Annotated in this window: 50 protein-coding genes and 1 tRNA gene (1 of these 51 cut by a window edge); 17 read left to right on the top strand and 34 right to left on the bottom strand. The window is 64.7% G+C overall.

Features of this window, described 5'->3' with window-relative positions; translation table 11 throughout:
- The 4 genes from paoC to ACY65G_RS15820 all read right to left on the bottom strand — a co-directional run.
- Window positions 1–1,353 carry the 5' portion of an aldehyde oxidoreductase molybdenum-binding subunit PaoC gene (paoC, locus tag ACY65G_RS15835; RefSeq protein WP_464998272.1) on the bottom strand. It extends 849 nt beyond the left edge of the window, so only the first 1,353 of its 2,202 coding nucleotides appear in the window; it begins with the start codon at window positions 1,351–1,353; its stop codon lies off the left edge, out of view.
- A 4-nt stretch (window positions 1,354–1,357) separates the two neighbouring features.
- Window positions 1,358–2,311 (bottom strand): FAD binding domain-containing protein, encoded by a 954-nt coding sequence (locus tag ACY65G_RS15830; protein ID WP_464998271.1) that lies wholly within the window; start codon window positions 2,309–2,311, stop codon window positions 1,358–1,360.
- Window positions 2,308–2,952: an aldehyde dehydrogenase iron-sulfur subunit PaoA gene (gene paoA, locus ACY65G_RS15825; RefSeq protein ID WP_464998270.1), complete on the bottom strand. Its 645-nt coding sequence runs from the start codon at window positions 2,950–2,952 to the stop codon at window positions 2,308–2,310. Before paoA ends, ACY65G_RS15830 begins: the two co-directional genes overlap by 4 nt.
- Before the next feature lie 224 nt (window positions 2,953–3,176).
- Window positions 3,177–3,668, bottom strand: a complete 492-nt coding sequence (locus ACY65G_RS15820; protein WP_464998269.1) for a porin family protein — start codon at window positions 3,666–3,668, stop codon at window positions 3,177–3,179.
- Window positions 3,669–3,812: 144 nt separating this feature from the next.
- On the opposite strand from ACY65G_RS15820, the gene ACY65G_RS15815 reads away from it, so the two are divergent.
- From ACY65G_RS15815 to ACY65G_RS15805, 3 genes are all read left to right on the top strand, one after another.
- Window positions 3,813–4,175, top strand: coding sequence for a YbaN family protein (locus ACY65G_RS15815; RefSeq protein WP_464998268.1), 363 nt, complete (start codon window positions 3,813–3,815; stop codon window positions 4,173–4,175).
- Between the two features lie 249 nt (window positions 4,176–4,424).
- Window positions 4,425–4,904, top strand: coding sequence for a DUF3016 domain-containing protein (locus ACY65G_RS15810; protein WP_464998267.1), 480 nt, complete (start codon window positions 4,425–4,427; stop codon window positions 4,902–4,904).
- 154 nt (window positions 4,905–5,058) lie between these two features.
- Complete coding sequence (locus tag ACY65G_RS15805) at window positions 5,059–5,763, top strand: GntR family transcriptional regulator (RefSeq protein ID WP_464998266.1); 705 nt, start codon at window positions 5,059–5,061, stop codon at window positions 5,761–5,763.
- 232 nt (window positions 5,764–5,995) lie between these two features.
- Here ACY65G_RS15805 and ACY65G_RS15800 read toward each other — a convergent pair whose 3' ends face one another.
- The 4 genes from ACY65G_RS15800 to ACY65G_RS15785 all read right to left on the bottom strand — a co-directional run bounded on the left by ACY65G_RS15800 (window position 5,996) and on the right by ACY65G_RS15785 (window position 12,352).
- Window positions 5,996–7,372: an 8-oxoguanine deaminase gene (locus tag ACY65G_RS15800; RefSeq protein ID WP_464998265.1), complete on the bottom strand. Its 1,377-nt coding sequence runs from the start codon at window positions 7,370–7,372 to the stop codon at window positions 5,996–5,998.
- A 121-nt stretch (window positions 7,373–7,493) separates the two neighbouring features.
- Window positions 7,494–8,849, bottom strand: coding sequence for a uracil-xanthine permease family protein (locus ACY65G_RS15795; RefSeq protein WP_464998264.1), 1,356 nt, complete (start codon window positions 8,847–8,849; stop codon window positions 7,494–7,496).
- Between the two features lie 430 nt (window positions 8,850–9,279).
- Entirely contained in the window at window positions 9,280–10,710 is a 1,431-nt protein-coding gene (gene guaD / locus ACY65G_RS15790; RefSeq protein ID WP_464998382.1) for a guanine deaminase, read from the bottom strand.
- A 406-nt stretch (window positions 10,711–11,116) separates the two neighbouring features.
- Entirely contained in the window at window positions 11,117–12,352 is a 1,236-nt protein-coding gene (locus ACY65G_RS15785; protein WP_464998263.1) for a TerD family protein, read from the bottom strand.
- Between the two features lie 230 nt (window positions 12,353–12,582).
- On the opposite strand from ACY65G_RS15785, the gene ACY65G_RS15780 reads away from it, so the two are divergent.
- The 3 genes from ACY65G_RS15780 (at window position 12,583) to ACY65G_RS15770 (ending at window position 17,822) form a co-directional block, all read left to right on the top strand.
- Complete coding sequence (locus ACY65G_RS15780) at window positions 12,583–12,942, top strand: DUF485 domain-containing protein (protein ID WP_464998262.1); 360 nt, start codon at window positions 12,583–12,585, stop codon at window positions 12,940–12,942.
- 5 nt (window positions 12,943–12,947) lie between these two features.
- Window positions 12,948–14,618 carry a cation acetate symporter gene (locus ACY65G_RS15775; RefSeq protein WP_464998381.1) on the top strand — a complete coding sequence of 557 codons (1,671 nt, stop codon included), beginning with the start codon at window positions 12,948–12,950 and terminating at the stop codon, window positions 14,616–14,618.
- 291 nt (window positions 14,619–14,909) lie between these two features.
- The gene (locus ACY65G_RS15770; RefSeq protein WP_464998261.1) at window positions 14,910–17,822 is read left to right on the top strand and encodes a PAS domain-containing hybrid sensor histidine kinase/response regulator; all 2,913 of its coding nucleotides are present in this window, start codon (window positions 14,910–14,912) and stop codon (window positions 17,820–17,822) included.
- 49 nt (window positions 17,823–17,871) lie between these two features.
- Here the strand turns inward: ACY65G_RS15770 and ACY65G_RS15765 are convergent, their stop codons facing one another.
- The 8 genes from ACY65G_RS15765 to ybiB form a co-directional block, all read right to left on the bottom strand.
- A complete protein-coding gene (locus ACY65G_RS15765; RefSeq protein ID WP_464998260.1) occupies window positions 17,872–20,949 on the bottom strand; it encodes a diguanylate cyclase domain-containing protein in 3,078 nt (1,025 codons plus the stop codon).
- A 358-nt stretch (window positions 20,950–21,307) separates the two neighbouring features.
- Window positions 21,308–21,386: transfer RNA gene (locus ACY65G_RS15760), tRNA-Ile, on the bottom strand.
- Window positions 21,387–21,536: 150 nt separating this feature from the next.
- Window positions 21,537–23,762 carry an RNA polymerase sigma factor RpoD gene (gene rpoD / locus ACY65G_RS15755; protein WP_464998259.1) on the bottom strand — a complete coding sequence of 742 codons (2,226 nt, stop codon included), beginning with the start codon at window positions 23,760–23,762 and terminating at the stop codon, window positions 21,537–21,539.
- A 567-nt stretch (window positions 23,763–24,329) separates the two neighbouring features.
- Window positions 24,330–26,126 carry a DNA primase gene (gene dnaG, locus ACY65G_RS15750; protein WP_464998258.1) on the bottom strand — a complete coding sequence of 599 codons (1,797 nt, stop codon included), beginning with the start codon at window positions 26,124–26,126 and terminating at the stop codon, window positions 24,330–24,332.
- A gap of 118 nt (window positions 26,127–26,244) precedes the next feature.
- Window positions 26,245–26,694: a GatB/YqeY domain-containing protein gene (locus tag ACY65G_RS15745; RefSeq protein WP_464998257.1), complete on the bottom strand. Its 450-nt coding sequence runs from the start codon at window positions 26,692–26,694 to the stop codon at window positions 26,245–26,247.
- Window positions 26,695–26,836: 142 nt separating this feature from the next.
- Entirely contained in the window at window positions 26,837–27,049 is a 213-nt protein-coding gene (gene rpsU / locus ACY65G_RS15740) for a 30S ribosomal protein S21 (RefSeq protein ID WP_005665410.1), read from the bottom strand.
- Between the two features lie 170 nt (window positions 27,050–27,219).
- The gene (locus ACY65G_RS15735; RefSeq protein ID WP_464998256.1) at window positions 27,220–28,428 is read right to left on the bottom strand and encodes a BaiN/RdsA family NAD(P)/FAD-dependent oxidoreductase; all 1,209 of its coding nucleotides are present in this window, start codon (window positions 28,426–28,428) and stop codon (window positions 27,220–27,222) included.
- Window positions 28,429–28,650: 222 nt separating this feature from the next.
- Window positions 28,651–29,661: a DNA-binding protein YbiB gene (gene ybiB / locus ACY65G_RS15730; RefSeq protein WP_464998255.1), complete on the bottom strand. Its 1,011-nt coding sequence runs from the start codon at window positions 29,659–29,661 to the stop codon at window positions 28,651–28,653.
- Between the two features lie 85 nt (window positions 29,662–29,746).
- On the opposite strand from ybiB, the gene ACY65G_RS15725 reads away from it, so the two are divergent.
- Window positions 29,747–30,805, top strand: coding sequence for a 3-deoxy-7-phosphoheptulonate synthase (locus tag ACY65G_RS15725; protein WP_464998254.1), 1,059 nt, complete (start codon window positions 29,747–29,749; stop codon window positions 30,803–30,805).
- A gap of 11 nt (window positions 30,806–30,816) precedes the next feature.
- On the opposite strand, the gene nirD is transcribed toward ACY65G_RS15725, so the two are convergent.
- Window positions 30,817–31,227, bottom strand: a complete 411-nt coding sequence (nirD, locus tag ACY65G_RS15720; RefSeq protein WP_464998253.1) for a nitrite reductase small subunit NirD — start codon at window positions 31,225–31,227, stop codon at window positions 30,817–30,819.
- A 271-nt stretch (window positions 31,228–31,498) separates the two neighbouring features.
- Here nirD and tsaD point away from each other — a divergent pair, with 271 nt between their 5' ends.
- Window positions 31,499–32,542: a tRNA (adenosine(37)-N6)-threonylcarbamoyltransferase complex transferase subunit TsaD gene (tsaD, locus tag ACY65G_RS15715; protein ID WP_464998252.1), complete on the top strand. Its 1,044-nt coding sequence runs from the start codon at window positions 31,499–31,501 to the stop codon at window positions 32,540–32,542.
- 19 nt (window positions 32,543–32,561) lie between these two features.
- Here tsaD and ACY65G_RS15710 read toward each other — a convergent pair whose 3' ends face one another.
- From ACY65G_RS15710 to ybaK, 7 genes are all read right to left on the bottom strand, one after another.
- Window positions 32,562–32,738 carry a hypothetical protein gene (locus ACY65G_RS15710; protein WP_464998251.1) on the bottom strand — a complete coding sequence of 59 codons (177 nt, stop codon included), beginning with the start codon at window positions 32,736–32,738 and terminating at the stop codon, window positions 32,562–32,564.
- A 143-nt stretch (window positions 32,739–32,881) separates the two neighbouring features.
- Entirely contained in the window at window positions 32,882–33,772 is an 891-nt protein-coding gene (locus ACY65G_RS15705; RefSeq protein WP_464998250.1) for an ion transporter, read from the bottom strand.
- Window positions 33,773–33,779: 7 nt separating this feature from the next.
- Window positions 33,780–35,006, bottom strand: coding sequence for a metal-dependent hydrolase (locus tag ACY65G_RS15700; protein WP_464998249.1), 1,227 nt, complete (start codon window positions 35,004–35,006; stop codon window positions 33,780–33,782).
- The gene (locus ACY65G_RS15695) at window positions 35,007–35,297 is read right to left on the bottom strand and encodes a DUF427 domain-containing protein (RefSeq protein ID WP_464998248.1); all 291 of its coding nucleotides are present in this window, start codon (window positions 35,295–35,297) and stop codon (window positions 35,007–35,009) included.
- Window positions 35,298–35,452: 155 nt separating this feature from the next.
- Window positions 35,453–36,142 carry a DsbA family oxidoreductase gene (locus ACY65G_RS15690; protein WP_464998247.1) on the bottom strand — a complete coding sequence of 230 codons (690 nt, stop codon included), beginning with the start codon at window positions 36,140–36,142 and terminating at the stop codon, window positions 35,453–35,455.
- Between the two features lie 73 nt (window positions 36,143–36,215).
- On the bottom strand, window positions 36,216–36,848 hold the full coding sequence (gene plsY, locus ACY65G_RS15685) for a glycerol-3-phosphate 1-O-acyltransferase PlsY (RefSeq protein WP_464998246.1): 633 nt from the start codon (window positions 36,846–36,848) through the stop codon (window positions 36,216–36,218).
- Between the two features lie 77 nt (window positions 36,849–36,925).
- Window positions 36,926–37,417, bottom strand: a complete 492-nt coding sequence (ybaK, locus tag ACY65G_RS15680) for a Cys-tRNA(Pro) deacylase (protein WP_464998245.1) — start codon at window positions 37,415–37,417, stop codon at window positions 36,926–36,928.
- A gap of 37 nt (window positions 37,418–37,454) precedes the next feature.
- Here ybaK and ACY65G_RS15675 point away from each other — a divergent pair, with 37 nt between their 5' ends.
- Window positions 37,455–38,549 carry an endonuclease/exonuclease/phosphatase family protein gene (locus tag ACY65G_RS15675; protein WP_464998244.1) on the top strand — a complete coding sequence of 365 codons (1,095 nt, stop codon included), beginning with the start codon at window positions 37,455–37,457 and terminating at the stop codon, window positions 38,547–38,549.
- A 16-nt stretch (window positions 38,550–38,565) separates the two neighbouring features.
- On the opposite strand, the gene ACY65G_RS15670 is transcribed toward ACY65G_RS15675, so the two are convergent.
- From ACY65G_RS15670 to ACY65G_RS15640, 7 genes are all read right to left on the bottom strand, one after another.
- Complete coding sequence (locus tag ACY65G_RS15670) at window positions 38,566–41,121, bottom strand: sensor domain-containing protein (protein ID WP_464998243.1); 2,556 nt, start codon at window positions 41,119–41,121, stop codon at window positions 38,566–38,568.
- Window positions 41,122–41,291: 170 nt separating this feature from the next.
- Window positions 41,292–41,468: a hypothetical protein gene (locus ACY65G_RS15665; protein WP_464998242.1), complete on the bottom strand. Its 177-nt coding sequence runs from the start codon at window positions 41,466–41,468 to the stop codon at window positions 41,292–41,294.
- Between the two features lie 50 nt (window positions 41,469–41,518).
- Entirely contained in the window at window positions 41,519–42,418 is a 900-nt protein-coding gene (gene xerD / locus ACY65G_RS15660; protein ID WP_464998241.1) for a site-specific tyrosine recombinase XerD, read from the bottom strand.
- A complete protein-coding gene (locus tag ACY65G_RS15655; RefSeq protein ID WP_464998240.1) occupies window positions 42,394–42,918 on the bottom strand; it encodes a methylated-DNA--[protein]-cysteine S-methyltransferase in 525 nt (174 codons plus the stop codon). The genes xerD and ACY65G_RS15655 overlap by 25 nt, the downstream gene beginning before the upstream one ends.
- 505 nt (window positions 42,919–43,423) lie before the next feature.
- Window positions 43,424–44,710, bottom strand: a complete 1,287-nt coding sequence (locus ACY65G_RS15650; protein ID WP_464998239.1) for a TRAP transporter large permease — start codon at window positions 44,708–44,710, stop codon at window positions 43,424–43,426.
- The gene (locus ACY65G_RS15645) at window positions 44,707–45,264 is read right to left on the bottom strand and encodes a TRAP transporter small permease (RefSeq protein WP_464998238.1); all 558 of its coding nucleotides are present in this window, start codon (window positions 45,262–45,264) and stop codon (window positions 44,707–44,709) included. The genes ACY65G_RS15650 and ACY65G_RS15645 overlap by 4 nt, the downstream gene beginning before the upstream one ends.
- A 78-nt stretch (window positions 45,265–45,342) precedes the next feature.
- Window positions 45,343–46,335, bottom strand: coding sequence for a TRAP transporter substrate-binding protein (locus ACY65G_RS15640; protein ID WP_464998237.1), 993 nt, complete (start codon window positions 46,333–46,335; stop codon window positions 45,343–45,345).
- Between the two features lie 125 nt (window positions 46,336–46,460).
- Here ACY65G_RS15640 and ACY65G_RS15635 point away from each other — a divergent pair, with 125 nt between their 5' ends.
- From ACY65G_RS15635 to ACY65G_RS15615, 5 genes are all read left to right on the top strand, one after another.
- Window positions 46,461–48,458 (top strand): sensor histidine kinase, encoded by a 1,998-nt coding sequence (locus tag ACY65G_RS15635; protein ID WP_464998236.1) that lies wholly within the window; start codon window positions 46,461–46,463, stop codon window positions 48,456–48,458.
- A 4-nt stretch (window positions 48,459–48,462) separates the two neighbouring features.
- The gene (locus ACY65G_RS15630) at window positions 48,463–49,050 is read left to right on the top strand and encodes a response regulator transcription factor (protein WP_464998235.1); all 588 of its coding nucleotides are present in this window, start codon (window positions 48,463–48,465) and stop codon (window positions 49,048–49,050) included.
- 14 nt (window positions 49,051–49,064) lie between these two features.
- Window positions 49,065–49,799 carry an AAA family ATPase gene (locus ACY65G_RS15625; protein WP_464998234.1) on the top strand — a complete coding sequence of 245 codons (735 nt, stop codon included), beginning with the start codon at window positions 49,065–49,067 and terminating at the stop codon, window positions 49,797–49,799.
- 65 nt (window positions 49,800–49,864) lie between these two features.
- Window positions 49,865–50,362, top strand: a complete 498-nt coding sequence (locus tag ACY65G_RS15620) for a MarR family winged helix-turn-helix transcriptional regulator (RefSeq protein ID WP_464998233.1) — start codon at window positions 49,865–49,867, stop codon at window positions 50,360–50,362.
- A complete protein-coding gene (locus ACY65G_RS15615) occupies window positions 50,359–51,213 on the top strand; it encodes a lysostaphin resistance A-like protein (RefSeq protein ID WP_464998232.1) in 855 nt (284 codons plus the stop codon). Before ACY65G_RS15620 ends, ACY65G_RS15615 begins: the two co-directional genes overlap by 4 nt.
- Before the next feature lies 1 nt (window position 51,214).
- Here the strand turns inward: ACY65G_RS15615 and queG are convergent, their stop codons facing one another.
- Window positions 51,215–52,315 carry a tRNA epoxyqueuosine(34) reductase QueG gene (queG, locus tag ACY65G_RS15610; RefSeq protein ID WP_464998231.1) on the bottom strand — a complete coding sequence of 367 codons (1,101 nt, stop codon included), beginning with the start codon at window positions 52,313–52,315 and terminating at the stop codon, window positions 51,215–51,217.
- 49 nt (window positions 52,316–52,364) lie between these two features.
- On the opposite strand from queG, the gene tsaE reads away from it, so the two are divergent.
- Genes tsaE through ACY65G_RS15595 form a run of 3 tightly spaced genes read left to right on the top strand, consistent with a single transcriptional unit; the run spans window position 52,365 to window position 55,019 of the window.
- Entirely contained in the window at window positions 52,365–52,841 is a 477-nt protein-coding gene (gene tsaE, locus ACY65G_RS15605) for a tRNA (adenosine(37)-N6)-threonylcarbamoyltransferase complex ATPase subunit type 1 TsaE (RefSeq protein ID WP_464998230.1), read from the top strand.
- Complete coding sequence (locus tag ACY65G_RS15600; protein WP_464998229.1) at window positions 52,805–54,214, top strand: N-acetylmuramoyl-L-alanine amidase; 1,410 nt, start codon at window positions 52,805–52,807, stop codon at window positions 54,212–54,214. Before tsaE ends, ACY65G_RS15600 begins: the two co-directional genes overlap by 37 nt.
- A 10-nt stretch (window positions 54,215–54,224) precedes the next feature.
- Entirely contained in the window at window positions 54,225–55,019 is a 795-nt protein-coding gene (locus ACY65G_RS15595; RefSeq protein ID WP_464998228.1) for a D-hexose-6-phosphate mutarotase, read from the top strand.
- 69 nt (window positions 55,020–55,088) lie between these two features.
- Here ACY65G_RS15595 and ACY65G_RS15590 read toward each other — a convergent pair whose 3' ends face one another.
- Complete coding sequence (locus ACY65G_RS15590) at window positions 55,089–56,120, bottom strand: carbonic anhydrase (RefSeq protein ID WP_464998227.1); 1,032 nt, start codon at window positions 56,118–56,120, stop codon at window positions 55,089–55,091.
- A 77-nt stretch (window positions 56,121–56,197) separates the two neighbouring features.
- Complete coding sequence (locus tag ACY65G_RS15585) at window positions 56,198–56,842, bottom strand: VTT domain-containing protein (RefSeq protein ID WP_464998226.1); 645 nt, start codon at window positions 56,840–56,842, stop codon at window positions 56,198–56,200.
- Window positions 56,843–56,870: the final 28 nt, after the last annotated feature.

Genomic DNA, 56,870 nt, shown 5'->3' with positions numbered 1-56,870 from the left:
CGCGGCCGATTTTTGCACCATGTTGTTGCGGAACGCGGAGGCGACGCCCTGCCCGATCAGCCAGCGCCCTTCGCGCACCTGCGCCGGTTGCGGATTGCGCTTGGCCCAGCCGAATTTTTCCGCGCCCGTGCGCAGGCATTCGACGAAACGACGCTGCGAGAACTTGCGCGTGCGCTTTTCCGGATCGACCGTGGTGTCGTTGACGATGCGGAACGTGACCGGGTCCATCTTCAGCTTTTCCGCCAGTTCGTCGACGGCGATTTCCAGCGCCATCATGCCCGGCGCTTCGCCCGGCGCGCGCATCGCGTTCCCTTCGGGCAGGTCCAGCACGGCCAGGTTCAGGCGCGTCATCCGGTGCTGGCCCGCGTACAGCAGGCGGGTCTGGTTGACGGCCGTTTCCGGTTTGCCGTCCGGCAGGTCGCCGGACCAGCTTTCATGGGCGATCGCCGTGATGCGCCCTTCGCGCGTGGCGCCGATGCGGATGCGCTGGATCGTGGCCGGGCGGTGCGTGGTGTTGTTGATCATCAGTGCGCGCTGCAGCGCGACCTTGACGGGGCGGCCCGCCTGCTTCGCGCCCAGCGCGGCCAGCAGCGCCTCGGCGCGCAGGAACAGCTTGCCGCCGAAGCCGCCGCCGATATACGGCGACACCATCCGCACCTTCTCTTTCGGGATGCCGAGCGTTTTCGCCATGTCGCCCTTGCCCCAGTCGATCATCTGGTTCGACGTCCACACGGTGAGCTTGTCGCCTTCCCACGCGGCGACCGATGCATGCGGTTCCATCATCGCGTGCGACTGGTCCGGCGTGGTGTAGGTGGCGTCGAACTTCACGGGGGCACTGTCGAACGCCGACTGGAAATTGCCGGCCTTGGTTTCCGCCGGGTCGTCGCCGCCCTTCGGCACCTTGGCCGAGGCCTTCGCCTTGGCCAGGTCGTATTCGCCCTTGATCTGCGAGTACGAGACCTTGACGAGCGACGCGGCGGCGCGCGCCTGCTCGAACGTTTCGGCGACGACGAGCGCCACGGCCTGGTGGTAATGGTCGACCTGCGGCCCGGCCAGCAGCTTGGCCGTGTTGTAGTCGCCCTTTTCCAGCTTGCCGGCATTGACGTGGGTGACGACGGCGATCACGCCAGGTGCACGCCGCGCCGCGGTAACGTCGAGCGACTTGATGATGCCTTTCGCGACCGTGGCGCCGACCACGTAGCCGTAGGCTGCGTTGGGCGCCACGTCGTGCCGCTCATAGGCATAGCGCGCCGTGCCGGTGGTTTTGTAGGGGCCGTCGATCCGGTCGACCGGCTTGCCGACGACTTTGAGCTGGTCGATCGGGTTGGTGGTGGCGGGAGTGGTGAACTTCATCGCATCATCCTTTCTTTGCTTCCGCCAGCACCGCGTCGATGGTGCGCTGGACGAGGGGAACCTTGTACGCGTTGTCGTGCATCGGCTTCGCGCCCGCCAGCAGCTGCTCGGCCACCGCGCGGCTGCCACGCGGCAGGTTCTGGTCCGCGGCCGGAATGCGCCACGGCTTGTGGGCAACGCCGCCCAGGGCCACGCGCCCGGTGCCATCCGGCTGCACGATGGCCGCCACCGACACCAGCGCGAACGCATACGATGCCCGGTCGCGCACCTTGTGGTACAGCTGTTTGCCGCCCACCGGCTTCGGTAGCGTTACCGCCGTGATCAGCTCGCCGGGAGCGAGCACGTGTTCGATGTGCGGCGTGTTCCCCGGCAGCTTATGGAAATCGGCAATCGGGATCGTGCGCGTGGCGCCGTTCGGCTGCACCGTTTCCACGGTGGCGTCCAGCGCCGCCATGGCCACCGCCATGTCGCTCGGGTGCGTGGCAATGCACGCTTCGCTGGTGCCGACGATGGCGTGGTGGCGCGAAAAACCGCCGATCGCCGAGCAGCCGCTGCCCGGCTGGCGCTTGTTGCACGGCTGGGCGGTATCGTAGAAGTACGGGCAGCGGGTGCGCTGCAGCAGGTTGCCGGCGGTCGTCGCCTTGTTGCGCAGCTGGGCCGACGCGCCGGCGAGCAGTGCGCGCGACAGCACGCCGTAGTCGCGGCGCACGCGCTCGTCCGCCGCAAGATCCGTGTTGCGCACCAGCGCGCCCACGCGCAGGCCGCCCTCGCGGGTCGGTTCGATCTTGTCGAGCGCCAGGCCGTTGACGTCCACCAGGTGCGGCGGCGTTTCGATTTCCAGCTTCATCAGGTCCAGCAGGTTCGTGCCGCCGGCGATGAAACGGGCGCCGGGCACACGCGCCGCGGCGGCCGCTGCCTCCGCAGGCGTGCGCGCCTTTTCATAGGTAAAGACCTTCATGCGGGCCTCCCGGAGACTTCGACGATCGCGTCGACGATGTTCGAGTAGGCGCCGCAGCGACAGATATTGCCGCTCATACGCTCGCGGATCTCCAGCTCGGTGAGTGGCGGGCGTTTCGTCAGGTCGGCGGTCACGTGGCTCGGGATGCCCTGCCTGATCTCATCGAGTACCGACACGGCCGAACAGATCTGGCCGGGCGTACAGTAGCCGCACTGGTAGCCGTCGTGCTTCACGAACGCGGCCTGCATCGGGTGCATCTTCTCCGGCTTGCCGAGGCCCTCGATCGTGGTGACTTCGGAATTTTCGTGCATGACCGCGAGCGACAGGCAGGAATTGATGCGGCGGCCATCGGCGATCACCGTGCACGCGCCGCACTGGCCCTGGTCGCAGCCTTTCTTGGTGCCCGTGAGGTGCATCTGCTCGCGCAACAGGTCGAGCAAGGTGGTGCGGGTGTCGACGGCGATCGTGTGCTGCTGGCCGTTGACCTTCAGCGTGACTTTCGAGGTAACCGGCGTCTGGGGCACCGCGGTGCCGGTGGCGGGCGCGGGCTGGGCGCCTGCCACCGCGGGCACGGCGGCGGCCGTGGCGGTCAGCGCACCGGCGATCAGCAGGTCGCGCCGGGTCGTGTCGATATCATCCATGTATTGGTATCCTTAGGCGGTTGGGGTATTGCCGGAAGGGTTCGCGGCGGGCTCGTAGCCGGGCGGGAACCGTCAATGATAGTAATGGCAATACACGAAAGGGCTACACACGGTTGGATGCATGCAGGAGCATGCCGATCCCTGCAAAATAAAGACCGTTCGCGCTGGCGCACCGCGAAAAAAAACCGGCATCGCGATGCCGGTTTTTCGTTGAAGCCAGGGTATCAGAACTGCCAGGCCAGGCCGAGGCTGACGTTCGTGGTGTCGCTGGCCGGCTTCTGCACTTCGACGCGGCCGGACAGGTTCGCCGAGAAACGGTAGGCCAGGCCGATGCCGAACAGCGTGTTGTCGACGCTTTCGTCGCCGCGGTAGCCGTAGTAATCGGCTTCCACCTTGGCGTGGGCATAGCCCAGGCGGCCGTAGATGTCGAGGTTGGCGGCCAGCGGCAGCGCGCCCAGCACGGAGATATCGGTCTGCTTGACCTTGATTTCGGAACCGTAGAAGTCCCAGTCGCCATGCTGGCGATAGCCTACTTCGACCGCGATGGCTTCGTTGAAGCCGTAGCCGGCGAATGCGCCGAAGCTGCCCTTGTTGCCGTCGAAATCGCTGACGTCCGTGGTACCGGCGGTTACACCAGCGTAAATACCGGCTGGCATGGCGAACGACGTGGAAGCGACCAGCGACAGCGCGGCGGTGGCGATGAATTTCTTGAACATGGTTTTCCTGATGTGGTGATTGTTGTTTTATTCTGCAATAAAAAATGCAGGGCGGAAATTATATGCGACCATGGCTTTTTCGACAAGCCGGCTTCGGTATCGCCGTTCAATACTGGGTGGTACGATGCCGCGATGAATCGACCGATGAAATTCCTGCTGAAGGTAATTGGCGTGATCGCCGTGATACTCGCCCTGCTCGGCGCCTTCCTGCCGCTGCTGCCGACCACGCCGTTCCTGCTGCTGGCTTCGGCCTGCTTCGCGCGTAGTTCCGTGCGTGCGCACAACTGGCTGCGCACCAATCCCCTGTTCGGCAAGTACCTGCGCGACTGGGAAGATGGCCGCGGACTGCCGTTGCGCGGCAAGATCGTGATCCTGCTGTTCATGTGGGGATCGATGAGCTATTCGCTGACGCGCGTGGCCCATCTCCCCGCGCTGATGGCGCTGATCGTGGCCATCGGCCTCGGCGTGACCGTGTTCCTGCTGCGCTTCGTGCCGACGAAGCGCTGAACACGAGCCTTGCCGGCGCGACGGCGAGCCGCCACGAACGCGTCGGGGATAGTGTCTTCCTGCATGGTCAGCGACGCGCAATGCGCGTCGGCGGCGAAGCCGGTGCACGCAGCCACATCCGGCGACTCGCTCGTCCATGCCTGCACTGCCCCACCCTGTCACATCGTGTTACATACTGTACTTAAGCGTCGATCGGCGCCGGGTCGAATGGGCGTATATTCGGTACAGACGATGACAAGGACTTTTACCATGAAGAAATTTATTCGTATTACCGGCGTTGCCCTGCTGCTTGCCGCCTCCGGCCTAGCCACAGCCGGTGCAAAGGTAACCTATGTGGATACCGAGAAGATGACCGACGTGCCGCGCTTCTCCAGCGACCGGGAATCGATGGAGATCCATTTCCGCGAGCACCTGCAGCGGCTTGCCGAGAAGCTGCCGGAAGGACAGCAACTGAACGTGGAATTCCTGGATATCGACCTGGCAGGGGACCAGTTCCCCCGCGTGGCGATCCAGGATGTGCGGGTACTGAAGGGCCGTGCCGACTGGCCGCGCATGCATTTCCGCTACACCATTGAGCAGGATGGCAAGGTGATCAAAAGCGGAGAGCCGAAGCTGGCCGATCCGAATTACCTGATGAGTACGAACCGCTGGGACAACGAGCAGTACAGCCACGAAAAGCAGATGCTGGAAGACTGGTTCCGGAAGGACTTGCTGGGCAAATCGCGTTGATGGACACTGCCCGGCCTGGCGGCCGGGCATGGAAAGGACTCGACCAGGCAGTTTGGAGCACATCAGACCGGGCGCCATTTGACTAGACTACTTGCGAGATAGCCAATATATGCGCGCGCATGTATGATTGCGGATCATTCACTGTCCGATTTCCATGTCAGCGTCCACCGCAGCCACAGAAGAAAAGCAGAGCAGCGGCGCAAGCTCGAACGACATTGCCGACGATATCGCTTCAGCCATCGCAGCGCGCAAGCTCCCCCCTGGTACCAAGTTGCGCGAGGAAGCATTGTCGCGCCTCTACCATGTGAGCCGTACCAAGATCCGTGCCGCCCTGCTGATCCTGTCCAAGGACAAGCTGATCCAGATCGTGCCGGACAAGGGTGCCTTCGTCAGCCAGCCCAGCGAAAAGGAGTCGCGCGACATCTTTGCCGCGCGGCGCATCATCGAGGGCGCGCTCGCCCGCGAGTTCGTGGCCAGGGCCACGGCGGCGGATTACCGCAAGCTGGAAAAGCACCTGGAAGCGGAGCGCCGCTCGCTCGAAGGCGACCACAAGGTGCGCTCCCAGCTGCTCGGCGACTTCCATGTGGTGCTCGCTGAAATCGTGGGCAACGACGTGGTGCGCGAGATGCTGCACGAACTCGTGGCGCGCAGTTCGCTGATCACGATGCTGTACCAGTCCGACCGGGATGCGGCTTGTTCGGCCAACGAACATGCCGATTTCATCGCCGCGGCCCGCTCCGGCGACGCCGACCTGGCGGCCCAGGTGATGCTCAGCCACCTGTCCCATGTGGAAGCGGCGCTGCGTTTCGATAGCGGTACCAACCACGAGAAGGATCTCGTGTCGGCGCTGTTGAAGTAAGCCGGCCGGCAAGCGGCGCTTCGTGCCGATGATGTCCAGTCAGGCGAAGTGATCACTTGCGTTAGCGTTAGCATGTCCGACCGCTGCGGCGGACCGCCCGGTTCTTCGCTCAGAAAACTGGCGACATCCATGCGAAAACCGGTGTCCGACACCGTTTCCCCGAGGGGAAAGGGTGTCGGACACCGGAACGCCAGCGTCGCGAACTGCATCGAGTGGCTCCCGCGCCAGACCTTTACGCCACTTTACGCGTGCCCGTCGCCAGCGCCAGCTGGCTGGCCAGCGCATTGTGCCGCTCGATCACCACGGGCAGGTCGACCGTTTGCAGCTGGCCGTCGCGCACCACGACCTTGCCGTTGATGATGCTGTGCGTGACGTTCGACGGCGTGCAGAACACGAGCGCCGCCACCGGGTCGTGCAGCGCGCCGGCGAAGCCGATCTGGTCGAGCCGGAACGTGACGATGTCGGCCGACATGCCCGGCTTCAAGGCGCCGATGTCGTCGCGGTTCAGCACCCTGGCGCCGCCCAGCGTGGCGATTTCCAGCGCCTGGCGCGCCGTCATCGCGTCCGGGCCGAAGCCCACGCGTTGCAGCAGCATGGCCTGGCGCGCCTCGCCCAGCATGTGGCCGGCATCGTTCGACGCGCAGCCGTCGACGCCCAGGCCGACCGGCACGCCGGCATCGATCATCTTGCGGATCGGCGCGATGCCGGAAGCCAGGCGCATGTTCGAGCACGGGCAATGCGCGATGCCGGTGCCGGTGCGGCCGAACATGTAGACACCGTCGTCATCGAGCTGCACGCAGTGCGCGTGCCACACGTCGTGGCCCACCCAGCCGCAATCCTCGGCATACTGCGCCGGCGTCATGTTGAATTTTTCGCGGCTGTAGGCGATGTCGTTGGCGTTTTCCGCCAGGTGCGTGTGCAGCGATACGCCGTAGCTGCGCGCCAGGCTGGCCGCTTCCTTCATCAGGTCGCGCGACACGGAGAACGGCGAGCACGGTGCCACCACGATGCGCTGCATCGCATGGCGGCCGGCGTCGTGGAAGGTCTCGATCAGGCGCCGGGTATCCTTCAGGATCGCCGCCTCGTCTTCGACCACGGCGTCCGGCGGCAGGCCGCCCTTCGACTGGCCCACGCTCATGGCGCCGCGGGCGGCGTGGAAGCGCATGCCGATTTGCGAGGCTGCCTCGATGCTGTCTTCCAGCCGGCAATCGTTCGGGTAGATGTACAGGTGGTCGCTGCTGGTGGTGCAGCCGGACAGGATCAGTTCCGACATCGCCGTGAGCGTGGACACGTGCACCATCTCGCCGGTGAGATTCGCCCAGATCGGATACAGGTTCGTCAGCCAGTTGAACAGCTCGCCGTTCTGCGCGGCGGGGATCACGCGCGTCAGGCTCTGGTACATGTGGTGGTGGGTATTGACCAGGCCAGGCATCACGAGCTGGCCGGTGGCGTCGATCACCTCGTCCGCCGCCTGCGGCAGGTCGGCGCTGGGGCCGACGGCTTCGATCACGTTGCCGCGCACGAAAACGGCGCCGTCGTCGATCTCGCGCCGCTCGTCGTCCATCGTGACGACCACGCGGGCATTCCTGATCAGCAGGGTTCTTGTCATGTCATTTTCTCCGTAAAGATGATGACACTGCGGAAACAATGCTAAAGGCACTGCGGAAACAATGTCGCAAAAAAAACCGCGCGGCACCGATGGCGCCGCGCGGGCTGAGGTGGCCGCTAGATTACGCGGCCTCGACGTTTTTTACCAGCAGGGGCTGCGGCGTTTCTTCTTCTTCCTCGTCATCGTGTACTTCGCTCTCGCGGCCCGGCAGGATCAGGTTCAGGGCCATGGCCACGATGGCGCCGGTGCTGATGCCGGAACCGAAGATTTCCTTGACGATCGCCGGCATTTTCGCCAGCAGTTCCGGGCGGGCGCTGACGGCCAGGCCGCAGCCCAGCGACACGGCGATGATCAGGCCGTTGCGCTTGTTGTGCTCCACGCTGGCCAGCATCTGCACGCCGGCAGCCAGGATCATGGCGAACATCATCAGGCCGGCACCGCCCAGCACAGGCTGGGGAATGGTGACCACGACGGCGCCCAGCACCGGGAACAGGCCGGCCAGCAGCAGGAACGCGCCGGTCAGCGCCACCACGTGGCGGCTGGCCACGCCGGTCAGCGAGATCACGCCGACGTTCTGCGCAAAGGTAGACACTGCCGGGCTGCCCATCACGGAGACAAAAGCGGAACCGATGCCATCGCACAGCACGCCGCGGCACAGGTGCTTGCCACGCACTTTCGTGTTGGTGGCCGTGCCCAGCGCCATGAAGGTGCCGGTGGTTTCCACGATCGTGACAATGTAGGCCAGGCCCATGGCGAGGATGCCGCTGAGCGGGAAGGTCATGCCGTACTGCAGCGGTTGCGGCAGCGCGAACGTGGTGGCCTTGGCCACCGAGCCGAAGTCGACCAGGCCGAGTGCCAGGCAGACGACATAGCCGATGGCCATGCCGATCACGACGGCGGCCGCCGAGATGATGCCCTTGCCGAACTGCACGAGGCCGATCACGGTGACCAGTACGAACAGGGCGATGCCCAGGTTGATCGGGTCGGCGTAGTTCGGGGAACCCTTGCCGCCGGCAGCCCAGTCGATCGCGACGGGCACCAGCGACAGGCCGATCATCGTGACGACGACGGCGGTGACGGTATGCGGGAACAGCTTGCGGATCTGCGGCATGAAGAAGCTGCCGACGATCATGATCGCCGAGCCGGCCAGCGACGAACCGAGGATGCCGGGCACCCCATGCTCGAAGCCGATGGTGATGGCGGCGCCGACGAAGGCGAAGCTGGTGCCCATCACGCAGGGCAGGCGGATGCCGATCGGGCCCACGCCCTTGCACTGGATCATCGTGACGATGCCGGAACCCAGCAGCGCGGCGTTGACGAGCGCGACGATCTGATCGGCCGGCAGTTTCAGGACGGCGCCGATGACCAGGGGCACGGCGATGATGCCGCCCAGCGCGGCAAGCATGTGCTGGGCGGCCAGCAGGATGGTGGTGGGCAGCGGTGGACGGTCGTCCACCTGGTAGAGCAGGTTGTTCATCTGTGTCTCCAAGATGTTGTTTGTGAACTACTAGTTCCGGGTGCTTCAGGCATTCTCGTCACGCAGATCGTCTCGCCTGCTGGTATTTCGAGTCGGGCCCGTGGGAAGCGTCTGCATCGTGCCGGTGCCCGGGTGCGGGCGCCGGCCTCAGCGGCAAGGCAAAACCGGCTTGTCGGGTTTGCGCTGCCTGGACGGCCACTCCAAGGATGCCTTGGCACTGCTCTTTGGCAGCTCTTGATGGGAAGCCATGGTGCCGAGTCGCGAAAAAGTTGTCAACATATTTTGTATACAATTTCACGCGGGATGCGGTGGATGCACGATATGCCGAGCGTGAAGAAAGCGGCGCACAAGCCTTCCCGGGCGTTGCGCGCCATGTACCCGCACCGGCGCGCTGTTGCAGGCGCTGCTGCAGACTCCCTTGCCAGCGTTCTTACTGACGCTTGCCCATGATGTAGGTGCGCTCCACCGTGCGGTCGTCGCCCAGCGTTTGCAGCACGAACAGCTTTTCTTCCAGCGTGGTGGCGCGCGCAGAGCGGAACTTCAGCAACTCGGTCGCGTTCGGGTTCAGCACGACGAAGTCGGCCTCGTTGCCGGCCTTGAAGCTGCCGATCTTGTCGTCCAGTTCCAGTGCCCGGGCCGCGCCCAGCGTGGACAGGTAGAACGACTTCAGCGCCGTCAGCGGCTTCTTCGTGGACGGATCGTCGGTAAAGGCCTTGTGCAACTGGATCACCTTGTAGGCTTCGCCCATCGTGCGCAGCGCCGAGAAGCTGGTGCCGGCACCCACATCGGTCCCCATGCCCACTTTCACGCCGTGCTTTTCGGCCGCCTGCAGGTCGAACAGGCCGCTGCCCAGGAACAGGTTCGAGGTCGGGCAGAACGCGATGGCCGAACCGGTCCGCGCCAGCGACGCCAGTTCATCCTCGCGCAGGTGCACGCCATGGGCATACACGGAGCGCTTGCCCGACAGGCCGAAGCTGTTGTACACGTCCAGGTAGCCGTTCGACGCCGGGAACAGTTCCTGCACCCAGGCGATCTCGCTCTTGTTCTCGGACATGTGCGTGTGCATGTACACGTCCGGGTACTCCTTCAGCAGCTTGCCGGCCATGGTCAGCTGTTCCGGCGTCGATGTCGGCGCGAAGCGCGGCGTGACGGCATACAGCGCGCGGCCGCGCTTGTGCCAGCGGTTGATCAGCGCTTTCGAATCGGCATACGACGTCTCGGGCGTATCGAGCAGGTCATCGGGCGCGTTCCGGTCCATCATGACCTTGCCGGCGATGATGCGCATATTGCGCCTGGCCGCTTCCTCGAACAGCGCGTCGACCGATTCCGGGTGCACGGTGGCCATGACCAGCGCGGTGGTGGTGCCGTTCTTCACGAGTTCGTTGACGAACACCTTGGCCACGCCGCGCGCGTAATCCTTGTCGCCGAACTGGCTTTCGGTCGGGAACGTGTAGGTGTTCAGCCATTCCAGCAGCTGCTCGCCGAAGGAACCGATCATTTCCGTTTGCGGGTAGTGCACGTGGCTGTCGATAAAGCCCGGTACGATCAGGCGGCCGCGCAGGTCGACGACCTGCACGTTCTGGTTGTTCGACAGCAGGGTGCCGGCCGGGCCGACGGCTTTCACCTTGCCGTCGGCGCCGACCAGCAGCACGCCGTCTTCATAATATTCATGCGACTGCTGGGTGGCCGAAGGATCGCCCGTGAAATGCAGCACGGAAGCGCGGTACGCGACGGTGCCGTACTGTTGCTGCTGGTCTTGCTGCTGGTCTTGCTGCTGCTGCTGCTGCTGTTGCTGCTGCTGCTGCTGTTGCTGTTGCTGCTGCTGTTGCTGCTGGCTGGCGTGCGCCGGCGATGCGGCCATGAGGATGGCGGCGATGGCGGCGGACAGGTACGACAGGCGTGCTTTGCTCAATGTAGTCTCCAATGTTGAATGGGATACGGCGCTTGGGTAACGCCTTCTGGTTATCTTGAACAGAAGTCCTCCAGCCGGTTTGCCACCCTCTTCCTGAAATTGCGCGCAGGCGCCCCCGCATGGCGCCTCGTGGAAGCCATGGAATCGAATCGACGTGGTATCGGTATCGGTACTGTTGTTGCACCGGCGTGGTGGCCGGTGCGCAGCGCGGGAAGAGTGTTAACGAATCCGGCAGTTGCGGAGACACAATGTACCGGCAGACGGTCGTTGTCTTATATGCAATGCCATATCATCTTTATGTGTGTTTCCACCTGTCGCCGCAGGGGAAAGTGCGGCGATTGACGTTGGCGACCGGTCAGTCCTTCGATCCACGTGCCCAGCGCAGGCCGAAACCATACTTGCGATCCATTGCCTCATGGTTGCTCATCTTGCCGTCTGAAACGATGTAGTCGACAAGCTTGGTGACCTGCAGCTGCCCGTTGTGGTTCTCGATGGACGCGATGGCGCACATGCCGCCGGCGCCACCATGGTCGAGGCGCACTTCGACCGGAGCATTGTCCGGTACCTCGATGGTGACGACGGCGTCGGTGGCCGCCCAGTTCGGCACGCCCCGGTAGATGAACGTGAAGACGAGGATGCGCCGCACCTGGTCGAACTGGTCGCCGTTGATGAACATGTTTTCGCCATCGGTCTTCGTGCCGGTGCGGTCGTCGCTGTCGAGCTTGATGAACGGGCGGCTGTCGAAGCTGCCCCACGAGTCCCCCAGCGCCTGCACGCCGCCCGCCGTGCCGTCGGCCAGTTCATACAGGCAGCCCAGGTCCAGGTCGATGCCGTTCGATGACTTGCCGCCGCCGCCGAACATGCCGAACAGGCCGCCCTTCTGCTGCTGCTGCGGCTGCGCCCCGGCCGAGTTGCGGTTCCAGTTCAGGTTGACACGGATGCGGCCGAAGCCGCGGCGCGCCGCGCCCTTTGCCAGCGACACCTTGTCGCCGCGCTTTTCCAGCGTGACTTTCGACAGCGAGACCTTGGGTGCCGCCGGCGTCGGCGCCGGGGCCGGGGCTGGTGCGGGCGCCGACGAGGGCGCCGCCTCCGAGCCGCCGAAATGCGCCAGCAGCGCCGACAGGCCGCCATTGAAGCCCTGGCCCACGGCACCGAAACGCCACTGGCCATCCTTGCGATACAGCTCGCCCAGCATGACGGCCTTTTCTTCCTGGAAGTCGGCGCCGGACAGCGCGAACGTCGCCCCGTCGCCCAGTGTCATGGCGCCGCTGCCGATGCTCCGCATGGTGCCGTTGCCGTCGATGGCGCCGGTGAACACCAGCTTGTCGATCGAGGCCGGCAGCGCATCGAGGTTCAGCTGGAACTGCGCCCGCGTGCCGGACAGGTTCACGCGGATCGCCCCTTCCGGGCTGGCCAGCTGGTTGAAGAAGATCATGTAGCGGTCGTCGGCCAGCTTGCCGGCCGCGTCGAGGCCGAAGCACGACAGGTCGACCGACAGGCCGTTGCCCGGCAAGTCGACGGTGACCTGGAATGCGGAGCCCAGGCCGAGGTCGGACAACTTGGCCTTCTGGCCGCGGATGATGGTTTTCATGGGTATCGGTTCCGTTTGGTTGGCGTTGGAACCGGTGATGTTAAGGCATGCGGTGGCCAGACTGCCAGCAAGCCCGCCTTGCCCGGGTCGCGTTCGCGTAAAGCCCGGTAACAAGAGCCTGTTACCAACGGTTATCCCCTCCGTAAGCATATGGTAAGCAAGGGTACTTAGGATCAACCTTAGCCGCCTTATCCGAATAAGCTGCGCTTAATAAAACTATTGGAGACAAAATGGAACAAGACATGGTCCGGCGGGTCAAGCAAGACCCCAACTACCAGAAGCTGGTGAAGACACGTTCACGCTACGGCTGGATGCTGACGTGGCTGGTGATGATCGCCTACTACGGCTTCACCGCGCTGAACGCCTTCGACAAGGAATTCATGGCTGCCAAGATCGGCGACGGCGTCATGTCGCGCGGCGTGCCGCTCGGCTTGTTCGTGATCCTGTTCACCGTGGCGGTCACGGCCATCTACGTGCGCCGCGCCAACCGCGAATTCGATGCGCTGACCGACGCCATCCACCGCAACGCCGCCGCCCACCAGGGTTCGACCGGCGCCGCCACTGCAACGACGGCAGAGGTGCGCGCATGAGCCGCATGGACATTTCCCGCTTTGTTCCGCACGCCGCGGCCGCACTGGCTTCGCTGACCGTGGCCGGTGCCGCGCTGGCCGCACCCGACCTGGGCGAAGCCACCAAGCAGGCCACCAACTGGACCGCGATCTCCATGTTCGCGGCCTTCGTGCTGCTGACACTGTTCATCACCAAGTGGGCCGCCAAGCGCACCCGCTCGGCATCGGACTTCTACACGGCCGGCGGCGGCATTACCGGCTTCCAGAACGGCCTGGCGATCGCCGGCGACTTCATGTCCGCCGCATCGTTCCTCGGCATTTCCGCCGCCGTGTTCATCAGCGGCTTCGATGGCCTGATCTACGCGATCGGCTTCCTCGTCGGCTGGCCCGTGCTCACGTTCCTGATGGCCGAGCGGCTGCGCAACCTGGGCCGCTTCACGTTTGCCGACGTGGCGGCCTACCGCTTCGCCCAGAAGCCGGTGCGCCTGTTCGCGGCATCCGGCACGCTGGTCGTGGTGCTGTTCTACCTGATCGCCCAGATGGTGGGTGCGGGCCAGCTGATCAAGCTGCTGTTCGGCCTGGACTACTGGATCGCCGTGGTGCTGGTGGGCGTGCTGATGATGGTGTACGTGCTGTTCGGCGGCATGACGGCTACCACCTGGGTGCAGATCATCAAGGCCGTGATGCTGCTCGGCGCCACCACCTACATGGCGTTCGCCGTGCTGGCGATGTATGACTTCAGCCCGTCGGCGCTGTTCGGCAAGGCCGTGGAAGTGCACGAGAAAGGCGACGCGATCATGGGCCCGGGCGGCTTCATCAAGGATCCGATCTCCGGCATTTCGTTCGGCATGGCGCTGATGTTCGGCACCGCCGGCCTGCCCCACATCCTGATGCGTTTCTTCACGGTGCCGAGCGCCAAGGAAGCGCGCAAGTCGGTGCTGTGGGCCACCACGTGGATCGGCTACTTCTATGTGCTGGTGTTCATCATCGGCTTCGGCGCCATCGTGCTGGTCGGCACCAATCCGGTCTTCAAGGATGCCGCCGGCGCGCTGCTGGGCGGTAACAACATGGCGGCCGTGCACCTGGCCAATGCCGTGGGCGGCGACATCTTCCTCGGCTTCATCTCGGCCGTGGCTTTCGCCACCATCCTCGCGGTGGTGGCCGGCCTGACCTTGTCCGGCGCCTCGGCCGTGTCGCACGACCTGTACGCCACCGTGCTCAAGAAGGGCAAGCCGGCCCCGGGCAGCGAACTGCGCGTGTCGAAGTTCACGACGATCGTGCTGGGCGTGATCGCCGTGCTGCTGGGCATCGTGTTCGAGAAGCAGAACGTGGCCTTCATGGTGTCGCTGGCCTTCGCCATCGCCGCCTCGGCCAACTTCCCGGTGCTGTTCATGTCCGTGCTGTGGAGCAAGTGCACGACCCGCGGCGCGACCGTCGGCGGCTTCCTGGGCCTGATCACTGCCGTCACGCTGACCGTGCTGTCGAAATCCGTGTGGGTCGATGTGTTCCACAACGCCGAAGCGATCTTCCCGTACACGTCGCCTGCCCTGTTCTCGATGACCGCCGGCTTCGTGGGAATCTGGCTGTTCTCGATCACCGATTCGAGCAAGCGTGCAGCCATCGACAAGGCTGGCTTCGAGGCGCAGGAAGTGCGTTCGGAAACCGGTATCGGCGCTTCGGGAGCGCACGCTCACTGATCGCCTGAGCCGGTATTGCTGGCTGGTTGAAACGGCCCGGGTGTGGAAACGCCCGGGCCGTTTTTTATGGGTGCTGTTCGCGAAAACGGTGGCGATTCCGGACAGGGCCAAGCCGCCCGCTCATGCAGGCGTCCGCCTGGCACAACCACACCATGCGAGAATGCAAGCGTGGAACCCTGCCGCGCTGTACGGTCGCGGGAACGTGCGCTGCATGTCCACGCCCTCCCGGCCGGCCTTCTTGCGGTCCCCGAACGACAGTTTCCTGCCACACGCTCACGAAGCCAAGCCTCCATGCACGCGCCCGATTTTCGCGCCATCTTCGACGCCACGCCGTCACCCTACCTGGTACTCGACGCGGATCTCCTGATCGTCTTCGTCAACCAGGCGTACCTGCAGGCGACCAGCACGCGTTCAGGGGACATCGTGGGCCGGCATATCTTCGATGTGTTTCCCGACAATCCTGGCGACCCCGCGGCCAGCGGTGTGCAGAACCTGCGGGCTTCGCTGCTGCGCGTGTTGCGAAACAAATGCGCCGATACGATGGCCATCCAGAAATACGACATCCGGATTGCCGGTCCGGACGGTGTGTATTTCGAGGAACGCCACTGGAGCCCGGTCAACACCCCCGTATTCGATGCGCAAGGCAATGTCAGCCACATCATCCACCGGGTGGAGGATGTGACCGAGTTTGCCAGGGCCAGGGACCGCAGTGCCCACATGGCGTCGACCATCGATGAGCAGGCGCTCGAGATCGAGATCGCGAACCGGCGCCTGCGCGAGGCCAACGACGAACTCGAGCAACGCGTCGCGGCCCGGACCGAAGCGCAACGCGGCACGGAAGAAAAGCTGCGTGCGAGCGAACTGCGCTTTCGCACCATGGCCGACGCCATTCCGCAGATCGTGTGGATCATCGATGCGGCCGGCCGGGGCGTGTATTTCAACAAGCAGTGGACGACCTATACCGGCGTTGCGCTCGACGGCATGACGCCCGAGGAAGTCTCCGGCAGCTTCGTGCACCCGGACGATCACGCGCTCACCATGGATGCGTGGGCACGTGCCCGGCACGGCGGGCACAGTTTCAGCGTCGAGCATCGGATACGTGCTGCTTCTGGCGAATACCGCTGGTTCCTGGTGCGCGCCGAACCGTTCCGGAACCCGCAATCGGGCGAGATCGACCTGTGGTTCGGCACCTCAACGGATGTCGATGACCGCAAGCTTGCCGAGGCCGCGCTCAGGAAAAGCGAAACACGCTATCGCTCGCTGTTCGAGTCGATCGACGAAGGTTTTTGCATCATCGAAGTGCTGTTCGACCGGGATGGGCGGGCTTATGACTACCGCTTCTGTGACCTCAATCCAAGTTTCCGCACCCAGACCGGCCTGGCCGATGCGGTCGGCAAATCGATGCGCGAACTGGCGCCGGCGCATGAAGCCCACTGGTTCGATATCTACGGCCGGGTAGCGACGACGGGCGAAACGGTGCGCTTCGAGAATGAAGCCAGGGCGCTGAACCGCTGGTTCGATGTGTTTGCGTCGCGCATCGACGAGGAGGATGGCCCCAAGGTAGCGGTCCTCTTCAAGGACATCACCGGACAAAAACGCATGACGGAAACGCTGCGCCGCAGCGAGCAGGCCGCGATCGAAGCCGCGCAGCAGGCGGAATCCGAACGGCAGAAGCTGAACGCGCTGCTGCAGGCCGCCCCCGTGGGTATCGTGTTGAGCGATACGAACGGCGAGATCCTGCTGACCAACGCCGCCCACAGGCAGTTATGGGGCACCCATTCCCCCGGGTCGACGAGCATCGCGGAGTTCGCGGAATGGAAAGGCTGGTGGGCGGATCATTCGGAACGGCATGGCCTGCGCCTGGGGCCACGCGAATGGACCACCGCCCGCATTCTCGCCGGCGAGGAAAACCCGCGCGACATCATTGCCATCGAATCGTTCGACATTCCCCCTGTGCGCAGGACCGTGCTGATTACCGGCGCACCGGTCAAGGATGCCATCGGCAATATCGTCGGCTCGGTGGTGGCGCAGATGGATATCAGCGACCGTATCCGGGCAGAGGACGCGCTGCGCCAGGCGGACCGCCGCAAGGATGAGTTCCTGGCCATGCTGGCCCACGAGCTGCGCAACCCGCTGGCCCCCATCGCCGCCGCGGCCGACCTGCTCACGCTGGGCCGGGTCGACGAATCGCTGATCAGGAAAACCAGCGGCATCATCACGCGCCAGGTCAGGCACATGACGGGCCTGGTGGACGATTTGCTGGATGTGTCGCGCGTCACGCGCGGCCTGGTGCAGCTCGACAGGACGCTGGTCGATGCGACCGTGATCGTGGCCGATGCCATCGAGCAGGTGCGCCCGCTGATCGAGTCGCGCCGCCACCGGCTGGCCGTCCGGATGTCGTCGGAAACGGCATTCGTCAACGGCGATATCAAGAGGCTCGTGCAGGTCGTGGCGAACCTCCTCAACAATGCCGCGAAGTACACGCCGGAAGGCGGCGACATCGTGCTCGGCACGGCGGTAGACGGCGGCGAGGTCCGGATTGCCGTCGCCGACAACGGCATCGGCATTGCGCCGGCACTCCAGGCAACGATCTTCGACCTGTTTACGCAGGCGGACCGCATGTCCGACCGCTCGCAAGGCGGCCTGGGGATCGGGCTCGCGCTCGTGAAAAGCCTGGTGGAGCTGCATGGCGGGCACATCGCGGTGGACAGCGACGGCATGGGCCAGGGCAGCCGGTTCGTGATCTGCCTGCCCCGGTTCGATGCGGTTGCCGCCACCGCGCCCCACGACGATCGCCGGATGGCCCCGTCCGTGCGCGGCACCATGCTCAAGGTGATGGTGGTCGACGACAATGCCGATGCGGCGCAGATGCTGGGCATGTTCATCGAGGAGCTGGGCCACCGGGTCGCCATCGAATATCATCCGCGAAGCGCGATCGAACGCGCCCGGACCGACAGCCCGGATGTGTGCCTGCTCGACATCGGCTTGCCCGACATGGATGGCAACGAGCTGGCGCGCCGGCTTCGGCAGCAGCCCGAAACGGCCCGCTCGATCCTGATCGCCATCACCGGGTACGGGCAGGAACAGGACCGCGCGGCCGCGCTGGACGCGGGTTTCGACCATTACTTCGCCAAGCCGGTCGACAGCATGAAGCTGGCCGGCCTGTTATCCAGCCTGGGCGGGAGAGCGTCCGTGGGCGCCTGACTCGGGATCGGGCAAGCACCTGCCCGTGACAGTCTTGCCGCGAGCCGTTCTACCGCGCGGACTCCAGGGCCGCATACAGCGACCAGGTATTGCGCCCCGCCTCCTTGGATTGGTAGAGCGCGATGTCGGCGCATTTGTAGAGCTGCTCCGCGCTGCCCTGCTCCTTTGCATAGCCCGCCACGCCAACGCTCGCGCTGATCTGCATCGTGTGCGTGCCATGGATGACCGGCGTGGCGATGGCGGCCACGATCCGCTCGCAAATATCCCGCACGACCGCGGGTACGTAGCCCGGTGCCAGCAGGATCGCGAACTCGTCCCCGCCCAGGCGCGCGACGAGATCGCCTTCCCGCACGCATGACCGGAGGCGTTCCGCGGCAGTGACGAGCAGCGCGTCGCCGGCATCGTGCCCCAGCGTGTCGTTGACCGACTTGAAATGATCGAGATCGACCAGCAGCAGGGCGAACGGCTGGCCGCCACGCGCCGCCTGCGCGGTCATGCGGCGCAGCGTATCGTTGAACAGGCGCCGGTTCGGCAAGCCCGTCAGCGTGTCGCCGTAGGCCATTTCCTCGAGCCGGGCCTGGGTGGCCCGCAACTCGGCTGTGCGGCCGGCAACGATCGCTTCCAGTTCGCGTTTTTTCCGGCGCAGCAGCGAGGTACGGGCCTGCATCAGCAGCACGAGCAGGAGCAGCACGCACAGTCCCCCCAGGACGCGCACCCAGTCTTTCTGGTGCCAGGCGGGCAGCGCGACGACGGGGACGCGCAGGATGGCGTCCTCGCTGCCGTCCGCGGTGCCGCGCAGTTCGAGCGTGTATTTTCCCGGCGGCAGGTTGGTGTAGCTTGCGCGGGGCGGCATGGCGGTGGTTTCGATCCAGCCCCGGTCGAAGCCATCGAGCCTGTAGGCATAGTGGCGGTAGCCGGGCGGTGCGAAATCGAGCGCGGAGAACTCCAGTGCAATGCCACGTTCGCGCTCGTCCGGCGCGATCTGCAGCGGCATGCCGGCGCCCCCGTTCGACGGCACCGATTTCATCGTTCTTCCGCCCAGGGACACCCGCGTGATAGCCATGGAGGCCCGATAGCCGGGCCGCTTCAGGCGATCCGGCCGCAGGACGGTCACGCCGGAGACGCCGCCGAACACGATGTCTCCCGCTGGTGTTCGCACTCCTGCGCCGATCCAGTACGCCGACACCTGCAGGCCGTCCTCGATGCCGAGTTTTCGTATGGCGAACGTACCTGCATCGATCCCCGCCAGGCCGTTGTCGGTGCTGATCCAGATCCGGCCAGCGGCATCCTGCACCAGGGCGTTCACGCCATTGTCGGGAAGACCTTCAGCGGTACCGAAGCGGCGGAACCTGCGCCGTCCCTGCGCATCGGTGCCTTCCAGCACGGCGATGCCGGCGGAGAAGGTGGAAATCCAGATGCGCCCCCTGGCGTCCTGGATGATCGACGACACATAGTTGCCCGGCGCGTCCGGCTGGTCGGCAGGATCGAGCGGCACGCGCTCCACCACGCCGGTCCCGGTGTCCAGCCGGGCCAAGCCTGCCATGGTACCGATCCAGACGCCGCCATCGCCCAGTGGCAGGATTGCCGTGACACGCGAGTCGCCCAGCGCACGGTCCTCATGGCGAACGACCTGCGTCGATCCGTCCGGCGTCATCTTTACGCCCCAGATACCGTCCAGCCCGCCCAACCACAGCACGCCGTCGTGCCAGGCCAGGCTCCAGGCCGGACTGTCGCCGGGTCTCCCGGGAATCTCGAAGCGCCGGATGTCGCGACCGTTCGCCGTACTGCGAAACACACCGTGCTGGGTGGCGATGAACACCGTGTCGCCGGGTCCGTTGGCCATCGCCAGGATGCGGCTCTTCGGCAACCCCCTGGTTCCCGTGCCGGTCGCCGGCGCCAGTTCGCCGATGACGCCAAGGTTCGGGTCGACGATCACGATCTTTCCCGTCATGACACCGAAGCATACGCTGCCATCCGGCCGTGCCAGCACGCTGGGCACGTCGAGCTTCATGGGGCTTCCCAGCGAGCGGATCGTGATGACACCGTTGGTGCGCGGGTCGTGCTGGCTGAGGCCATCCATCGTGGCGGCGAATATCTGCCCGCTGTGATCGCGCAACAGTGCACCCACGTCATCGTCGATCAGGCTGTCCGCGATTTCCGCGTTGTGCCTGATACGACGCGTGCGCCCGCGTTCCACGTCGACTTCGACGATGCCACCGCCTTCCGTACCCAGCCATATCACGCCGGCGGTCTTCTCCACGATGGAGAAAATCCGCTCGTTCTGCAAGGTGGACGGTGCCGGCGACTCGCGCAACCCGACCGGGCCCTGGCTTGCATCGTTTTGCACGAAAGCGCCGCTTGCACGCGTGCCGATCCAGACCCTGCCGGCGCTATCCTGGTATAGCCTGGTGACCGTTGGCTGGTTGACGCCTTCGACCGGCAGGCGCACCGGCACCGCCGACTGGTCATCCGCGTTGCGCCGCCACAAGCCTTTTTTCGTGCCGATCCACAGCGTTCCACTGCGATCGCGCAGCAGCGACTCGATGCCGCTGTTGAACAGCGCCGCGCTGTCGATCTGTGGCGCACCGCTGTGCGCGTCATGCACCACGCCCGCTGCATCGATGCGTTCCAGCCCCCCGCCGGTCCCCACCCACATGCCGCCTTTGCCATCCTCGGCCATCGAGGTCACCTGGACATGACTCAGGCCGCCCTCCCCCACGCCCACGGCGATGAAGCTGTCCTGCGCGGCATCGTAGCGGGCAATGCCGCCGCTGTTGGTACCGATCCACAGGCGACCGGCACTGTCGACGCGCAGGCTGAGAATGTAGCTGTCCGGCAGCGAGCCGGGTTTTCCAGGCGCCGCCTGATAGCGCCGGAACTGAAATCCATCCCAGCGCATCAGGCCGGTCTGCGTGCCGAGCCAGATGTATCCCTGGCGATCCTGTGCCAGGGCGATGCCCACGCCCAGCGATGGCGCCTTCTGATGGATGAACGACGTGTGGGCCAGCGTGGACCACGGCGCGGGCGCTGCCGCTGCCGCTGACACGTTAACGATCGGGGAAAGCCAGAGCAGTGCCAGCAGGGCAAGCAGGGGCAGGCAGGTGAAATATCGGCGCAGATAAGGCATCTTGGTAATTTTTATTTCCACATGGAATAATCATATACCGTATCTGTGCCGAAATCCGCGTGCCGGGTGCGAATGCTACAGGCTGTGCTGGCAATGCTCACCTTCGACTTCTCCTGGACTATTGCCGCCTCCGGCATGGAAGTCCGAGCATAGCGCAGTTCGGTGAAATGCCGTGGCATGACATGGCTCGTGGGGGGATTCGGAACAGTTGCGTGCCGGCCATGGGACGCTGTTGCTGGGGGCGGATGGCCGGATGCGTAGTGGGAGGAATCGACATGCTGCGGCAACGAAAGAACGCTGTCGGGTGCGGGCGCAGGATTCGCCAGCAGGCTGGTTGATCGATATGGCGACAGGGGATTGGTAGGCCTCCCGTGAGTCGAACACGGCACCAACGGATTATGAGTCCGCTGCTCTAACCAAGCATGAGCTAGAGGCCCTGAGGTAGTGCGGGTGCATCATGCGAATGCGTGATGCGGATGTGCTGGAGCCGATACGCCCTGCCCTGGCACGGATTCGTTAAGTAAAACACTACGAAACGAACACGGCAGAATAGGGCCTGCACCGGCTCCCGTCAAGACTTAAACTGCTCAATTCCCTTCCAGGAAGCTCTTCAACTTGTCCGACCGGGACGGGTGGCGCAGCTTGCGCAGCGCCTTTGCTTCGATCTGCCGGATGCGCTCGCGCGTCACGTCGAACTGCTTGCCCACTTCTTCCAGCGTGTGGTCGGTCGACATTTCGATGCCGAAGCGCATGCGCAGCACTTTCGCTTCCCGCGGGGTCAGCGAATCGAGCACGTCCTTCACCACGCCGCGCATGGAGGCGTGCAGGGCCGCATCCGATGGCGCGAGGGTGTTGTTGTCCTCGATGAAGTCGCCCAGGTGGGAATCGTCGTCGTCGCCGATCGGCGTTTCCATCGAAATCGGTTCCTTGGCGATCTTCATGATCTTGCGGATCTTGTCTTCCGGCATCTCCATCTTGATCGCCAAGGTGGCCGGATCGGGCTCGGCGCCGGTTTCCTGCAGGATCTGGCGACTGATCCGGTTCATCTTGTTGATCGTCTCGATCATGTGCACCGGGATGCGGATCGTGCGCGCCTGGTCGGCGATCGAGCGCGTGATGGCCTGGCGGATCCACCACGTGGCGTACGTGGAGAATTTGTAGCCACGACGGTACTCGAATTTGTCCACGGCCTTCATCAGGCCGATATTGCCTTCCTGGATGAGATCGAGGAATTGCAGGCCGCGGTTCGTGTACTTCTTCGCGATCGAGATCACGAGACGCAAGTTCGCTTCCGTCATTTCACGCTTGGCCTTGCGCGCCTTCATTTCACCGGCCGCCATCTGGCGGTTGATGTTGCGCAGGTCCGGCAGCGGCAGCACCACGCGCGCCTGCAGGTCGATCAGGCGCTGCTGCAGTTCCTTGATCGTGGGAATGTTACGGCCCAGGATCGCGCTGTACGCGTGGCCGGCGGCCACTTCGCCGTCGACCCATTCCAGGTTCGTTTCGTTGCCCGGGAAGACCTTGATGAAGTGGGCGCGCGGCATGCCGCACTTGTTCACGGCCACGTCGAGGATCTGCTTCTCGATGTGGCGCACTTCGTCGACCTGGCCGCGCAGCGTGTCGCACAGCTTTTCCACGACCTTGGCCGTGAAGCGGATGCCCAGCAGTTCGTTCGAGATCGCATCCTGCGCTTTCACATAGGACTTCGAGCTGTAGCCTTCCTTCTCGAAGGCCTTGCGCATCTTGTCGAACTGGTTGGCGATCTCGTCGAACTTGGCCAGGGCATTGTTCTTCAGGTTCTCGAGCTGTTCGGCCGAATAGCCTGCCGCCGCGCCGGAGGCGGCGCCCTCTTCTTCTTCCTCGGCTTCCTCTTCTTCCCCTTCCTCTTCGTCGTCATCCTCGTCGGAGGCCGCAGCCGGCGGCGCCGGTGGCGCGGGGGCATCCTCGTTTTCATCGACGAGGCCGTCGACGATCTCGTCGATCTTGATCTCGTCGTGACGGATGCGGTCGGAGGTGGCGATGATTTCGGCGATCGTGACCGGGCAGGCGGAGATGGCCTGGATCATGTCCTTCAGGCCGTCCTCGATGCGTTTCGCGATCTCGATCTCGCCTTCGCGCGTCAGCAGCTCGACGGAGCCCATTTCACGCATGTACATGCGCACCGGGTCGGTCGTGCGGCCGAAGTCGGAGTCGACGGTGGACAGCGCGGCCTCGGCCGCGGCTTCCGCCTCGTCGTCGCTGGTCACGGTGGCAACGTTATCGGACAGCAGCAGCGTTTCCGCATCGGGCGCGTGTTCGTACACGGCAATGCCCATGTCGTTGAACGTGCCGATGATGCCTTCGATCGCTTCCGGGTCGACGATGTTGTCCGGCAGGTGGTCGTTGATCTCGGCATAGGTAAGGAAGCCGCGTTCCTTGCCGAACTTGATCAGCGTTTTCAGTTTCTGGCGGCGGCGCTCGAGTTCTTCCTCGGTGGCTTCCGTATCCGACGAGAACGCATCCTTCAGCAGCGCCTTTTCCTTGGCCTTGCGGTCCTTGGCTTTCGCCTTGTCCACGGCCTTCAGTTCGGCACGCTCGACGGCGTTCAGCGCGGCGACTTCATCGTTCTCGGGCTGGAATTCCTTGGGCTTGCGGCCGCGCCGGCCCGGCACCTTCACGGACGGGAGCACGTAACCGGACGTGTCGATCGCCGCGAGGGTGGCCGCGTCCGTGGTCTGGCTCACCGCCGGGGGTGCCGCGGGCGCGCGCGGATCCGCACTCGCTTCCGTGCTGATCTCCGACTTGTCGGCCGTCTTGGCTGCCTTGGCGGTCACTTTGCTGGGCTTTATAGCCGCGTTGGTTTCAGGTTTCTTTGCTGGCACAGGCGCTTTCGATGTCACAACGACTTGCTTTACGGGTTAGGATGATGCCGTAATCCCCGGAGCCCCATGCATGAAAACACTGCGGGACTCCTCCATCCGGCACTGCTACAAAACTTTCCTGCTCATTCCCGGCGACAGTCCTGACGCTGCCGGCAACCGCCAACGTCAACGAACAACTATGTTAACGAACGGCCATGTTTGCAGAAATTCTACTGTATGACTGCGCGTGGGGGCTAGGGGCACGAATGGTGTGAGGGTGCAGGCTGTTTTGCCTGCCCGGCGACAAGAAACTCGCGCCGTCTCAACCAAGTCCGGACCCGGCCTCCGACACGCGGCCGCATTCCTGATGCGAATGCGGCATTTCATGCCGGTCATGAGCCCAACTTACTGAAAACAAACACAAATTCTGAACTGAAGAAACCTGCCAAGGTATTGAAATACTTAGCGTTTTATTATAGCACGCCAGTTTTTTAACGCTAGAAGTGCGGCCTTGGCACCGCTTTCCAGGATGATTGCTGATTATCGGTTACTCATCGCCGACTGTTCTTCGCGCGATAACATGTCCTGGATGGCTTTTAATTCGTGATACCGGATACGCAGCTCATCGGTGAGCTTCCCTCCCGACATAATCTGATCCAGTTCCGCTCTCACCGTCTGCTCCTTCAACTGGCGCACCGTGGCCTTCAGCCACAGGCGTTCGCCCTCGATCTCCGGTTCTTCGGCGGCGGCGATTTCACCGATGAGCGCATCGTATTCCGCCCCCTCTTCCTTCATTTGCTGGGCCAGCGCGGCAAACGTGGCGCCCTCGCCCAGCGCTTGCGCCGTGCCCACCAGGTGCACCAGGTGCTCGCACTGCTCGGGCCCGAACTGGCGGAACGCTTCCAGTGCCGACTCGTCCAGTTGCAGCGCCAGGGACGGGTGCGTGACGATGGCGCGGATGATCTTCAGCTCCAGCCCAACCGGCTCCTGCCGCTTGCTCTTCGGCGGCGCGCGGCGGCTGGCCGCCACCGGTTTCGACAACTCGAACAGCACCTCGATCTCGCCCGGCGTGCTCTGCGTCATCGATGCCAGCCCGCGCACGATTTGCAGGCGCAGTGCCGACGGCGCCATGGCCTGCAACATCGGCTTCGCGTCGAACTGCACGCGGGCGCGGCCTTCGGGTTCGTTCAGGTCGTGCTCGCCCGCCGCTTCGCGCAGCAGAAACTGCGACAGCGGCATGGCTTCCTGCACCTGCTGCTCGAACCCTTCGGCGCCGAATTCGCGGATATAGCTGTCCGGGTCGTGCTCCGACGGCAGGAACAGGAACTTGATCGTCTTGTCGTCGGCCGCATACGGCAGGCAGGCTTCCAGCGCGCGCCGGGCCGCCTTGCGGCCGGCCCGGTCGCCGTCGAAACTGAAGACCACGTTGTCGGTTTGACGCAACAGTTTCTGCACGTGAACAGTCGTGCAAGCAGTGCCTAGCGTGGCCACTGCCTGCGGGAAGCCCATCTGGGCCAGCGCAACGACATCCATGTAGCCCTCGGTCACCAGCACATAACCGGCATCGCGGATCGCCTGGCGTGCCTCGAACAAGCCATACAGTTCCGAACCTTTTGAAAATAAAGGCGTTTCCGGGGAATTCAAGTACTTTGGCTCGCCCTGTTCCATGATGCGCCCGCCAAAGGCGATCACCTGCCCTTTGGTATTGCGGATCGGGAACATCACGCGCTCGCGGAACCGGTCGTAGCGCTTGATGTGACGGCCTTCCTCGTCGACCTTGTCGATGACGAGGCCGGCTTCGGCCAGCACCGGCGCATCGTATTGGGGGAACACGGCGCGCAGGTTGTCCCAGCCTTCGGGCGCGTAGCCGAGCGCGAAACGGGCCGCGATTTCTCCCGTCAGGCCGCGCCCCTTCAGGTAGGCGATGGCGGCCGGCGCCTTGCGCAACTGGGCTTTATAGAAATCGGCGGAGAGCGTCATCGCCTCGGACAGCGCCAGGCTTTGCGCCTGCATCTGCGCGCGCTGGGCGGGCGGGATCTTGTCGTCCGCCTCGGGCACGATCATGCCCACGCTCTGCGCCAGGTCTTTCACGGCATCGACGAAGCCCATGCCGGAATATTCGATCAGGAAGCCGATCGCGGTGCCGTGCGCCTGGCAGCCGAAGCAGTGGTAGAACTGCTTCGTGGCGCTGACCGTGAAGCTGGGCGATTTTTCGTTGTGGAACGGGCACAGGCCCTGGAAATTGGCGCCGCCTTTTTTCAGCTGCACGTAGCGCCCGACCACGTCCACGATGTCGACGCGGTTCAGCAGGTCGGAAATGAAGGATTGTGGAATCACTGTGGCAACCGCGGTTCTTCCATATTGTTACAAATCAGCCTATAACGCCGTGTCTGGCCGGATATTGATCCAGCTCAACGGCGTCAGGGTTGGCAAACAGGTTGGCAAACCCCTGGGCTCAGGCGCCCGTCAGTGCCTTCTTGACGAGACCGGAGACCGCGGTCATGTCGGCACGGCCGGCCAGCTTCGGCTTCAGGATGGCCATGACCTTGCCCATGTCCTGCGGACCCGCGGCGCCGGATTCGGCCACGGCTGCCTTCACTTCGGCGGCGACTTCGTCGTCCGACAGGCCGGCAGGCATGTAGGCGGCCAGCACGGCCAGTTCGGCCTTTTCGATGTCGGCCAGGTCGGCACGGCCACCCGCTTCGAATTGCGTGATCGAATCCTTGCGCTGCTTGATCATCTTTTCGACGACGGCCAGCACCTGGGTATCGTTCAGCTCGATCTGTTCATCGACTTCCTTGCGCTTGATGTCGGCCAGGATCAGGCGGATCGTGGCCAGCTTGCCGGCTTCCTTGGCGCGCATCGCGGCTTTCATGTCATCGGTGATCTGGGCTTTCAGGCTCATGGGGTCCTCGGGCTAAAGTATTCGATAAAACGTTTCGGTAAAAACGAAAACCCGCTGCGGACAATGCCGGAGCGGGCGATCGCGACACGCAAACGGACCGGAGGCGAAAAGCGCCGTCGACGGGCCGATGCGAATCCGAGAATTAGTACAGCTTCTTCGGCAGTTGCTGGCTGCGGATGCGCTTGTAATGACGCTTCACGGCAGCGGCCAGCTTGCGCTTGCGCTCGGCGGTCGGCTTTTCGTAGAACTCGCGTGCGCGCAGTTCGGTCAGCAGACCGGTTTTTTCGATGGTGCGCTTGAAGCGGCGCATGGCAACTTCGAACGGCTCGTTTTCTTTAAGGCGGATAGTGGTCATGTAAAATTCAAACCGTTAGAGGGTTTTTAGGAAGACAGCGATGTTAGCACTATTTGTCCAGATGAACAAGAGGCTTCGTGCCTACCCGCTAATATCCGACGCTGTTACGCGAATACATCCGAACTCATCAGAACCCCGGCTGCTGCAACGTTGCCGGGTCACGAATGATATCAGACTGCCAGCCCGGCAGCCATTCCCGATGCCCAGGCCCACTGGAAGTTGTAGCCTCCCAGCCACCCCGTGACATCCACGGACTCGCCGATGAAATACAGGCCGGGCACCTTGTTGGCCATCATCGTTTGCTGCGACAGCTCCTTGGTATCGACGCCGCCGCGCGTGACCTCGGCCTTGCGGTAGCCTTCGGAACCGTTGGGCGTGATGGTCCACGCGTTGATGGCCTGGCCGAAGCGGCGCAACTGGGCATCCTGCAGGTCGGCCAGGCGCGCATCGGCGCTGAAGCCGTGCGCCTGCAGTAAGCCATCGGCCAGTCGCGACGGCAGCCACTGCGCCAGCACATTGCCTAGGTGCTTCTTGATCGTGCCCTTCCCTTCGATCAGCGTGGCCGCAACGTCCAGCTCGGGCAGCAGGTTGATCGTGATGGGCGTGCCCGGTTGCCAGAAGCTGGAAATCTGCAGGATGGCCGGGCCGGACAGGCCGCGGTGCGTGAACAGCAGGTCTTCGCGGAAACGCGCGCCGGTGGCCTTGCGGCCTTTCAGGGTGCCGGTCTCGACATCGACCTCCAGCGACACGCCGGCCAGCGGCACGAACGGCTGCCATTGCTGGGCATCGAACGTGAGCGGCACGAGTGCCGGGCGCGGCTCCACGATGGCCAGGTCGAATTGCCGGGCGATGCGGTAGCCGAAATCGGTGGCGCCGATCTTGGGGATCGACAAGCCGCCGGTGGCGATCACGACGGATGCCGTGTCGATGAGGCCGGCACTGGTCTGGACCAGGAAGCGTTCGCCTTCCGCTGCCACGCCCTGCACGGTGGCCGGCATGCGCCAGCGCACGTTGCCGGCGTTGCATTCGGCTTTCAGCATGTCGATGATCTGCTCGGCGGAATCGTCGCAGAACAGCTGGCCTTTATGCTTTTCGTGGTGCGCGATGCGGTATTTCCTGACCAGGGCAAGGAAATCCTGCGGCGTGTAGCGCGACAGCGCGCTCTTGGCGAAATGCGGGTTCTCCGACAGGAAATTCGCCGGCCCCGCGTTGATATTGGTGAAATTGCAGCGGCCGCCGCCGGAAATGCGGATCTTCTCGGCGAGCTTTTCCGCATGGTCGACCAGCACGACGCGCTTGCCCCGCTGCCCCGCCGCCGCCGCGCACATCATCCCGGCCGCGCCCGCGCCGATCACTACCACGTCAAACTGTTCCGCCATCACATCCGCCCGCAATCAAACCGGGCATTCTACGCGAATCGGTACTGCTCGGCTCGTGTCCACCGTGGGGTCAGCCCCATTTTCGGACACGGACTCAGCTTCAGTTAATGGTTGAGCTCGTGTCCAATTTCAGGGTTGACCCCAAGGTGGACACGGACCCAGCAGAAATCGATGGTAGAGCTCGTGTCCGTTTTCAGGGTTGACCCCAAGGTGGACGCGAACTCAGCCGTGGCGGGAACGCAACTCGCGGGCCACGTTGACGATATGGCCAATCTGCTGCGCGATGGGATCGGGCACGGGCAGGTCGCCGCGCAGCACGGATCGGATCCACGCGGCGGTGGCGGCAGCGCTCTTGTCCTCGGGCAGATCAGGCGCGACTTCGGCGATCATCTGCCGTTCGACCAGCACGGTGCGTTCGCCATCATGGAACCAGTCGATCTTCTGCGCCTTGGTGGCGTTGGCAACGGTCTCGCCTTCGGTGCCGCGCATCAGGAAGGCGTCGCCACGGGCGTGCGGCGCCGCGGTGGTGAAGTACTCGCCCAGCGTTTCCAGGTATTCCGGATGGGTATACGACACCAGCCGCAGGGCCGGGCCGGCAAATGGTTGCAGGATCTTGACGATCGTGTGCGTGGAATTGCGCACGCCGAGGATGCGCCGCAGTTCCAGCTGATGGGCCAGCTTTGGCGCCAGCGTATCGATCGTGATGAAGCCGACATGGCCGTCGGCCAGCGCGCGTTCCGCCGCTTCGGCCGTGGCGGCGGCAGTGATGCCCAGTTCGGCCAGCACCTCGGCGGTGGCGATGCGGCCCACGTCGTGCGGCACGCCGTGCACCAGCACCGGCACGCCTTCGCGGGCCAGCAGCAGCGCCAGCAGCGCTGTCAGGTTCGCCATCTTGCGGGCACCGTTATAGGTGGGAATCAGTACCGGGGCATACGGGCCGGTGGGTGCCCGCAGCGGCGTGAACGAGGCTTCGGCGGCATCGAGGAAGCCCGCCAGTTCGTCGACGGACTCGCCCTTGATGCGCATTGCCAGCAGGATGCCGCCCATTTCCAGGTCGGAGATGCGGCCATCCAGCATGGCGGCATACAGCATGGTGGCATCGGCGCGACTCATGCTGCGCGCGCCTTTGACACCACGGCCGATTTCCTTGATGAACGGGGCGGCAACGAAAGGCGGCAATGCGGGGGCCGAAGCGGGTGGCAAGGTGGAAGAAGATGTGTTTTCGATACTCATGGAAACAGCTTACCGCATTTCGGCTACACTAATCGACTACCCATAAGAAAACCTGAAGCCGCCAGAGCCTTGAAGAGATGAAGCCATGATTGCCCTCGACCTCGAAAACATCAACGTTACCTCGTTCGCGTCCATGCCCACCCCGGCCGAACTGCACGCGAAACTGCCCCTGACGGAAAAGGCCTCGGCCACCGTGACCAAAGGCCGCGAAGACCTGCGCAACATCCTCGATCGCAAGGACAAGCGCCTGTTCGTGGTGGTGGGCCCGTGCTCGATCCACGACCCGGTGGCCGGACTGGACTATGCGCGCCGCCTGAAGGCACTGCAGGAAGAGGTCAAGGACACGATGCTGCTGGTGATGCGCGTGTATTTCGAGAAGCCGCGCACGACCACCGGCTGGAAGGGCTACATCAACGATCCGTTCATGGACGATTCGTTCCGCGTGGACATCGGCATGGAAAAGGCGCGCCAGTTCCTGCTGGACGTGTGCGAGCTGGGCTTGCCGACCGCGACCGAAGCGCTCGATCCGATCTCGCCGCAATACCTGGGCGACCTGATCGCGTGGACCGCGATCGGCGCACGCACCACCGAATCGCAGACGCACCGCGAAATGTCGTCCGGCCTGTCGACGCCGGTCGGCTTCAAGAACGGCACCGACGGCGACATCGGCATCGCCATCAATGCGATCCTCTCGGCCGCCAACCCGCACGCGTTCCTGGGCATTAACGGCGAGGGCAACGTGTCCGTGGTGCGCACGCGCGGCAATGCCTATGGCCACGTGGTGCTGCGCGGCGGCGATGGCCGGCCGAACTACGATTCCGTGTCGGTGACCATCGCCGAACAGGCGCTGGCAAAGGCGAAGCTGCCGGCCAATATCGTGGTCGACTGCTCGCATGCGAACAGCTACAAGAAGCCGGAACTGCAGCCGCTGGTGATGACGGACGTGACGAACCAGATCGTGCACGGCAACCGGTCGCTGGTGGGCGTGATGATCGAGTCGAACATCTGCGCCGGCAACCAGAAGATCCCGGCCGACCTGTCCGAACTGGTCTATGGCTGCTCGGTCACCGATGCGTGCATCGACTGGGAGACCACGGTGCAGATGCTGAAGCAGGCGGATGCGGAACTGCGCCGCCGCCCGTAAGCCTCTCGCCGCTAGATGAACATGCCGGCGAGCGGTGCAACACCATAGGTGCCGGCCAGCGCCGCCTCGGCGCGGCTGGCCGGCGCGTTCAGCTCCAGCAGGTCCAGGTAGATCTTGCCGTCCTCCACCTTGACGTTGTAGCGCCGCGTGCAGCCTTGCTCGGGTGCCACCGCGCACCCCGTTTCCAGCGCAATATTCCATTGGTGCTGCGGGCATTCCACATGCTCTCCCAGCACCATGCCTTGCGACAGCGGGGCACCCTTGTGCGGGCAGCTGTCCAGCAGCGCATAGATGCGGTCGTCGGCCGTGCGGAACACCGCCACGCCGGGCAACTCCTGCCAGGCCAGGCCGCGTGGCACGTGGTGCGCGCCGCCCGGCGCAATATCCTTGACCCTGCAAACCATTTTCCAGTGTTCGGGCATCGCCTCTCCTTCCACGGCTCCGGGCCGCAACACCAGAGGATTAGCAAGAGCGATGCCACCGCCACGGCGGCAAAGCGCCCCTTTCCGGCACGCGGGCGCACTGCCGCGGTGCGGCCATGCCTCGCGCGGTGGCAGCACGGCGGCTTGATGTCCCCGTGCCTGGCACCGGGACACGAGCTCAGCCTTCCTGCCGCCTCGGCTGAAATGGCGGCGGCTTTCCATTACAATGGCGGATTGCCCTGCATTTCCAGCTCTCTTCGAGCTCCTTACCATGATCGTTCTCGGCGTTGAATCTTCCTGTGACGAAACCGGCCTGGCCCTGTATGACACCGGCCGGGGCCTGCTCTCGCACGCCTTGCACTCGCAGGTGGCGATGCACGAGGAATATGGCGGCGTGGTGCCGGAACTGGCGTCGCGCGACCATATCCGCCGGGCGATCCCCCTGTTGCAGCAAACGCTGGACGGGGCGGGCATCGCGGCCGCCGGGATCGATGCCATCGCCTATACCCAGGGCCCCGGGCTCGCGGGTGCGCTGCTGGTCGGTTCGTCGATCGCGTGCAGCCTGGGGCTTGCGCTGGATAAACCGGTGCTGGGCGTGCATCACCTGGAGGGCCACCTGCTGTCGCCCCTGCTGGCGTCGGACCCGCCCGAGTTCCCGTTCGTGGCGCTGCTCGTCTCGGGCGGCCACACGCAACTGATGCGCGTGGATGGCGTGGGCCAGTACGAACTGCTGGGAGAGACGCTGGACGATGCCGCCGGCGAAGCGTTCGACAAGTCGGCCAAGCTGCTGGGCCTGGGCTACCCGGGCGGGCCGGCGATCTCGCGGCTGGCCGAGTTCGGCGATCCCGCCGCGTACAAGCTGCCGCGGCCCATGCTGCACTCGAAGGATTTGAACTTCAGCTTTTCCGGCCTGAAGACGGCCGTGCTCACGGTGGTCAAGAAAAGCGGCGTGGCCAATGTTTGCGACCAGGACAAGGCCAACATTGCGCGCGGCTTCGTCGATGCGATCGTCGATGTGCTGGTGGCGAAATGCGTCGCGGCGCTCAAGCACACCGGCCTGAAGCGCCTCGTCATTGCCGGGGGCGTGGGCGCGAACAGCCAGCTGCGCGCCGCGCTGAACGCGGCGGCAGCGAAAGGCCCCGCGGCCAAGCGCTTCCGAGTGTATTACCCCGAACTGGAGTTCTGCACCGATAACGGCGCGATGATTGCCTTTGCCGGCGCGATGCGGCTATCGATCAATCCCGCGGCCGCCCGCCGCGACTATGCGTTCAATGTGCGCCCACGCTGGCCGCTGGACGAACTGAAAGTCATCTGAAGGCAAGCGGGCGCCGGACTCAGGCGCCCAGCAGCACCGCGGCCAGGCCCACCAGCGCCAGCAGGCCACCTGCGGCCACGGCACCGGTCTTGACATGTTTCTTGTGCAGATCCTGCATGCGGTCGGCGCGCAACATTGCCTTGGTGTTTTCGCGTTCGCGTGGCGCCGGCTTGGAGGTGGAAACCGATTCGTTCATGGTGCGCTCCTGATTGGATTTGTCTATACGAGACAATGTAGCAGCAATTGGCGTGCCATGGCCACGAATTTGCAACGGTCGTGGCTTGTATGACAATTGCCGAGCGAGCTGGGCAGTTCTACCGCACTGCTTGTCGATTCCCGTCAGGTTTCCTGCGGCAGTGCTTCGCCGCAGTTCTTGCAGAAGTAGGCGCCTTCTTCGTGACCGGTTGCATGGCAGCGCGTGCAGATCCGGCCCGTTGCCACCCGCACCCCGCGCTGGTGCGAAAGTTCCGAACTGATGATACCGGTCGGCACGGCCAGGATGCCCCAGCCGAGCAGCATCATGAACGAGGCGATGGCGCGGCCGATGTCGGTCCTGGGCACCAGGTCGCCGAAGCCCACCGTCGTCACGGTCGAAATGGCCCAGTAGACGGCCGTGGGAATGCTGGTAAAGCCATGCCTGGGGCCTTCGACCACGTACATCACCGTGCCCAGCAGGAATACGATCAGGAACACCACGGAAAGGAAGATGAGGATCTTGCGCCGGCTGGCCAGCAGCGCGTCGCCCAGCATGCCGTATTCCTGGATATACAGCGTGAGCTTGAGGATGCGGAAGATGCGCAGCAGCCGCAGTATCCGCACGTCCAGCAGCACGTGCGAACCGGGGAAGAACAGCGACACATAGCTGGGCACCACCGACATCAGGTCGATCACGCCGAAGAAGCTGCGGGCGTAGCGGTCAGGCCGCTTCACGCACAGCAGCCGGCCGATGTATTCGACCGTGAACAGCAGCGTGAACAGCCATTCGGCGGCGAGCAGCCACGGTCCATATTCCTCTGCGACCGGCGCGATCGATGTCAGCACGACCGTGGCCACCGACAGCAGGATCGCACCGATCAGTATCAGGTCGAAGACCTGACCCTTGCGGGTGTGCGACTCGAAGATGATTTCATACAGCTCTTCGCGCCAGCCGCCTTCGGGCTTGCCAAAGTGCTGGTGGGGATCGGTCGACTGCTCGGGTGGCGCCGGTGCCTTGGTCGGGCGAACGTTCATGGGTCGGTCAGTGTAACGCAGGGCCCAGCAGATCGGCGCGCGGGTAGCCCCAGCGCGGCACGTTGCCGCACGGCGCGCGGCCGGCCGCGGCCACGTCCAGCGTGGTGAAATTGCCGCGCGGCGTGGCCGAGAAGCGCAGGTCGCTGGCCACCTCGGCATCCACGGCCGGCATGCGGGCAAAGCGCAGCCAGGCGTTCACGTGGCAATCGTTCTTCGCCAGCGTGCGCAGCGTGGCCAGGCTGCCCTGCCATTCGGAAGCGAGGCGCACGCCGGCCACCGCGGTGGCGAGGGCCGCCGGATCGGCGAAGGCGGCCGGACATTGCGCCAGCACGCCGGGGGCCAGGTTCAGCAGGCCGCGCCGCAGCCGGTAGGTGCCCTGCCCCGCGTTTTCCTCGATGGCCACGAACGACCAGCACAGCGGCTGTGCGGGGAACGCCGTCATCGCCACGTCCAGCACGCGCGACGCCGGGTCGATCCCCTGCAGCGCCGCTTCGATGCGGGCGCGGCCCGCCGACGAGGCGCCGCCCTGCACGGCGATGAAGGCCACGCTCGCCAGCGCGGACAGCGCCAGGGCGCGCCGGCTCTGCATGCGCGTGATGCGCAGCGCCGCGATGACGCCGCCCAGGGCCAGCAGGCCGGCCAGCGAGACGATGTCCAGGTAGCCGCGCCATGTAACGAAGGCCAGGAACGCCGCCAGTGCACCCAGCGCCAGCCAGCGCAGGGGGCGCCGTGGAATCGCCAGCGCGAGCGGCACGCCGAACGCCACCCAGAATACGGGTTCGACGATGAACACCAGGTCGCCGTAGAACCAGCGCGGGTCGAACGGGGCGAGCGGGTGGATGCCGTACGAATTCAGGAAGTCCATCGACATGTGCAGCAGGAAGCCGAGCACGATGGCCAGCCCCAGGCCCAGCCGCGCATGGCCGCTGCCTTTCAGCAGGCGGCGCGCATTCGGCCACAGCAGCCACAGTGCGGCAAGCAGCAGCAGCGCCTGCGGCAATGCGTACAGCAGCGTATGCGTGTGGCCGCGGTGATGCAGCAGGTAGCCCAGCGGCGCCGGCAGCAGGTCGGTCAGCACCAGGTCCAGGTCGGGGAAATTGCTGGCCGCCGCGCAGGCGGTCAGCAGCAGCCGGTGGCGCGTGCGCTGGCGTGCTTCATCGGGCTCGGCCGGCAGCGAGCGCTGCACCAGTTCGCCGATGCCGAGGCCGACGAAGGTGTGGGTGACGTTGTCCACTCAGCGGCTGACCTCGACTCCATGCCAGAAGGCGATGCGGCCCTCGATGGCCTTGGCCGCATCCTTCGCGGCCGGATAGAACCATGCCGCGTTGCGGTTCAGTTGCCCGTCCACCTCCACGTCGTAATAGCTGGCCACGCCTTTCCATGGGCACAGCGTGGTATGGCTGCTGTCCTTCAGGAATTCGCGCTTGACGCGCTCGGGCGGGAAATACACATTCTGCTCGACGATTTCCACCTCGTCGGCGGTTGCCTCGGCGATGACGGCGCCGTTCCAGATGGCTTTGGGCATGGCTGTTCTCCTGGTAGCTGACTACCGATGATACGGCGGTTGACGTGCAGCCGCTTCCCCCATTGCGGACGGGGAGCCGCCACCGTTTGGTGCCGCGCAGTGTAGCGCAAAAGCCGGTGGATACTGCAATACCGGCAAGCACACCGGCAGACGCGCTACTTGCCTTCCAGGATCTGCCGCAGCGCGCCCTCGAACACCTCGGGCGGCTGGCCGCCGGAAATCAGGTGGCGCTGGTTGATGACGATGGCCGGCACCGAACGCACGCCGGCCTGCTGCCAGTATTGTTCGAGCATGCGCACTTCGTCGGCGAACCGGTCCGACTCCAGCACCTGCCGGGCGGCCTCGCGGTCCAGTCCCACCCGCTCGGCCGCACGCAGCAGCACGTCGTGCGAGCTCGGGTCTTCGCCGTTCGTGAAATAGGCGTCGAACAGCGCATGCTTCAGTTCCTTCTGGCGGCCCGCCTCCTCGGCCCAGTGCAGCAGGCGGTGGGCATCGAACGTGTTGTAGATGCGGCTGCGCTTGTCCATCGCGAACGTGAAGCCGACCGCCGCGCCGCGCTGGCGGATCATGTCGCGCGACTGCTCCTGCTGTTCCGGCGTACTGCCGTATTTTTCGGCGATGTGTTCGGTGATGTCCTGCCCTTCCTGCCCCATGTTCGGGTTCAGCTCGAAGGGCTGCACGTGGAACTCGACGGCGGCTTCGGGAATGCGGGCAAGCGCCGTTTCCAGCGATTTCAGCCCGATGGCGCACCAGGGGCAGGACACGTCGGAGACGAAATCGATGCGCAGTGGCGTAACCGGGGGTGTAACTGCGGTAGCCGGGGGTGCGGCGGAGGGAGTGGACATGGCAGCCTTTCGCTTGCGGGCCGCCGGCGGCGGCCGATCGCCGCATGATGAGGGCCGCTGCCGGGATTGCAAGTTACTTTTTCTTTGCGCCGGCGGTGGCACCCTTGCTCTTGCTGCCGATCCGGCTTTCCTTGCCGGCCATCAGGTTGCCGATATTTTTTGCATGGCGCCACACCAGCAGGCCGCACATCACCAGCACGGCGAACAGCTGCGGCTCCACGCCGAACAGCAGGCCATAGTAGAACGGTGCGAAGACCGAGGCGATCAGCGCGGCCAGCGACGAATAGCGGAACGCATACGCCACGATTGCCCAGGTGGCCAGCGTGGCCAGGCCGAGCCAGATATTCAGCGCCAGCAGCACGCCGGCGGCCGTTGCCACGCCCTTGCCGCCTTCGAAGCGGAAGAATACCGGCCACAGGTGGCCGATGAACACGGCCAGCGCCACGATGGCGATGGTGCCGTCGCCGATACCGAGCTGGGCGGCAAAACGGATCGTCAGCCAGACCGCCAGCCAGCCCTTGAAGGCATCGCCGACCAGCGTCCAGATCGCGGCGCCCTTGTTTCCGCTACGTAGCACGTTGGTGGCGCCGGGGTTGCCGGAACCGTAGGTGCGCGGGTCGGACAGGCCGTAGACCTTGCTCACGACGACAGCAAATGAGATCGAACCGATCAGGTAGGCGGCAATTGCCAGCAGGATGGTAGTCATTTCCCCAAGAAATCCTATGGTTTGATATTGTGAGTGGCGCAGCGCGGCAGCGGGCGGTGACTATACCGAAACCGGGCTCAGTCGGCCAGTGCGCAAGCGACCGGCCTGGCATCCAGCACCTCGGTCAGCACGCGCGGCGCGATCCCGACCAGGAAGCCGCGCCGGCCTCCATTGATATAAATCGTTTCCAGACCCAGGATCGACTCTTCCACGTACACCGGCATCGCCTTTTTCGTACCGAACGGCGACGTGCCGCCCACCATGTAGCCGGAATGGCGCTGGGCCACCTCGGGCTTGCACGGCTCGACCGACTTGCAGCCGATATTGCGAGCCAAATTTTTCGTGGAGACCTTGCGATCTCCGTGCATCAGCACAATCAATGGTTTGGCGGCTTCGTCCTGCATCACCAGCGTCTTGACCACGTGGTGCTCGTCGACACCGAGTTCGCGCGCCGAGACGGAAGTGCCGCCATGTTCTTCGTACCCGTACGGATGTTCGCTGAACGGCACCTTGCGCTGCTTGAGCAGCGCGGTTGCCGGGGTCTCTGATATATGCTCTTTCTTGGCCATGCCGTGTTACGATCGTTGTGAAAAGGAGTTTCTCATTATGCAGGAAGAAATTCGCTTTGCCACCTTCAACGTCTGCAACCTCGCCCCGCCCGGCGCGAAATTGTACGACAACCTCGAGCCCCTCACTCTCGAGGGGTATGAGGCCAAGGCGAACTGGATCGCGCAACAGCTCGATCAGCTGGATGCCGATGTGATCGGTTTCCAGGAAATCTTTTCGCAGGCGGCATTGCGCGACGTGCTCTCCCGCACGCGCCGCTATCGCGAAGCGCTGCATGCCGGTTTCGATCCCGACCCGAACGCGCAGCGGCTGACGCCGAACGTGGCCATCGTATCGCGCCTGCCGTTCGCCGCCCCGCCCAGCGTGCATGCCAGTTTCCCTGCAGATGTGCCCTGCGACTCCGGCAGTCCGGAATCGGACCGCTTCGCCCGCGCGCCGCTGCATGTGCAGGTCGTGCTGCCCGGCGAGCGCGTCGTGGACGTGGTGGTGGTGCACCTCAAATCGCGCCGCCCGGACTACCGCGGCGGCGACAGCGGCGACGACCCGCTGCATTACGCGATGGCCAGCCTGCGCTCGCTGGTGTGGCGCGGCACGGAGGCCGTGGCGCTGCGCGTGCTGCTGTCGAAGATGATGCGCGAAGGGCGCCGGCCCTGCGTGGTGCTCGGCGACTTCAACGATACCGCCGATGCGGTCACCACGACGATCGTGCTGGGAACGGGAGGCACGCGCAGCGTGGCGGGAACGGGAGGCATCGGCCAAATTGCGGGCAGGTCAAGCATCGGCGCCCCGGCGGATGATGGCAGCGCCCGCACCATGGCAGGCGACGGGAGCAGCCGCAGCACCGATGGCCAGGGCGGCCATGGCGTCCAGGCCGCGGAGCGCCGCGGCCGGCTGTACGACAGCAACCAGATCCAGCTGCGCCAGGATCACCTGCGCCACGTGGGCTACACCAGCATCCATGAGGGGCATTATTCGACGATCGACCACGTGCTCGTGTCGGAGGAATTCAACCGGCATTCGCCGCGCGCGATCGGCGAGGTGATCGATGTCAGCTATTTCAACGATCACTTGCGGCTGGAACGGCCCGAAGCGTCGGATCACGGCCAGGTGCTGGTGCGCATGCGCCTGTTCTGAACGTTACGCGAGAGTGTTATTGCAGTAAGCCATCCAGACCGCCATCCCGCACTGCCGCTTCCGCCTGCCGCCCCTGGTACAGATCGCAGCCTTCGCCGCGCAGGAATGCCAGCTGGCCGGGCGTTTCCACGCCTTCCGCGATCACCGTCATCCGCATGCTGCGTGCCATCGCGATGATGGTGCGGATCACGGTTTCATCCGCGCCGCCCAGCATGAAGGCCTGGGCGATCTTCAGCTTGTCGATCGGATAATCCTTCAGTTGCCCCAGGCGGGACCAGCCCGTGCCGAAGTCGTCCAGTGACAGCCGCACACCGAGGGTGCGCAGGCTTTCCAGCGTGGCCGCGGTGGCGGTGCCGCCTTTCATGATGATCGCTTCGGTCAGTTCCAGTTCGAGCCAGCGCGGTTCGAGCCCCGCCTCATCCAGGGCGGCGCGCACATTGTCGACCAGGTCGCGCTGCACGAATTGCGCCAATGACAGGTTGACGGCCACCTGCATCGGATGCCCGCCATCATGCCAGCGGCGGGCCTGGCGGCACGCTTCGCGCAGCACCCAGTCGCCGATCGGGACCATCAGGCCCGCCTCTTCCGCCACGCCGATGAAGTGTTCCGGCAACAGCAGGCCCAGTTCGGGGTGGCGCCACCGGATCAATGCTTCCGCCGCGACCAGGGCGCCGGTGGCGATGTCCAGTTCCGGTTCGAATGCCAGCTCGAATTGCCCTTCGGCCAGCGCGCGGCGCAGGCCCTGCTCGACCGATGCGCGTTCCACGATGCGCTCGTTCATCTCGGCGCTGAAGAACTGGAAATTGTTGCGGCCGCCCTGCTTGGCGTGGTACATCGCGATATCGGTGTTCTTGACCAGCGTGTCGATATCGTCGCCGTCGCTGGGAAAGATGGAGACGCCGATCGACGTGGACACGTGCAGTTCGTGTTCGCCGATCGCATACGGCTGGCAGATCGCCTGCCGGATCGCGCCCGCCACGTGTGCCGCATGGTCGATGCCGCCGATGTCGGCCAGGATGATGACGAATTCGTCGCCCCCCTGGCGGCTGACGGTATCGACCTTGCGCACGCACTTGAGGAGCCGCGCCGCCACTTCCTTCAACAGCTGGTCGCCGACCTGGTGCCCCAGCGTGTCGTTGACCTGCTTGAAACGGTCGAGGTCGAGGAACAGGATCGCCAGCATGCTGCCCTTGCGGCGCGCGGTGGACAGGGCCAGCGACAGGCGGTCCAGCAGCAGCACGCGGTTCGGCAGGTCGGTCAGGAAATCATGCTCGGCAAGGTGGCGCGTGTGCTCTTCCGAGCGCTTGCGTTCGGTGATGTCGGAGACGATCGCCATGTAGTTGCTGATCTGGTCGTGGCTGTCGCGGATCGCCGTCAGCGCCAGCCAGGCAGGGAACAGCTCGCCCCGCTTGCGGCGCGACCAGATTTCGCCCTGCCAGTGATCGGTGGCGTCGATCTGGTCCCACACTTGCCGGAAAAAGGTTTCATCCTCGATGCCCGAACGGTAGACCGACAGCGGCTTGCCCAGCATGTCGTCACTGCTGTAGCCGGTGATTTCCGAGTAGGCGCGATTGATCGAGATGACGTGGCGGTCGTGGTCCGTCAGCAGGATCGCATCGCGGCTGTTCTCGAACACCTGGGCCGCCAGGTACAGCATGCGCTCGGCGCTCTTGCGCGCCGAAATATCGCGCACCAGCACGTAGAACAGGTGTTCGTGGTTCAACGTGACGGAAGTCATCAGCACCTCGGCCCAGAACAGGTTGCCGCCGCAATCGAGGTAACGCCAGTCGTAGCGGCAATTGCCGTGCTGGTGCGCCTCTCCCTCGAGGCGGTGCGCGGCCGACGCCGACAGCGCACCGCCGGGTTGCTGCAATGGCGAGAAATCGGCCAGCCGGCGGCCGACGAAGCTCGCCGGATCGGGGCACTTGAACAGCTGCAGCGCGGCAGGGTTTGCTTCTTCGATCAGGCCGTTGCGCACCAACAGGATCGCATCGCCCGACTTGCGGAACAGCTGGCGGAAATTGGCACCGGCGGCAGCCAGCGCATCTTCATCCACCTTGCGGGACGTGACGTCGACGTCCATGCAGAACACCTGTGTCAGCGCGCCTTCGTGGTACACGGGCACCAGCGTGGAATACAGCCACAGCTCGCGGCCGCCGGCCGCGCGAACGTGCCAGTCGCCAATGGGGGAATGATGACCGGTGCGCCAGGCCTCTTCCACCAGCGCATCATGTTCCGCTTCGCGATCGCCCCGTGAGAACAGGGCTTTCAGCGGCTGGCCGAGTACTTCATCCAGCGCAAGGCCGGACAGGTCGGCACATGCCTGGTTGCAGAAGCGGATCCTGCCTTCGCGATCGATGCTGCAGACGGCCACCAGCGGCGTGAGTTCGAGCGCGGCAACGAGGCGCGCGATCAGGTCGAGCGCGGCCAGTGCGGTATTCGGCGCAAGATTCGGCGCAGGATTCGATGCAGGATTCGGCGCAGGATTCGACGCAGGATTCGACGCAGGATTTGGAAGCGAGCCCTGCGTGAATTCGGGTGTGGAATGGGGGAGATGATCGTGCGGAGTCATCGTACCATTCTTGCCGCCCTGCTCAGCAGTCGCTTGCGCTGGCTCAAGAATGGCTGCGTGAACAGCACATTTGTTGCTTAATTGAAACTCGGAAGATGGATCCGCTTCCGGCAAGACCATGCCGGAGCAGCGGCAATATCCGTTTCAGCGCGGCGCCGAACCGCCGCGGTTCATTCCTGCCGGGCCGCTGTCGCATCCTCCTCTGCGGCCTCGTCCCCGGTATCGGCCTCCTGCTCGCCGGCCGGCAGGCTTTTCGCCTCGACCTTGCGCCGGGCTTTTTCTTCGGCCTTGCGCTTCTTTTCCAACTCGCGTTGGCGCTTTTCGTATTGAAAATTCGTTTTTGCCATGACTACCTCCATTACCCACATTATGCGACAACATCAGCATCGCAGATTTCTCATCCCCGCGGATGATGTAACGCATGCAGCTGTTTCAACCGTTCGCGCGCCACATGCGTATAGATCTGCGTGGTCGAGATATCGGCATGCCCCAGCAGCAGTTGCACCACGCGCAAGTCGGCGCCATGGTTCAGCAGGTGCGTGGCGAACGCGTGGCGCAGCGTATGCGGCGACAATGGCGCGGTAATGTCCGCCTTGCGTGCGCATTTCTTGACCACCACCCAGAACATTTGCCGCGTCATCGGCCCGCCGCGGGCGGTCACGAACAGGGCGTCATCCTGCTGGCCGTTCAGGATGGTTCCGCGTGCTTCGCGCAGGTAGCGTTCGATCCAGTGTCGCGCCGCCTCGCCGAACGGCACGAGCCGCATCTTCGATCCCTTGCCGGTGACCCGCACCACGCCCTCGTTCAAGCCCAGTTCGGTGATCTTGAGCGCCACCAGTTCCGAGACCCGCAGCCCGCTCGCGTACATCAGCTCCAGCATCGTGCGGTCGCGGATGCCCAGCGGTTCGCGCACGTCCGGCGCGGCGAGCAGCGCTTCCACGTGGCTTTCGGACAAGGTGTGGACGAACCGCGCCGGCTGCTTTGCCGATGCCAGTTTCAGGCAGGGGTCCTCGGCAATGCGCTGCCGGCGCAACGCCTGCTGGTAGAAGCGCTTGAACACGGACAGGCGGCGGTTGGACGAGCTGGCCTTGGTATCGTCATGCCGGGCCGCGAAGTACCCGGCAATGTCGCCGGCATGCGCGGCCAGCAGTCCGGTACCGGGGCGCGCCTCCGCCAGCCAGGCCGAGAACAGCTTCAAGTCGCGCCGGTAGGCAGCCAGCGTGTTTTTCGACAGGCCGTCCTCGAGCCACAGCGTGTCGCAGAACTCGTCGATCAGAGCAGGGTCGTTTGCTGCCATGCGTATTCGCGATGCCCTTCGTGTGCCAGCAGCCAGCGCTTGACGTCCAGCGTGAAGCCGTTGCGATCGTCGCTGCCGGCAAAGCCGCCCAGGCCCTGCGCACCCGTCACGCGGTGGCAGGGGATCACCAGCGGAAAATAATTGGCGCCGCACGCCTGGCCCACGGCGCGGGGCATCGAGCCGACGAATCGGGCGATCTCGCCATACGTGCGCACCTCGCCGCGCGGAATCGCCCGGATCGCTTCCCACACCTTGCGCTGGAATGCGCTGCCCACCTGCGCCAGCGGCAGGTCGAAAGTGAAATCGGGATCGATGCAATAGCGCTCCACCTGGTGCGCGGCACGCTCGGCAGTCGCATCGGTGGGTGCCTTCGGTGCCAGGCTGGCTGGCAGGTAGACCAGCTCGCTGACGACAGCGCCGCCGGTGCGGATGCCGAGTGCGCCGAAAGGCGTGGAAACGATCGCTGCGAACAGCTCGCCAGCTTGTTGTATTTGCGTCACAATTAACTCCAGACTACTGTGGCAAACATGCTACACGAACGGCGCCTCCGGAGCCAGATGCCGTGTTGGCCGCAGCCTTTCAAAGAACGCGGCGACACTTTTCGCCGATCGTGGCAGTTCCTGCAAGGCGGCACGCACGGACGAAAAAAAACGCACCTGTACGGGTGCGTTTTAAGTAGTGCTTTGGCGCGATTCCGGTTGTTTGGTCCCGCCGCGGCTGGCTTTTGGCCGCCTTCAGCAGTGATGCCAACAACATACTGTGAACCGCGTGTCTCCTCGATTTATCGCCGTCTCCGGCATGCCGTTTTTATTACCACTCCCCACTAACTCGCGTATCCGTTGCTACCTTGGTGCATATCGTTATGTGTTGCACCAAACAGGAGCGATCATAACTGATCCAAACGCGCATTTCTCCTGTTTTTTTGTAGCAAGAAAATATTTGGCTTGAACATAAATTAACTATGGCAATGTTTCCGGAAGTTTGGTAGTGACGCGCAATGCGGCATCACACCTGGCCATAGATTAGCCTCGGCAGCCACAGCGAAATTTCCGGCACGAATGTCACCAGCATCAGGAAAGCCAGCATGGTGAGCAGCCAGGGCATCACGGCCACCGTCAGCTCCGAGATGCCCATCTTCGTGATGCCGGAGGCCACGTACAGGTTCAATCCCACCGGCGGGTGGCACATCCCCACTTCCATGTTGACGACGATGAGGATGCCGAAATGGATGGGATTGATGCCCAGCGCGACCGCGACGGGGAACAGGATCGGTGCCATGATCAGCACGATCGACGACGGCTCCATGAAGTTACCTGCCGCCAGCAGCAGCAGGTTGACCACCAGTAGGAAAGCCACCGGCCCCAGCCCTTGCGCCGTCAACCATGCCGCCATTTCCTGCGGAATGTTTTCGCTCGTCATGAGGAACGAGAAGAGCACGGCGTTCGTGATGATGTACAGCAGCATGGCCGACATCGACGCCGAATCGAGCAGTACCTTGCCCACCTGGCGCAGTTTCAGGTCCTTGTAGACGAACACGGCGATGACGAATGCGTACACGGCCGCCATCGCCGCCGCCTCGGTGGGCGTGAACAAGCCCGTATAGATGCCGCCCATCACGATCAGGATCAGCAGCAGGCCCCAGGCGCTCTTGCGGAACGCCGCCAGCCGCTCGCCCCACGTGGCTTTGCGCATGCGCGGGTAGCCGCGCTTTTTCGCCAGTACCCACGTCGTCAGCCCCAGCAGGAATGCCAGCATGATGCCCGGCACGACGCCGGCCATGAACAGCGCGCCCACCGACGTGTTCGTCGTGACCGAATACATCACCATCACGATCGATGGCGGAATCAGGATGCCCAGCGCGCCCGATGTGGTGATCACGCCGGCGCCGAAGCGCTTTGGAAAGCCCTGCTTCACCATCGCCGGCAGGATGATCGAACCGATCGCCACCACGGTGGCCGGGCTGGACCCGGAGACGGCCGCGAACAGCGCGCACGCCAGCACGCCGGCCAGCGCCAGCCCGCCGTGCCAGTGGCCGACCATCGACGTGGCGAAGTTGATCATGCGCCGCGCCACGCCGCCATGCGTGAGGAAATTACCGGCCAGGATGAAGAACGGGATCGCCATGATCTCGAACTTCTCGATCCCGGTGAACAGTTTCAGCGCCACCGCCTCGATCGGCACTTCCGTCATCGTGAACAGGAACGTCAGCACCGTCAGGCCCAGCGAGATCGAGATGGGCATGCCGGTCAGCATCAGTACCAGCAGCAGCGTAAAGATGATCAGCCCGTTCATGCCTTGGCTCCCAATTCGTCGTCCAGCCCTTCGACGTGGGCATGGTCGTGTTTCGGCAGCTCGCCGGTGCGCAGGAATGTCACCATCACCTGCAGGAAGCGGAAACACATCAGCCAGGAACCGGCCGGCACGGCCAGGTAAACGAGCCACATCGGCACCTCGAGATCGGGCGATGTCTGGTCGGTATGGCCGATATCCCACACGAACGAGGCGCCCAGCGTGCCGACGACCCCGGTGAACAGCGCGCCGGCCAGCAGGCCGAACACGACGAACTTGTTGCGCCATGGCGTCGACAGGCGGTTGATGACCACGTCGACGCCCACATGGATGCCGGTGCGCACGCCGTACGCGGCGCCGAACTTGGCCATCCACACGAACATGTAGATGCACAGTTCCTGCGCCCAGCTGGTGTTGATCTGGATGAGTTCGTCCTGCAGCCAGGGAATCGGCAGACCGGACAGGTAGCGGTGCACGACCGCCACGAAGATGATGAAGGTGGCCGCGCCCATCAGGGACGCGATGAGCCACTCTTCCAGGTGGTCCAGGAATTTCATGGGTGACTTTCACGGGAGCCGGCCGGGCGGCCGGTACGTCAGGAACAACGGGGCGGCAGGACGCCGCCCCACGGCGAATTACTTCGCGCTTTCCTTCGCGATCGCGTTGACGAGATCGGCGCCGATACGGCTTTGCATCTGCTTGTGCACGGGCAGCAGCGCGTTTTTCCACGCAGCCTGCTGCTGCGCGGTAAGGGTGACGAACTGGGTGCGGCCGGATTTTTTCATGGCATCGAGGGCCATGTCGTTGTCGCGCTGGGCGATGGCCTTTTCATACGTGGTGGCTTCGCGCATGGCCCCTTCGAGCGCGGTGCGGATATCGGCCGGCAAGCCATCCCAGAACTTCTTGTTGACGATGACCGCATAGCCCAGGTAGCCGTGGTTCGACACGGTGGCGTACTTCTGTACCTCGTGCATTTTCTGCGTGTACATGTTCGACGGCGGATTCTCGGTGCCATCCACCACGCCCGTCTGCAGCGCCTGGTAAACCTCGGAGAACGCCAGCACCTGCGGGTTGGCGCCCAGCGCGCGCATTTGCGCATCGAGCACTTTCGAGGACTGGATGCGCATCTTCAGGCCACGGAAATCGGTGGGCTGGGTCAGCGGCTTGTTGGCCGACATGATCTTGAAGCCGTTGTCCCAGTAAGCCAGGCCGGTGATGCCCTTGGTTTCCAGTTTCTTCAGCAGGCTCTTGCCGATCGGCCCTTCGGTCACGTTGTACAGTGACTGCTTGGTGGGGAATGCATAGGGCAGGTCAAAGACCTCGAACTCCTTCACGCCCAGCGGTCCGAACTTGGCCAGCGACGGCGCCAGCATCTGCACGGCGCCCAGTTGCAGGGCTTCGAGCTCTTCCTTGTCCTTGTACAGCTGGCTGTTCGGATAGACCTCCACCTTCACGCGGCCATTGGTGGCGCGCTCGGCCAACTGCTTGAAGCGGGCTGCGGCCTGCCCTTTGGGCGTGTCGGTGGCCACTACATGGCTGAATTTGATGACGATCGGTGCCTGGGCAAAGGCGTTGGTGGTGATGCAGGCGGTCGCGGCCAGCGCGACCAGGATAGTCTTGAGCTTCATGCGTGTCCCCAAATTTAGAAGTTGCAATTATTATTCCTGCTCTTCCATTTTGTATAGCGTTTCTACCAGGGGCAACTGTGGAAAACCACAATATCCCGCCGGAGCAAATTGGATACCCTCGGACAATGACCTCCCTTCGTTCCATGGCGGCGCGCCTGCCGTTTCCCAGCTCCGCGCGCTGGCTGCTGCCTGTTGTGCTAGTTCTGCTGTTCCTGGCCATTCTAATCTGGTTGCCGTGGCAGGCGCGCCAGATGGAAAGCAACGAGCGCCAGGAGCAGCTGATCGCCGACACGCTGTGGGTCGAGCAGACGATCCGCTTCCAGCTCGGCCGCCATGAAGAAGATCTGAAAAGCGTGGCCAACGAAATCCTGGCCGGCGCGTCGGTGAAGCGCCTGCACGAGCGCATGGCCAGCGAGCTGAAGACGGGCCTGGAACTGAAGCGCGTCATGTGGATCACGCCCGAGGGCGACGTGGCGGCCTCGAGCGACGAGGCGCCACCGCCGGTGGCCACGCTGTCGGCGCCGTCGCGGGACGCGGCCGAGCGCGCGCGGCTCAGCCGCAATGGCGTCTATGCCGAGCCGGCGCCCCAGCCGGCCTACCCGGCCGGCACCCCGGGTGCGATGATGATGGATTACCACTACCCCCTGTACCGCGGCGCCACTTACCTGGGCACGCTGGTCGCCACGTACCAGTTGTCTTCGATCCTGGAAGAAATGGTGCCATGGTGGTTCGCGCAGGATAACCAGGTCACGCTGCTGGACCGCGACGACCGCATCCTCGCCCGCCGCGCGGCGGCCGGGCCGGGCCACGGCGTGTACACGCACAAGCGCGCGCTCGACCTGCCCGGCGCCGTCGTCACGCTGATGACGGACAGCGTGAAGACGGCGCCGAAGCTGCTGCCGAACCTGCTGGTGGGCTCGGTGATCGTGCTGTCGCTGGCGCTGCTGTGGAGCCTGCTGGCACTGTGGGGCCATATCTCGCGGCGCCTCGAAGCGGAAGAGGCGCTGCGCCAGCAGATGGCGTTCCGCACCGCCATGGAAAACTCGCTGGTCACGGGCCTGCGCGCGCGCGACCTGGAAGGCCGCATCACCTACGTGAACCCGGCGTTTTGCCAGATGGTGGGCTACAGCGAGGAGGAACTGGTAGGCCGCTCGCCGCCCATGCCCTACTGGGCGCCCGAAGTGATGGCCGAATACCAGCACCGGTTGCAGAACGTGCTGCAGGGAACGGTGACCCCGGAATTCGAGACGATTTTCCAGCGGCCGGACGGCACCCGCATCCCCGTGCTGATCTTCGAGGCGCCGCTGGTGGACAACGACGGCCGGCATACGGGCTGGATGGGGTCCATCCTCGACATCAGCGACCGCAAGCGCATCGAGGAACTGAACCGCGAACACCAGGAAAAGCTGCAGGTCTCGAGCCGCCTGGCCACGATGGGCGAGATCGCCTCGATGCTGGCGCACGAACTGAACCAGCCCCTGGCCGCGATTTCCAGCTACACCACCGGCGCGCTGAACCTGCTGGCGCGGCCGAACGTCGATCCCGCCATGCTGAAGCCGGCGCTGGAACAGGCCGGCACCCAGGCGCGCCGCGCCGGGCAGATCATCCGCAGCGTGCATGAGTTCGTGCGCAAGCGCGAACCCGCGCGGCACGACGAGGATGTTGCGACGATGATCGACAGCATCCGCGCGCTGATCGACATGCAGGCCCGCCCGCACCAGGCATCCCTGCAGATCGACCTGCCGGACGACTTGCCCCGGGTGCGGGCCGACCGGATCATGATCGAGCAGGTGCTGCTGAACCTGGCGCGCAACGGCATCGAGGCCATGGCCGCCGTGCCGCTGGCGCGCCGCGTGCTGCGCATCGAGGCAACGCACGACGCGGTGGCGGGCCAGGTGGCCGTCAACGTGATCGACAATGGCCATGGCATTCCGCAGGACGTGGCCGAACGTCTGTTCTCGCCCTTCTTCTCCACGAAAGCGCAGGGCATGGGCATGGGCCTGAACATCTGCCGCACGGCGATCGAATTCCACGGCGGCACGCTGACGCACCGGGACAACCCGCAAGGCGGTACCATATTCACGTTCACGCTGCCGGCGTCGCAAGTATTTACGGAGAAATAACAAGATGTTGCATATCGTCGATGATGAAGAAGTGGTCCGTGACTCGCTGTCGTGGCTGGCCTCCTCGCGCGCCATTCCCGCCACCACCTACGATTGCGGCGCCAAGTTCCTGGCCTACGTGGAATCGGGCCAGTTCGACCCGGCCGGCGACTGCGTGCTGCTCGACGTGCGAATGCCGGACATGAATGGCGTGGCCGTGTTCGACCAGTTGCATGCGCGCGGCCTGGCGCAACGCCTCCCGGTGATTTTCCTGACCGGCCATGGCGACGTGCCGATGGCCGTCGATACCTTGAAGCGCGGTGCCTTTGATTTCTTTGAAAAACCGTTCAACGACAACGAGCTGATGGACAGGGTGCAGGAAGGCCTGGAACGCTCGCAGCAGGCCAGCGCCCATGCGGCCGTGCATGCGCGCCTGGCCACGCTGTCCTCGCGCGAACGCGAGGTGCTGGACCTGATCCTGGCGGGCAAGATGAACAAGGTCGTGGCGGACGAACTGGGCATCAGCATGCGCACGGTCGAGGTGCACCGCGCGCACATCTTCGACAAGATGCAGGTCAAGACCGCCGTCGAGCTGGCCGGCCTGCTGAAATAAGATCACGCAACACGATGGCATTGTCCGCCACCTTCGCGATCAGCATGACGCTGCGGCGCGAGCTGGTGCCCGACTTCGACCGCTATCCGTTCGCGCTGCCCGCGGTCAGGCACCTCGACACGCTGACGTTCCACCCGGCAGTGACATTCATCGTTGGCGAGAATGGCAGCGGCAAGTCGACCTTGCTGGAAGCCATCGCGGTGGCGCTGGGGTACAACGCGGAAGGCGGCGGGCGCAATTTCAACTTCGGCACACGCGCCTCGCATTCGCCCCTGCATGAATACCTTCTCGTCACCCGGGGTTACCGGCGCCCCCGCGACGGCTATTTCCTGCGCGCCGAAAGTTTCTTCAACGTGGCATCCGAACTGGAGCGGCTGGGCCCGGGCGCTTTCACCTCCTATGGCGGGCGCTCCCTGCACGAGCAGTCGCACGGCGAAGCGTTCATGGCCCTGCTGACGCACCGCTTCGGCGGCCAGGGGCTGTATGTGCTGGACGAGCCGGAAGCGGCACTGTCGCCGCAGCGCCAGCTGGCCGCCCTGCAGCAGATCCATCGCCTCGTGAAGGCAGGGTCGCAATTCATCATCGCCACCCACTCGCCCATCCTGATGGCCTACCCGGACGCACGCATCCTTGCATGCCTGCCGGACGGATTGCGCCGCACCGATTACGAAGACACCGAGCATTACCAGGTCACGCTCGACTTCCTGCGCAATCCGCGCCGGACGCTCGACACATTGCTGGACGAATAACCACACCCGCCAACACATGCAGTGTTTTCCTTGCAATACATAAGCGCTTATGTAAATATGGGCGCATGAAACAAGGACTCGGCACCCAGTTGCGACACCTGATCGAATTGCTCGATGGCGCGGTAGCGGCCTCCTACGAGGAAGCCGGCATCGATTATCGTCCGCGCTACACGCCGGTGATGCGGGCACTCGCGGCAGGCGCGCCGCGCACCGTCGGCCAGATCGCGGAGGCGGCCGGCATCACGCAGCCCGCCGCCACGCAGACAGTGGCCTTGATGTTGAAGGAAGACCTGGTGAGCACGATGGCGTCGCCGGCCGATGCGCGGCAAAAGCTGGTAAGCCTGTCGCGCCGCGGGCAGGCGCTGCTGCCGCAACTCCAGCAATGCTGGGCCGCCACGAGCGCCGCCGCGGCCAGCCTGGATGCCGACCTGCCTTACCCGTTATCGGAAACGCTGGCGCAGGCGATCGCCGCGCTGGAGCAGCACCCATTCGGCGCGCGCATCCGTGCGGCGCGCAACCGGCTTTCCACAGCCCCCCAGGACAACCAACAGGAGAAATCATGAGTACCGCCTCGTTTTCGGCTTCATCCCGCCCATCGCTGGGCAAGCGCCTGCTCGCCAACGGATTCGTGCGGGCCGTGCTGGGCATCCTGGCGGTGCTGGTGCCGATGAGCGTGGCGCTGGCGCTGAGTGAAATCGTCCCGAAACCGTGGCGCACCGCCTGGCCGTTCCTGCTGGCCGCCGCGGCCATCGTCGCCGGCTACCGCTTGTACGTGCGCAAGATCGAAAAGCGCGACGTGGCGGAACTGACGCTGGCCGGGGCGGGTGGCGAACTGGGCGCCGGGATCGGGCTCGGCGCCGCGCTGATGGTGGCCTGCAGCGTGCTGCTGCTGGCCGGCGGCGCGTACACGTACACCGGCACCACGCATTGGAGTGCATTGCTGGTGCCCCTGCCGGAGCAGGTGTTCGTCGCATTCATGGAGGAGCTCCTGTTCCGCGCGGTGCTGTACCGGCTGCTGGAGCGCGCATGGGGCACATCCACGGCGCTGGCCGTCTCCGGCGTGCTGTTCGCCGCCGGCCACCTGCCGAGCGAACACATCAGCGCACTCGGCGTGCTGGCCACTTTTGCCGCTTCCACCGCGCTGTCCGCCGGCTACATTGCCACGCGGCGCCTGTGGGTACCGGTCGGCATGCACTTCGCCTGGAACTATTTGTTCGATGCCGTGTTCGCAATTCCCGTCTCCGGCCACGCGGCGAGGGGCTGGATCCAGGTCACGGCCAACGGCCCGGAATGGCTCACCGGCGGCGGCTACGGCGTGGAGGGTTCGATCATTGCCGTGCTGGCCTGGAGCGCCGCCGCCATCGTGCTGCTGCTCCTTGCCCGCCGGCGCGGGCAATGGCTGGCCAGGCCGTGAATCACGGCTGGGCGCAGCCGTGCCGCGCCAGCGCCCAGCGCACGTGTTCGCGCACCAGTTCCGAAGGGTGGCCGAGCCGCGCGCGCAAGGCGGCCACGATGCCCGGCTCGCCCTGCCCGCCCAGCGCGGCGGCGTTGCCGAGGCCCACGGCCAGGTTGCGCAGCCACCGCTCGTGGCCGATGCGCCGGATCGGGCTGCCTTCCATCTGCCGGTTGAAGTCTTCCTCGCTCCAGCCGAACAGCGTCACCATGGCGGCACTGCCCAGGCCATGCCGCTCGTTGAAATCGGGCAGCGTGGCACGCGCGGCGAACTTGTTCCAGGGGCAGACCGTCTGGCAATCGTCGCAGCCATACACGCGGTTGCCCAGCAGCGGCCGCAGGTCTTCCGGGATGCTGCCCTTCAGCTCGATCGTCAGGTAGGAAATGCAGCGCCGTGCATCGAGGCGGCCGGGGCCGAGGATGGCGCCTGTCGGGCACGCCGTGATGCAGGCGCTGCACTGGCCGCAGTGCGCCTCCGTCGGCGCGTCGACCGGCAGCGGCAGGTCGACGAGGATCTCGCCCATGAAGAACATGGAGCCGGCATCGCGGTTGATCAGCAGGGTGTGCTTGCCGCGCCAGCCCAGGCCGGATTTTTCCGCCAGCGGCAATTCCATCACCGGGGCCGAATCGGTAAACACGCGATAGCCGAACTCGCCCGCTTCACCGCGGATGCGGTCGGCCAGCTGCTGCAGCCGGGCACGCAGCACCTTGTGGTAATCGCGCCCGCGGGCATACACGGAGATCACGGCGGCATTCGGATCGGCCAGCCGATCCCGTTCGCGCATGCGCCAGTCGGTGTCGTGGGATGGCGGCAGGTAATCCATGCGCGCCGTGATCACGCGCACGGTGCCCGGCACCAGCTCGGCGGGACGGGCGCGCTTCATGCCGTGGGCCGCCATGTAATCCATCTCGCCATGCATGCCCGCGTCGAGCCACGCCTGCAGGCCGGCTTCGGCGGCGGCCAGGTCGATATCGGCGATGCGCACCTCGGCAAACCCGAGTTCGCGCCCCCACCGCTTGATGGCGGCGGCAAGAGAGGACAACACTTCGGGCGACAGGGACATCGAACGGTACAATGGCGGCAGCAATCCACCATTTTATGCGAAACGCCCCATGAAAGCCCACCTGCGTGACGAAAGCCATACGGCCGCCCTCGGCCTCTCGCTGGCCCGTGCCCTGCTGCCCGGCCTGTCGATCCACCTGCATGGCGACCTCGGCGCCGGCAAGACGGCCCTCACGCGAGCGCTGCTGCACGCGGCCGGCCACGCGGGCACCGTGAAAAGCCCCACCTACACGCTGTCCGAGCCCTATGCCGTCACGCTCGACGGCCAGGCCGTCAACGTGATCCACTACGACCTGTACCGCATGGGCAGCCCGGAGGAATTCCTCGACGCGGGCTTTCGCGAAGACTTCGACGGCCGCAACATCTGCATCGTCGAGTGGCCGGAAAAAGCCGAGGGCGTGCTGCCGGCGCCCGACCTGCGCGTGACGCTCAGCGTGGCGGGCGAGGGACGTGATGTAGAATTGCAGGCGTTTTCTGCATTAGGTATCTCATGCCTGCAACGCCTCCACTTCCCGCAGATCCTCTGATCCCCGCGCAGCCCGGTCGAAAGCACCGTACCCGCCGCACCTTCCTGAAGGTCGGCGGCACGCTGCTGCTGTCGGTGCTCACCCCGCTGCCGGCGCGCGCCGCGCAGATCCTCGCCGTGCGCGTATGGCCGGCCGACGAGTACACCCGCGTCACGCTGGAAAACGATTCCGACCTGAAGACATCGCACTTCATCATCAAGAATCCCGAGCGCCTTGTGGTCGACATCGAGGGCCTCGACCTGAACCCCGAGCTGAAGACGCTGGTGGCGAAGATCCAGTCGAACGACCCGTACATCCAGCAGGTGCGCGTGGGCCAGAACCGGCCGGGCGTGGTGCGCCTCGTGTTCGACCTGAAGTCGGAAATCCGCCCGCAGGTGTTCACCCTCGATCCCGTGGGCGAATACAAGCACCGCCTGATCTTCGACCTGTATCCGGTGCGCGAAGTGGACCCGATCGCGGCCATGATCGAAAAAGGTGAATGGTCGAGCGACGGCGTGCCGGTGGGCCAGCCGCAGGTGGCCGAGCAGCACCCTGCCCCCGGGCTGCCGCTGCCGGACAACCGCATCCCGGCGCCGGGCGTTCCCTCGGCAGCGGTGCCGCGGCCGGACATCGCGGCCAAACCGCCGGCCCGCCCCGAGCCGCCGCAGCCGGCCGACAAGCTGGTGCGCATGCTGACGGTGGCGCTGGACCCGGGCCACGGTGGCGAAGACCCCGGCGCGATCGGTTCGCGCGGCAGCCGCGAGAAGGACATCGTGCTGGCCATCGCCAAGCGCCTGAAGGCCAAGCTGGAGCAGCACCCGAACATGCGCGTGATGCTCACGCGCGACGGCGACTTCTTCGTGCCGCTGAACAAGCGCGTGGAAAAGGCACGCAAGGTCGATGCCGACCTGTTCGTGTCGATCCACGCCGACGCGTTCATCAAGCCGTCGGCACGCGGCTCCTCGGTATTCGTGCTGTCCGAGAAGAGCGCCAGCTCGTCTGCCGCGCGCTGGCTGGCCAACAAGGAAAACCAGGCCGACCTGATCGGCGGCGCCAACAGCAAGGACCACGACCCGCAGCTGGCCAGCGTGCTGTTCGACCTGTCGACGACGGCGCAGATCAACGACAGCCTGAAAGTGGGCAAGGCCGTGCTGCAGCAGATCGGCGGCATCAACAAGCTGCACAACGGCGCCGTGGAGCGGGCCGGCTTCGCCGTGCTGAAGGCGCCGGACATTCCATCGATCCTCATCGAAACCGCGTTCATCTCCAACCCGGAAGAGGAAGCGCGCCTGCTCGACAACAATTACCAGGACCAGATCGCCGATGCCATCGTGAAGGGCATCCGTTCGTATTTCGCCAAGAACCCGCCGCTCGCCAAGAGCCGGCTGACCTGAGGACCATTGCATGCAATCGACGACGTTCGGCCAGCTCCCGGCCGTGACCATCGCCGCGCCCGACGGCGCGCAAGCCACCATCGCGCTGTATGGCGCGCACCTGGTGTCGTGGCAGACGCCCGACAAGCGCGAGCGCCTGTTCATGAGCGAAGCGTCGCCGCGCGACGGCAGCGCCGCCATCCGCGGCGGCGTGCCGGTGATCTTCCCGCAGTTCTCCACGCGCGGCACCGGCCAGCGCCACGGCGTGGCCCGCCTGTCGCACTGGCGCCTGGGCGACCATGGCAACGACGCCACGACCGCATGGGCCGAATTCCTGCTGACGCACGAGGACGTGCCGGCCGAACTGGCGCAAGGCTGGCCGCACGCCTTCGCACTGGCGCTGCGCTTCACGCTCAAGCCCGATGCGCTGGAAATGCGCTACCACGTGCGCAACACGGGCGCCGAACCGTTCGACTTCGCCTGCGCGCTGCACACGTATTTCCAGGTCGACGACTTCACGCGCACCGTGCTGGCCGGCCTGCCGGACCAGTCGCCGCTGCATTTCGGCCCGCCGCTGGACAACATCTACCCTGCCCCGGCCGAACTGGCGCTGCAGCCGGACAACGGCGCGCTGCGCCTGCAGCAGGAAGGATTCACGGAATTCGTCGTGTGGAATCCGGGCGCCGAGGCTGCCGCGAAACTGACCGACCTGCGCGACGACGAATGGCAGCGCTTCGTGTGCATCGAACCCGCGCGGGTCGACAAGCAGCCGCTGGCCGCCGGCGCCCACTGGACCGGCGTGCATACCATCACCGCCCAGGCATGAAAAAAGGGCGCATGACGCGCCCGTTTTTTCATCAGGAGAACACGGTGTCCGGCACCGCTTCCTCGTCCCTTAGTGGGATTCCTTGATCAGCCGCCCCGCGGCCGCCTGCACGGGCCGCGCATTGAGCGGATACAGCCGCGAGAACAGCGCCATCTGTTCGCCGGATGCCTGCAGCGGCTCCTTCATCACCAGCCACAGCACGCCTTCGGTGCATGGCGGCTCGCTGAGCGACCCCATGTAGGTGTAATAGTCGCGCCGCTCGGGCAGCAGGTCGCCCGGATTGAACACGATCGACGGCGTGGACGTTTCCTTTTTTTCCAGCGGCAGATTGTTCCATACGGTCTGGATCGCCGGCTGCGCACGGCCCCGCTGCAGCATCAGTGCCAGTACCGCGGTGCGGCCTTCGGTGTCCTTGTGCACGAGGTGGATGCCCATCTCGTAGGCCTTGCCATTGACGCGCTCTTCGGCCGGGCGATGGAAATGCAGCTGCTGCAATTCGTAGCTGCGCCCACCCACGGACAGGTAGTTGCCCGCGCCCAGTGAGACCTGCACGGTGTGGCCATTGTCGGTGACGGTAAAGCCGGACGGGCGGTAGTCGAACGAGATCTGCTCGAGGTCGACCTTGATGCCGTCGCGGATATCGATGGGCGACTGGCGCTCGCCGCCATTGCACTTGTTCCAGGCGGCGTTGATCTTGCTCCAGTTGGCCGGCCCGAATTCGCCTTCATACGTCCAGAACGTGCCATTGGCCGGCGCCGGCACGGGGACGGTGTAGGCGGCCTTTACACCCTGTGCCTGCGCGGCCTTGCGCGCCCTGGCAGCGGCCGCATGGCGGGCAGCCTGGCTGGCTTTCATTTGCGCCAGTCGCTCGGCGATCCTGGCGGACAGCGCGGCTTCGGCTTCCTCTTCCAGCTCGCGCTCGGACAGCTTGCGCACGGGCTTGCCCAATTTCGACAACTTGGCCTTGAGATCGCCGATGCCCATCGCATCGTCGCGCGCGGGCGACGACGGTTGCACGCCGACGATCTTGGTCGGGGAGTCGTTGGCACTGGCCACGCCAAGGGCGAAGCAGCACGCGAGGAGGCCAATCAGAATGCGCATGTCAATCCGGGGAAGAAGCAGACTTGCCCCGTTAACGGATGCCGTACGGAAAAACTTAAGCTTTTTTTTGCTGGAAATCAACGGCCCAGCATGCGGCGGCCCATCTTCCACATACCGCCCAGCACCACCGGCACCACGGCCACGGCCACCCCGATCAGCACGATCGTGGTCAGGTTGTCGCGCACCAGCGGCATGTTGCCGAAGAAGTAGCCCGCCACGCACAGCGACACCACCCACAGCAGGGCCCCGGTGACGTTATAGAGCTGGAAGCGGGCAAACGTCATGTCCGACACCCCGGCCACGAAGGGCGCGAACGTGCGCACCACTGGCACGAAGCGCGCCAGGATGATCGTCTTGCCGCCATGCCGCTCGAAGAAGTTGTGCGTGCGCTGCAGCGCGTCGCGGTTGATCCAGCGGTAATTGTGCGTGAATACGCGGTTGCCGATCTTCTCGCCGATCCAGTAATTCGTCGTATTGCCGATCACGGCGGCGCAAACGAGCAGGAAAATCAGCAGGCCCAGGTGCATGTGGCCCGTGGCGCAGGCGGCGCCGGCAATGAACAGCAGCGTGTCGCCGGGGAAGAAGAACAGGACCACGAGGCCCGTCTCGCAAAAGATGATGGCAAACAGGATTGCATAGACCAGCGTGCCGTACTGTTCGAGCAGCGTGTCCATCACCTTGTCGACGTGGACCAGCATTTCCATCAATTGAACGAATTCCATAATATTCCTGTAAGGTTGCGGCGGCGAT

The sequence above is a fragment of the Pseudoduganella sp. jia 12 genome, from assembly GCF_055502675.1.
Note: the sequence above shows the minus strand (reverse complement) of the source record. Positions and strands in the feature narration are given on the sequence as shown.

What these genes read in the sequence shown, in the direction of transcription:
- ACY65G_RS15830 (WP_464998271.1), bottom strand. Translation starts at nt 2,311, where the DNA reads ATGAAGGTCTTTACCTATGAAAAGGCGCGCACGCCTGCGGAGGCAGCG.
- paoA (WP_464998270.1), bottom strand. Translation starts at nt 2,952, where the DNA reads ATGGATGATATCGACACGACCCGGCGCGACCTGCTGATCGCCGGTGCG.
- ACY65G_RS15820 (WP_464998269.1), bottom strand. Translation starts at nt 3,668, where the DNA reads ATGTTCAAGAAATTCATCGCCACCGCCGCGCTGTCGCTGGTCGCTTCC.
- ACY65G_RS15815 (WP_464998268.1), top strand. Translation starts at nt 3,813, where the DNA reads ATGAAATTCCTGCTGAAGGTAATTGGCGTGATCGCCGTGATACTCGCC.
- ACY65G_RS15810 (WP_464998267.1), top strand. Translation starts at nt 4,425, where the DNA reads ATGAAGAAATTTATTCGTATTACCGGCGTTGCCCTGCTGCTTGCCGCC.
- ACY65G_RS15805 (WP_464998266.1), top strand. Translation starts at nt 5,059, where the DNA reads ATGTCAGCGTCCACCGCAGCCACAGAAGAAAAGCAGAGCAGCGGCGCA.
- ACY65G_RS15800 (WP_464998265.1), bottom strand. Translation starts at nt 7,372, where the DNA reads ATGACAAGAACCCTGCTGATCAGGAATGCCCGCGTGGTCGTCACGATG.
- ACY65G_RS15795 (WP_464998264.1), bottom strand. Translation starts at nt 8,849, where the DNA reads ATGAACAACCTGCTCTACCAGGTGGACGACCGTCCACCGCTGCCCACC.
- guaD (WP_464998382.1), bottom strand. Translation starts at nt 10,710, where the DNA reads ATGGCCGCATCGCCGGCGCACGCCAGCCAGCAGCAACAGCAGCAGCAA.
- ACY65G_RS15785 (WP_464998263.1), bottom strand. Translation starts at nt 12,352, where the DNA reads ATGAAAACCATCATCCGCGGCCAGAAGGCCAAGTTGTCCGACCTCGGC.
- ACY65G_RS15780 (WP_464998262.1), top strand. Translation starts at nt 12,583, where the DNA reads ATGGAACAAGACATGGTCCGGCGGGTCAAGCAAGACCCCAACTACCAG.
- ACY65G_RS15775 (WP_464998381.1), top strand. Translation starts at nt 12,948, where the DNA reads ATGGACATTTCCCGCTTTGTTCCGCACGCCGCGGCCGCACTGGCTTCG.
- ACY65G_RS15770 (WP_464998261.1), top strand. Translation starts at nt 14,910, where the DNA reads ATGCACGCGCCCGATTTTCGCGCCATCTTCGACGCCACGCCGTCACCC.
- ACY65G_RS15765 (WP_464998260.1), bottom strand. Translation starts at nt 20,949, where the DNA reads ATGCCTTATCTGCGCCGATATTTCACCTGCCTGCCCCTGCTTGCCCTG.
- ACY65G_RS15745 (WP_464998257.1), bottom strand. Translation starts at nt 26,694, where the DNA reads ATGAGCCTGAAAGCCCAGATCACCGATGACATGAAAGCCGCGATGCGC.
- rpsU (WP_005665410.1), bottom strand. Translation starts at nt 27,049, where the DNA reads ATGACCACTATCCGCCTTAAAGAAAACGAGCCGTTCGAAGTTGCCATG.
- ACY65G_RS15735 (WP_464998256.1), bottom strand. Translation starts at nt 28,428, where the DNA reads ATGGCGGAACAGTTTGACGTGGTAGTGATCGGCGCGGGCGCGGCCGGG.
- ybiB (WP_464998255.1), bottom strand. Translation starts at nt 29,661, where the DNA reads ATGAGTATCGAAAACACATCTTCTTCCACCTTGCCACCCGCTTCGGCC.
- ACY65G_RS15725 (WP_464998254.1), top strand. Translation starts at nt 29,747, where the DNA reads ATGATTGCCCTCGACCTCGAAAACATCAACGTTACCTCGTTCGCGTCC.
- nirD (WP_464998253.1), bottom strand. Translation starts at nt 31,227, where the DNA reads ATGCCCGAACACTGGAAAATGGTTTGCAGGGTCAAGGATATTGCGCCG.
- tsaD (WP_464998252.1), top strand. Translation starts at nt 31,499, where the DNA reads ATGATCGTTCTCGGCGTTGAATCTTCCTGTGACGAAACCGGCCTGGCC.
- ACY65G_RS15710 (WP_464998251.1), bottom strand. Translation starts at nt 32,738, where the DNA reads ATGAACGAATCGGTTTCCACCTCCAAGCCGGCGCCACGCGAACGCGAA.
- ACY65G_RS15705 (WP_464998250.1), bottom strand. Translation starts at nt 33,772, where the DNA reads ATGAACGTTCGCCCGACCAAGGCACCGGCGCCACCCGAGCAGTCGACC.
- ACY65G_RS15695 (WP_464998248.1), bottom strand. Translation starts at nt 35,297, where the DNA reads ATGCCCAAAGCCATCTGGAACGGCGCCGTCATCGCCGAGGCAACCGCC.
- ACY65G_RS15690 (WP_464998247.1), bottom strand. Translation starts at nt 36,142, where the DNA reads ATGTCCACTCCCTCCGCCGCACCCCCGGCTACCGCAGTTACACCCCCG.
- plsY (WP_464998246.1), bottom strand. Translation starts at nt 36,848, where the DNA reads ATGACTACCATCCTGCTGGCAATTGCCGCCTACCTGATCGGTTCGATC.
- ybaK (WP_464998245.1), bottom strand. Translation starts at nt 37,417, where the DNA reads ATGGCCAAGAAAGAGCATATATCAGAGACCCCGGCAACCGCGCTGCTC.
- ACY65G_RS15675 (WP_464998244.1), top strand. Translation starts at nt 37,455, where the DNA reads ATGCAGGAAGAAATTCGCTTTGCCACCTTCAACGTCTGCAACCTCGCC.
- ACY65G_RS15670 (WP_464998243.1), bottom strand. Translation starts at nt 41,121, where the DNA reads ATGACTCCGCACGATCATCTCCCCCATTCCACACCCGAATTCACGCAG.
- ACY65G_RS15665 (WP_464998242.1), bottom strand. Translation starts at nt 41,468, where the DNA reads ATGGCAAAAACGAATTTTCAATACGAAAAGCGCCAACGCGAGTTGGAA.
- xerD (WP_464998241.1), bottom strand. Translation starts at nt 42,418, where the DNA reads ATGGCAGCAAACGACCCTGCTCTGATCGACGAGTTCTGCGACACGCTG.
- ACY65G_RS15650 (WP_464998239.1), bottom strand. Translation starts at nt 44,710, where the DNA reads ATGAACGGGCTGATCATCTTTACGCTGCTGCTGGTACTGATGCTGACC.
- ACY65G_RS15645 (WP_464998238.1), bottom strand. Translation starts at nt 45,264, where the DNA reads ATGAAATTCCTGGACCACCTGGAAGAGTGGCTCATCGCGTCCCTGATG.
- ACY65G_RS15640 (WP_464998237.1), bottom strand. Translation starts at nt 46,335, where the DNA reads ATGAAGCTCAAGACTATCCTGGTCGCGCTGGCCGCGACCGCCTGCATC.
- ACY65G_RS15635 (WP_464998236.1), top strand. Translation starts at nt 46,461, where the DNA reads ATGACCTCCCTTCGTTCCATGGCGGCGCGCCTGCCGTTTCCCAGCTCC.
- ACY65G_RS15630 (WP_464998235.1), top strand. Translation starts at nt 48,463, where the DNA reads ATGTTGCATATCGTCGATGATGAAGAAGTGGTCCGTGACTCGCTGTCG.
- ACY65G_RS15625 (WP_464998234.1), top strand. Translation starts at nt 49,065, where the DNA reads ATGGCATTGTCCGCCACCTTCGCGATCAGCATGACGCTGCGGCGCGAG.
- ACY65G_RS15620 (WP_464998233.1), top strand. Translation starts at nt 49,865, where the DNA reads ATGAAACAAGGACTCGGCACCCAGTTGCGACACCTGATCGAATTGCTC.
- ACY65G_RS15615 (WP_464998232.1), top strand. Translation starts at nt 50,359, where the DNA reads ATGAGTACCGCCTCGTTTTCGGCTTCATCCCGCCCATCGCTGGGCAAG.
- queG (WP_464998231.1), bottom strand. Translation starts at nt 52,315, where the DNA reads ATGTCCCTGTCGCCCGAAGTGTTGTCCTCTCTTGCCGCCGCCATCAAG.
- tsaE (WP_464998230.1), top strand. Translation starts at nt 52,365, where the DNA reads ATGAAAGCCCACCTGCGTGACGAAAGCCATACGGCCGCCCTCGGCCTC.
- ACY65G_RS15600 (WP_464998229.1), top strand. Translation starts at nt 52,805, where the DNA reads ATGCCTGCAACGCCTCCACTTCCCGCAGATCCTCTGATCCCCGCGCAG.
- ACY65G_RS15595 (WP_464998228.1), top strand. Translation starts at nt 54,225, where the DNA reads ATGCAATCGACGACGTTCGGCCAGCTCCCGGCCGTGACCATCGCCGCG.
- ACY65G_RS15590 (WP_464998227.1), bottom strand. Translation starts at nt 56,120, where the DNA reads ATGCGCATTCTGATTGGCCTCCTCGCGTGCTGCTTCGCCCTTGGCGTG.
- ACY65G_RS15585 (WP_464998226.1), bottom strand. Translation starts at nt 56,842, where the DNA reads ATGGAATTCGTTCAATTGATGGAAATGCTGGTCCACGTCGACAAGGTG.